This window comes from Neobacillus camarae, from assembly GCF_054950115.1.
Genome location: NZ_JBUCKX010000001.1, coordinates 1,021,715 through 1,079,385, shown reverse-complemented (window position 1 = coordinate 1,079,385; position 57,671 = coordinate 1,021,715). Strand labels below are relative to the sequence as shown.

Below are 57,671 nucleotides of genomic sequence, written 5' to 3'. Positions count from 1 at the left end.
CATCCATCGCGATTCCCTTTCCATTATCCTCAACCTCGATAATCAACTCTTTTCCCAGATCTGTTAAAAAGAGAGAAACATATTTTTCTTCCTTTTCATTATCCCTGACAGCATCAAAGGCATTGTTAATAATATTTCCAATAATCGTGACAAGCGAATCCCTATTAATCTCTAGGGGTACATCCCTGAAACTGCTTTCCCGATCAATAGTAAACTTAATTTTCAATTCACTTGCTAAGCTGACCTTTCCTAAGATAAATCCTGCAATGACCGGGTCTGGAATTTCTTTCATTAAAAATTCAATGAACCCTTGGGTATAGTCGACCTCCTTTGAGATAAAATCAATCGCTTCCTTATAGGAGCCAAGCTGAATCAAACCTAGCAGCGTATATAGACTATTGGAGTATTCATGTGTTTGCGCGCGCAACCCCTCCGCATAGGATTTGATATGTGATAATTCCTGAAGAAGATTGGCTAGCTCTGATTTATTTCGGAAGCTGACAACCGCCCCAATCACTTCATTTTTATTATTGAAAATGGGTACTCTGTTTGCCAGATACACCTCACCCAAAATCATTAATTCACGGTCATACTCGGCTTGTCCTGTCTTAACTACTTCAAGAAGCTGGGTATTTTCCAGAACATCATCAATTTTCTTTCCACGAAGCAGAATCTCATTAGGCTCCTGAAGAATCTTATGAGCTGTATCATTGACCACCGTCATTCGTCCTGCCGTATCAATTGCAATAATTCCTTCATGGATGGACTCCAATATGGCATGTTTCTCTTGATACATCCAGGCAATCTCTTTAGGTTCAAGTCCAAACATCGCCCTTTTAATATTTAGAGAGATTAATAGTGCAGATAGCAATCCACCAATTAAAACAATTAAAGTCACAAAAAAGATTTTTTCTTTTACTTTTGAAACTTCTTTTTCAATATTGGTTTGCAAATAACCGACAGAGACCACACCAATTACCTTTCCATCACTTCCAAAGATTGGGGCCTTCCCCCTCAAAGAGGGTCCAAGTGTACCGGTAGATTCTGAAATAATCGATTCCCCTTTAAAAACTTTACCGTTATCACCGCCGACCATTTTTTGACCGATGCGATTTGGATTAGGGTGGGAATATCGAATTTCGTCGCGGTTTCCAACAACAATAAATTCCGCCCCCACTTGTTTACGCACTTTTTCTGCAATTGGCTGAATGATGGACGCAGGATCTTCTTCTTGAAAAGCATGTTGAATCGTTGGCATATTGGAAATCGTCTGGGCTACGGATAAGGCCTTGGTGCCAATTTCATGCTTAAGGTTCGATTCAATGATATTTTTAAATGTTAATTCAAACATCACTCCAATAAATATGATGAGGATAAAAATCCCAAGCATTAATTTTGTATGTAAGCGCATTTATTCACCTCTATTATTATAATAGTAAAAAAAACCCCTTAAAAAAAGGAGTTTTTGTAAAATTTAAAATTATCAACCTTCCACATTGATCACGACCCTCTTTCCTTTTCTCTTCAAAATTAACGGCACAATAAGCCAGAGAAGAGTGATTAGAAGAAATGCCAGCGAAATCGGCCGTGTGAGAAAGATACTATAATCCCCATTGGAAATCGTAAGTGCCCGTCGCAGATTATTTTCGACCATTGGCCCTAGAACAAGTCCAAGTACAAGCGGGGCAATCGGATAATCGTTTTTACTTAAAAAGAAACCTGAGATGCCACAGGCTAATAAAAGTAATAAATCATACATCGATACCTGTACCGCATACACGCCGAAAATTGATATAGCAATAATCATTGGAATCAAGAATTGTTTTGGTGTTTGAATAATTTTGGCAAAAACCCGAACAAGAGGCAGGTTGAGAATTAACAGCATGATATTGCCGATAAACATACTTGCAATCAATCCCCACGCCACCTGGGGATGTTCCTCAAATAATAATGGACCCGGTTGCACATTATACATCATTAAAGCACCCATTAAAATGGCAGTTGTACCAGAACCAGGTATCCCTAATGTTAGCAGTGGAATCATGGCACCGCCAGAAGCTGCATTATTCGCTGATTCGGGTGCCGCTACCCCTGCTATGGTCCCCGTACCGAATTTTGAAGGATTTTTTGAGATCTTTTTTTCAAGTATATAAGAAAAGAATGATGCTAGAGTTGCACCTGCACCAGGCAGGATCCCAACAAAGAAACCGAGAAGAGAACCGCGGGCAATCGGTCCGGCTGATTCCTTAAACTCTTCTTTAGAAGGCAGTAAATTCTTGATTCTAGCAACCTCTGCATCTTCCTCTTCTTTTTCCAAAATGGTTTTGAACACTTCACCCAGAGCAAATAACCCAACTGCAATCGTTAAAAACTCCAATCCTTGATAAAGCCATGGTATATCAAAGGTAAATCTAGCAATACCGGAAACATTATCAATGCCAATTGTCCCCAGCAACAAACCACAAACGGTCATAATGAGTGCTTTTGTTACAGATTTTCCTGCTAGTCCACTAACGGCACCAAGCCCTAATAGCATGAGCGAGAAATATTCTGCTGGCCCAAATTTCAAGGCCACATTGGATAATGGTTTAGCTAAGACGACTAGAGCTACGATTGTGACAATTCCGCCTACAAAAGATCCAATTGCAGCAATCGATAGGGCACTTCCCGCTCTTCCCTTCTTAGCCATCTGATAGCCATCTAATGTAGTAACAACAGAGGAGGATTCCCCTGGTGTATTTAGTAGAATAGAAGTGGTTGAACCACCGTACATGGCTCCATAATATACACCAGCCAGCAAAATAATCGCACTGGTAGCCGCTTGTTCAGGAGGCAAACTTCCTGTCACCGATGCCGTCACGGGAATAAGCAAGGCGACACCACTCATTGGCCCAATCCCCGGAAGAACCCCTACAGCAGTACCAATTAATACTCCAAAAAATGCAAACAATATATTGTACCAAATAAGTGCAGTACCAAAACCATTAAATAAATATCCTAGTGTACTCATTGTTCTTCCTCCTTTCTTTTAGCTTGATTAAAACCAAATTGGCCAGCTTGGAAGTGTTCCTTTTAACACTTCAACATATAGAATATAAACAACACCTGAAAATAAAGCGGAAATGATGATTGATTTCAAGACATTTGCACGTTCCATGGTCTGAAAACATACCAATAGAAACAAAAATGTGGTAATGACATATCCGATTGTTTCTAATGTCAAAACGTAAATCAATGTTGCCAAAAAGATGATTAAAAATGGCTTATATTGTAATGTTCCCCTCTCCCCTTGAGGCCCTCGATACAAAAAGGTTTCCCAAAATAAGCGAATACTTAATAACACCAAAATAATTCCTAACATTAAAGGAAAGATATCGGGACCAACAACACTACCATAAGAGGAACTTGCGATATGTCTGCTGCCGATAATGAAAAGTACACCTACTGCTAAAAATAACACCGATGCAAAACGATCAAATTTAATGTCCATTCCCTATCCTCCTTTAGAAAGATAAAGGAAGGAGAAAGTAGACTCCTTCCTGCATTTGTTACTTCTGCATACCCAATGCAGTTAATAATTGTTTGACTTGTTGGTCCTGCTCGCCTAAAAACTTTTTGAAATCATTGCTGTTTTTGTACTCAAGCTCCCAGCCCTGTGTTTCAACTTCTTTTTTCCATTCAGGAGATTTCACTAGCTTATCAATGGTTTTTTCCCAATATGTTTTCGCTTCTTTAGACATTTTTTCAGGTCCAAATACACCGCGCCAGATAGTAAATTCCGCGTCAATTCCTTGTTCTTTGGCAGTTGGAACATCCTTAAAATCACCGGATAGACGCTTTGTTGCTGTAATTGCCAACACTCGAACCTTACCGGCTTTTAGAAATTCTTTTACACTGGAGGCATCTGTACCAATGACATCAGCATTCCCGCCAAGCAGTGCAGTAATGGCTTCTCCACCGCCATCGTAGGAAACATATTTAATTTTGGTAGGATCGACGCCGTATTTATAAGCTGGAAGAATCGAAATCAAATGATCCATTGACCCGGGGGCTGAACCACCTGCAAAGGTAAGTTTGCTAGGATCCTTCTTCACTTCATCTAAAACCGATTTTAAATCCTTAAACTTAGAATCTGCCTTTACAACAATCGCTCCAAAGTCCTTAGTCAGCTGAGCCAGAGGTGTCGTATTTTTGTAGCCATATGGGCTGTTTCCTTCTTTTTTCAGGTTGTTAATAATAATTGGCGGTGAGTTGACAAACAGCATATCATTATTAGCCGCTTGCTGGGTTGCGTATTCCGCCATAAAAACGGCACCGCCTCCACCCGGTTTGTTTTCAACCGTTAAAGGCTGACTGACTAGCTTTGTTTCAGCAAGCACTTTTGTAAAGGAGCGTGCTGTTAAATCCCATCCACCACCAGCGCCTGATGGAGCAACAACGGTAATGGCTTTGGTTGGGTAGCCTGTCCCTTCTTCTTTTTTGCCTGATTTTGTTGTCTCTTTACTGCTGCATGCCCCAAGACTTAAAGCCAATGCTCCAGCACATACAATTGCTGAAAGTTTTTTCATTGAAAACATTTCTTTTCCCCCTTTGTGAATGCTTTGTAAACGTTTTCTTAATTTTATAAAAATATTTCGGGTTTTAAAGTTTTTACATTTAAACAACATTAAAAACTTTGCCGCCATTTTGTTCATAAAGTTCATAGATTTTTTAAAAAAACTCTTACAGAAAAACTAGGATCCTTAAAAGATTTCCTAAAAAATAAAAAAATCGTCAAGCCATCCATTGATATAACATAGTTTGACGATTTTTTTGATATTTTTAAGGCCTTATTTTATTAACACTTTTGTCGAATATACCAATATTTGGTTCATATTGTTTTTACCTTGAACCAACAATACATGATATATCCTTATCATAGACGTTCAAAAAATAAATAATTACGGGGGAATCAATCAATAGGGATTATTATCGGGTGATAATGCAGTGGTGATCGCATTAGCTGAAATCGAGCCATTTTCGATGGAACTTTATTAGCGATTGTGTTAAGGATTCTAGGAGCAACAGTTTTAATTCAGTTTCTAGGATTACCATTCCTGCAATTAGCAGGCGGTTTAATCTTGTTGCGTATCAGCTACAACTTAATAGCACATATAGAAGAAGAAAATACGAATATTAAAGCATCAGATAAAGTGATCCGGGCAATCAAAACGATTGCGATTGCCGATTTCGCTATGTCTATTGATAATGTGATTGCGTTATCAAGTGGTGCGGAAGGAATTGAGCCAATTATCATTGGAATTGCGATATCCTGTTTTTGCTATTCTAAAATGACCGAAAGTTGACGGTGTTGCCTGTCCAGAGTTAGACGGTTATAATGTCCATAGATACATATTTCGGAACATTTCGACATTTAAAATTCTGGAGAAAGGAAAAGACGCCTCCCATTATGTATATCTGCGCCAACAGATATACGGGAGACGTCCCCTAAAAAAACTATATGGTTATTGTAACAGATTATAAGCTAATTGAAAACAATGGAGTTTTTGGTTAGAAGTGCGGGGAGGACTCCTTCGCCCTGTTGTGGGAAAAGCATGAGCGTTATTGGTACTAGAGAAAGAAAAGCAAGAGAAAGTTCTGGAGAGACAATAGTATATAATATTCGGCGTTTAGGTTGTGATCAATGTGGCCGGATTCATCATGAATTACCAGATTTCTTAGTTCCATATAAGAGATATAAGGCAGAGTGTATAGAGTCGGTTCTTTCGAACCCCTCAACACATGATGTTCCAGCTGATGAATCTACTTTATTTCGTTGGTTTGAATGGTTTCATTATTTCGTAGATTACTGGGCTAATTGCCTCCTATCTATTATGCTTCGAACTAATCAGGATAAGGTCCCTTTGCATCTGACGTCCGCAAATGCAGAGACTGCACTTCATAGAATAGGACGAATGGTCGGGAATGCCCCTAGATGGCTGGAGAGAATTGTCCGGCCGATTGTAAATTATAATTTGTGGATACAGACCCGTTCCGCATTCTTGTCCGACGATAGCTGATTTACACTCATGATAATCACTTATATAGAGGAGTGTTATCATGAGGGATCAAAAAAAGGCAGAAGAAATCGCAGTACAACGGTTTCAGCTTATTGCCCCGCTCCTAGCGGAAGGGCTAGATGCTGGAAAAGCAAAGGAATTAAAAAATCATATATGTAAGACCAGCGGTCTGTCTGAAAGGACAATTAGACGTTATCTTGAGCAATATCGTAATGAAAGTTTTGAAGGGTTAAAGCCAAGAAGATTCTCGGGAAAAGCGAAAAAAGAGGCTATTCCCGAGAACCTATTAGAGCAGGCAATTCTGCTTCGTAAAGAAGCCCCTACCAGAAGTGTGGCACAAATTATTCAGATACTCGAGTGGGAGGGCTTGGCTGAATCAGGACAGCTGAAACGTTCTACCCTTCAAGAAAAGTTAACCGAACGAGGATATAGCACACGGCAAATGAAACTCTATTCTCAAACTGGAGTAGCAGCAAGACGATTTCAAAAGAGTCATCGTAATCAGCTGTGGCAATCAGATATTAAATTTGGGCCTTATTTACCGATTGGACCGAATGGCTCGAGAAAGCAGGTCTACTTAGTCGCTATAATAGACGATGCGACCCGATTTATTCTGCATGGCGCCTTTTATCCTACCCTTGATTCAAGGATTATAGAGGATGCCTTTCGTAATGCCATACAAAAATACGGTGTTCCAGAAGCCGTTTATTTCGATAACGGTAAACAATACCGCACCAAGTGGATGTCTCGTACATGTTCCAAATTAGGTACGAGACTAATCTATACAAAACCGTATGCCGCTGAGTCAAAAGGCAAAGTTGAACGTTTTAATAGAGTGGTAGACTCTTTCTTGGGTGAAGTGGCCCTAGAGAAGCCAACTACCTTAGATCGTTTGAATGAGCTTTTTCAAGTATGGCTTTCAGAGTGTTATCAAAATAGATCGCATTCCGGCCTTGGTGGAAAAATGAGCCCTGAGACTGCTTTTCGAAGCGATAAAAAAGCACTTCGATTCATTGACCCGAATAAACTAGCGAATGCTTTCTTGCATTGTGAGACTAGGAAAGTAGATAAGGCTGGATGCATTAGTTTTATGGATCAAAAATATGAAGTAGGTCTCTCCTTTATTGGTCGTCAAGTGGATGTTGTCTATGATCCTGCAGATTTGGAAGAGTTAACAATTGAATACGAGGGTTATAACCCTTGGAGAGCAAAAAAACTGGTGATTGGAGAAAAGTCCGGAAAGCGTCCAACGTTGCCTTCACACCTCCAAACAATTGAAGTCGATTCTTCTAGATTGCTTAAAGCTGCCGAAAAGAAGCATCAAGAAAGAAAAGTCGAACAAGCTCCAGCTGTTTCTTTCCGTGCAGTTTGGAAGGAGGATGGCAAAGATGTTTGAGGGCTTTTACGGAATGGAATATACTCCTTTTACAAGGGATGTCCCTACCACTCAACTTTATGAATCTCTTACGATGCAAGAAGTTTTGGGCCGGTTAAAGTATGCGGCAGAAAGGCAATTATTTGCCGTATTAACAGGCGATTGCGGTACTGGTAAAACCACAACAATCCGGAAATTCGTCGATGGCCTGGATCAGGGGAAATTTCAAGTACTGTATTTATCTGATTCGAAGCTAACTCCTAGGCATTTTTATAAAGGATTATTAGAACAGCTAGGTTCAGAAGCTAAATTTTATCGAGGGGATGCCAAACGGCAGCTGCATCGTGAAATTGAGTTAATGAGAGAGATTCATGGAATTCAGCCGGTTGTCGTGGTGGATGAGTCACACCTTTTAGATCGAGAAATGCTTGAGGAAGTTAGATTTTTACTGAATTTTAAAATGGACGCGCAAAGTCCGATGGCTCTTATCCTTGTGGGTCAAAGTGAATTATGGGATCGTTTACGTCTTCAATCATACGCAGCTATACGTCAACGAATCGATATCCAATTCAAACTAGGTCACTATGATCGAGCACAAGTGGATGCTTACGTCTCACGACATCTAGAATATGCCGGCATTGACCAACAGATTTTCTCAGATGGTGCTTTAGAAGAGATTCATCGGTTTTCTGGAGGGACACCGAGACTTATTAATAAATTATGTACACACAGCCTCCTATATGGAGCCCAAAATGGGCGTCGTATCATTGATGATCATATGATTAAGCATGTCATTCAAGGAGAACTGTCATGAGAGAAATAAAAACTTGGACTGAGATGGAATATAATGGTTACCTCAAGTATTGGGAGTATTATTGGGCTGAGGGGACAAGGCTCTGCAAGGTGCCCCTTGGTGAATCTTTCAAAATCCACCTTGGAAATGGATTAGAAATACCGTGTCAAATTGAATTTGGTAAGGACTGGTACATGATTATTGGTCCCAATAAGACAAAATTTTATTTAAATCCAAGAGAAACCTATCAGATAGTCATCTAGTATAAAATTAAGGGAAGCAGCTGTAGTTTGACTGCTTCCCTTAAATATTGGACATAAAATCCGTCAAAAACAGGACAAAATACCCCGTCAATATTCTGACATTTAAAAGAGTTATTAACAATATCCATCTCTATCATTATTTTTGATTGCAAAATGTTAACGAGTCTAATGGAGAGATTCCCAATCATTGTTTATGCCGTTGCAGGATTATTAACTTATGCTGCTGGTAAAATGATGGACGAGGATAAGGGATTAGAAAAGCTTTATATCAATATTCCAGAATCACTTCTTTCTATTATTTCAATTGCAATGGCGATTATTTTAGTGGCGGCAGTGTATGTGAGGAACAACATGGCTCGAGAAGAAAAAGCCACTACCTAATCAGGAAAAGTACACGGTTAAGGGTTTATACGATAAATAATCCAATAAAAAGGCCTCATGAAATTAATAATTCAACAATTTTGAGGGCCTTTTTCACGTTTTAAGAAATGCTTTCGTTACGCGGGCCAGCTGCTCGGGTGTACCCTTGCTCATCAGTTTGTCTATTTCCCTCGGCACAATCCGCCAGGAAATGCCAAACGATTATGACATTCAATCATTGTGATTACAATGGACACGTATACACATTTATTGCCGAACATGCAAAAAGAAGCTGCCCAGCAGTTTGAGCAGCTCATTAAGTAACAATTATATATCAGATTGACCATGTGTCCATTTGGAGTCCACTTATGTAGTTTCACGGATTCTCAGGTACAAAAACCTTCTATTTTTCAGCTTCTAAATTAGCCTCAGAATCCCTGATATATCAAGTTTGGCGGGACTGCGTGGGAATCGAACCCACCTGACCTGGCACGCAGGTCACAAGCAGTTTTGAAGCTAGCAGTTGTTAGATAAGAAGAAAATATAAGAATGGAACGAAAGCTAGATTTTAAAGGCTTTTCGACATTTGCAGATGATTGTGGTGTCTCTGGAGTAATAATAAATTTACGGTATGTGTCCAGATGGTGTCCACTTGGTGTCCAGGTTTTTTCGTTTTAAAAATAACCATTTTTATGGTTTTCTAACAGCCTGAGGCATTAATAATCAGATATTAAAATTTCACTAGGGCTATTTTGATCGTTTATTGTTACCGACATTTTCTTAATATAAGACAATAATTTAGGAATGATGGTGGCTCAATGTGGAATAAAGAATATATTAGAGAAACTGTAAAATTTAAAGTTAATCAATTTATTCAAAAAGAAGGAAGGGTACCAACCAGGTCAGAATGGGACAAATTAATAAACAGTCCCTCCCGAAGTACAATCAGGGTTAAACTTGGCCTTACCTTTAATCAATTACTCACTGAACTTGGATTTGACCCAAGGTTTAAAAGCCCACACAAATACGATAAAGAAGAATTGCTGAAATACTTAAGGTCATTTTATGAAGAATTTGAAAAGGTTCCAACAGCTGATGACTTAAGAATGCATCCAAATCAGTACCCAAATCCATCAAACTATCAAAAACAATTTGGTACTTTTGATAATGCTATACGTTCGGCTGGTTTTGAATCAAATAAATGGCTTGATCAAGAATTTTTAAAATCAGAAATTTATCGATTCATAAAAGAACATGGACGTCCACCTACGAAAAATGATTTAGATTATTCTAAAGGATATCCGTCTGCAAAGGCGTATAAAAGAATATGGGGCGGTGTAAATGAATGCTTATTAGCAATGAACCTTACCCCTGTATCTATTGAGAAGCCTAATGCCTTTAGTAAAAAAGTAATCGCTGCCGATGGGGATATTTGCGACAGCAGAGATGAAGCATTTGTTGATGACTTTTTATATTTTCATAGCATCCCTCATCAAAAGAAAAATCTTTGCTACCCTTATCATGCTGATTACAATAAGCGTGGTTTAAGAAGATGTGATTTTATCCTTAAAGATAAGGATGGAAAATCTGTTTACGTAGAATATGCAGGGCTCTTTTATAAATCAAAATATCAAAAAAAACTAGAAGAAAAAATCCTAATGGCTGAGGAACTTGACCTGCAAATTATCATAATATACCCTTGGGAACTTGGAGTATTAGAAGAGATTTTTGCTAAATGGTTACCTGAATAAAAATTTTAACCATTTCAAAATTTATTTTGGCACTGAACCCAACAACTAAAATACTTATTCATAAGAATCTGCATTTCTTGAAAATGGATTTGCAGATTTTTTTAACTTTTTTTAAGAATGGACCGAAAAACTGCAAAATTGAGCGTATTATATAGTGTCGGGTATTATTTAAGAAAATCTTTCTTAATCCAGAATTTGTTGAATTACCGCAAAAATGGTGCTATTCCCCCATAGAGAATAACTCATTTTTATAAGTTTGAAAAAGCCCCAATTTTAGACTTGATGGTAATTTAATCTAATTATTAGCACTTTTTTTTGCGGATTATTCGGTGGAGGATTATATTTTCTTATAAAAAATTTTTTAATGTTCTTAGCATTGTCTGCAACATTTTGATTTTCCTCTGTACCCATAATTTCTATTCGAAGTTAATTACGGTGAGCATACATTACTTGTTCTGAAGAATGCTGTGAACACTATTAGTAACTCTTCAATAATCCTGTAAATATACTCCAACTCCCTTTGTCCTATTTAATAGACATTGACCATGACGAAATGCATGATTTAACCGTAAGTTTTTTAGTGCCTACGGTTTCAACAAAATAATGTTGAAAGAGAAGATTTATAAACACTGATGGAATTCTTAGAAAAAGCCCACTTAAATGAATTAAGTGAGCTTTAATTAACAGTATAATTTTATTTACCTAATCAAACTTTAGTGAACTGACTTTGTTTGAGGAATAAAGCAAGGTAATAAATTATTCTTCTATCGCGAGGGTATATGTCAATCGAACTCACCAGCGACTACAAGAACTGTTAAAGGAGTTTTCTACAATCATTTTAGTTTTTCTATGCTTTTTTTACTTTATTAACTCTTCGTCATTAGCGTTATAATTGTAAGTCATAAGACCACCCATCATCATTCTTTGACAAGTAATACCCAATTTCCTTCTGCATTCTCGGAAATAGGTCTGACCTACTGTAAATCCCCTCATATTCTATAACCTATTCAATTGTTAACCATCATCTTACATATAACGATGCTGTATCTCCAGTACCATCTGAATATACGTTTCTTTTGCTTTTGAAAAATTTTGTTCAAGGAGGTACTTGTATCCTTTTTGTATATACTTTTCCCAGATATATTGGTAGACATGAAGTGCATCTTCGCTCGAATCGATTTTTTCCACTAAGGCTGGAGCCATACTGTAATATTCCCGAATTAATCCTGGACCCTCATCCTGCGTAATTAGCCATTGATCGCGAAATTTCTTGAATGCGAGAATTTCCTCACAGTTATCTTCCTTTCCAAGAGCTTTACATGTAGCAGTTGTCAAAAAACATCCCTTCGATTTGCTGCTGTAGGAACTTGAGGATGAACTGCTATAGCTGCTGCTTGAACTGTAGCTCGTAGTATAGGCCTGTTCTTTCTTTTTTTTCTCTTCCTCTAAACGAGCAGAAATTTTGATCTGATGGGTTTGGCATTTATTATGGCCCAGTTTGCTGCCTCTTTCGTAATAGGTAAGTGCTGTATTCATATTTATCATTTTACCTGTGCCTGTTTCATACATTTGTCCTATCAAAAAGTAAGCCTCTCCAGTAGAACATTTTAATAAGTTTTCATAAGACTGGTCATAATCCTTATTGTAATAATAGGAAATCCCAAGAATCTCTTCCACTTCATGGCGATTCTTTGTTTCATCTAATTTGAGATACTCTTTTGCATAGTCAATTGCCCGGTTATAATCTTTTTTATGATAAAAATGATCTGTAAGAAGAGCAATAGCTTCAGAATGCTCAAAAATAGCAGCGAGTGATAGGCGAAAGATCGCCTCCTGCTCTTTTTGTTGACTCAGAAACATACTCCCTAAAATAAAATTAGCATCCCTGTTTAAATAATCCCCTAAATAGGTTAATTGTTCCTCAGAAAGTCTTTTCTTAGATTCATAGAAGTGAAATAAGCAGCCGCTCGCTTTTTGATTTCCTTTTTCGAGAGCCAAACTATAAAATTTCTCCGCTTCTGCTTCTTCATTTTGGCTTTCATAGTACTGAGCCAATAAAAAAAGAGTATCAGGATCATCGCTGTCTTTGAATTTTAAAACAAAATTGAAAACCTGAAGCTCTTGAAACCCTAACTCTTCTTTATATCTTATTTTAGCAGCCAATACTTCAGGATCAGCCTGATCCATCAAATGAATAGAATCCAGTAACAATTTAGGTGGAATATCCCCTTGTTTATTATAAATAGACAGCAATAGTAAATTGGCTTTTTTATAGCCAGATTTGATAAGCTCTTCTGCACCTAATTTTGCCTCTTCAAATTTTTCAAGTCCTATGTAAGATTTACTCAGCCTATAAAGAATTTCTAATTGGTGTGTTCTTAATTCTCCGCTATTTGCAATTTCTATTAATTCTTCCTCTATTTCACTCAAAACCGATTTAATCTTCTTTATTACTTTTTGTAATCCTTCATAGGTAGATGTCGCTTTATCAATGTCAAGCTGAATTCCGTTCCGCAGCTTAGTCAAACCGCTTTTATCATAGTGCTCGAGCATAAGCAGCGTACGATTTATTTTTTCGATTACCGTAAAACTGTTCATACGTTGCCTGTATACGTAAGCACATACCTCTTGGATGAGCTGCTCACTCCGCCGGAACAGATCTTTTCGGCTGCAAGGCTTATTATAACCTTGGAGAACCTCTAAGAGTTCATCGCTCACGATCGTATAGTCAAGATTCATATTTTCCAACACATCAGATAAAGGAGCATTGTCTTCATGAATCGTATGAAGCAGAACCTTCTTGTTATATCCAATCGTATTTAAATAACGGAGAGGCTGATCCCAACCGCTTTGAAAATCGATATTTACAAGAAGGGCATCTGTCCGTTCAAGAAAACTCATGAAAGTTTCGTGATTATTTGATGCTAACGAAAAATCAACATAGGCTATATGTTCATGAATGAATGGTGTCTCACTTAAAAAATGAGTGATTACATTTCGCAAATTCATATGATATTTCTGTGTTAAGGTATCAAGCAAAACTCTAAGGTCGTGCCTGCTGATTTCCTCACGCCTATTAAACGTATTGTACAAATACATCATCTCATCATCACAATGACAATGAATAATAGGGATATTTCTATTTTTCTTCACCAAAAGCTCTAGGTTGCGTCCAGGGTGAATAATCTGATCATAGAACGCTTGTCTCGAGTCGACGGAAGTATGCATAACTCCAATAACCGTTTTTTCCCTTAGCTCAGGAAATCTGATAAAAAGCTGAAGCTGTGTAATAAAGCTTTCGATTACTTTAATAAAGGTTGCTTTTTCTGGATACTTGGAGTCATCAATAATGGCCACTAGCTCTTGTTTTATTAAATCCTGCAGCCTTTTAAATGGATCATCTAAATGGTGGCTATCTACCTCTGTTTGAAACACTTTTGAGAGAATCTCAATATCTTTCTCTAGGGTTTGTGATTCGTTCATCTTACACCTCCATCCCCGTTTTCAGCTTATTAATGTAAGCGAATCGATCTCTTTCATCAGATTTGAAAATCTGGTTTTCAATGAAGCATATTCCTTTTTCAAGTCAAGATGGGCAGAAATACTAACTTGAATCGCAGAATAAATACCTGCCAAATCACGGAATTGACTAACCTGGCTGGTATAAGATAATAGCTCACCAACCTCTTTTTTTTGTTGCAGCATCACGGCCTCAGCTTCTTTAAAATAAGTGTCGCAACCTTTGATGGCTTCTGCAAACTCATCAATAAATGTCATTCCTTTTCGAAGTGGTTTATTTGCATACTCAAAAAAAGCCGAGATAAATTCCCCTGTGTATTCTTTTTGCTCAAGCGAGGAATAGGCCGTTACACCAAATACATTAAGCCCTTTACTATAAATAATGTTTTTGGCATTTATCACAATTTCTTTTACCTGGGATTCCGGCTTAATATCTGCTTTATTAAATACAAATAAAATAGGGACATTAGCCCGCAGTTTCGCAATAAATTCTAAATCTTTATCCGTAATCACACCGTCATCGATATCTATCAGCCAAATAATAAAATCTGCGATCCTTAGTTGTTCTCTAGCAATATGTTCGTCTGTATTGCTTTCACTTTTGTACGACTCCGCCTTAGTATACCCAGGTGTATCCAATAGAATTAAATTTTCATATGGAAAATAAGGGGTCTGTACATTAATGTTTTTTAAGATTTTTGAAAAACTTATTTTGTAGCGGTTATAAAATTCATGGGACAAAGCTTTCAACGCCTCTTGATCGATGTCCAGTACCTGATTTCTAAATGTATAAGCGCTTAACTTCTCTGTCCCTTTCATCATATATGTTGGTATCGAGGTCGTTGGAGTTTGATCCTCAGGCAAAAGTTCCGTCCCAATGATGGAATTGAGAAATTTTGATTTCCCCGCACTGAATCCGCCACCAATTGCTAAGAAATTTTTACGGTTCAAGATTTGAATCCGATTAATCTCTTTTATTTTATCGACAATTTGGAGTAGCTTCTGATATACAGCTATTTCATCCTCCATATCAAATTTTCCGGCAAACTTGCGAAAATCGACTTGAATAAGACGCTCCAATCGATGCATGGCTCTTTTTAATTCTGTTGAAGTTTGTTTCGTTTGTAAAAGGTTAGATATTAAAATGAGTGCTTCTTCCGGATTATCCAAATACCGATTGGAAGCCTTAGGCTTCGTATATCCTTTATCCTTGTCTATGTCATCCAAAAAGTTCATTTCTTCTCCAGCCTTTTTCGTAGATTAGTCAATGACCATAACCCTTTTAACATCCCGATTAAGGTCCATTAGTAACTGTTCATAAGACTTCACATATTTTTCTTTTGATTCAAGCTGCTTTTGAAGCTCCGATAGCACATTGTTCATACTCTTTGCCACTTTATTCGTAAATTGTTTACCTTCATCCGTTAATAGATTGGAGACCTTCTTAATCTCATTTTCTAATGCAGCAATGGTTTCTTTCACCACTTTAGACATTACCTCATTTTGTTTCGCCACAAGCTTATGAATTTCGTCATTTTGAACTACACTTGCAGCAAAGGCTTCCGAGATCATTTCCTCATATTTACTACTATCCAATTCAATTTCCGGAATCGTCAGCTTGTTTAATAAAATTTCAATTGGATTTAATATCTCATTTTCCTTTAAACTACTATCCTTTAAATCCAATAATTCTAAAATAGCTTTTTTTAGCTCCTTGCGTAATCCATAAATGTCGATAATGGAGTGAAAAGTTTCAATTACATGTCTTTGGATGGCTACTGTATAATTTCGGACATTATCTATCACTTGATTTACCCGTGCATAGTGATATGTAACATTTTGATAATGATCTTTTTTCCATAGCCACCAGCCGGAAGAATGGGAATACTCACTTTTGCTTTCAGATGAAATGTCGACATTTTGATAATGTGATTGTGCTTCTCTTAAATCCAGCTGTAAATTCTTGATCTTTTTCTGGAAATTAATCGCTTCCTTTTGGAAGATAAAATCAACATCCGCCTTGGAACTATTGATTTTAGACGTCATCAGTTTATACTTTTCTACTAGCTGCTTTCGGTCATAGTTTGAAAGGTTATCTAATCTCGTGACTAATTCCGAATGAATCGTTTCAAGGATTTGCTTAAACCGTTTACTTTGTCCTGTGAGCGTATCCTTTAATCGATTCTTTAAAATCGTTTCTTTATCATTAATAATAGACTTAAATTCTTTCTCTTTGATTCTGTCAATATTCGAAAGATACATAAACAGCTCTGGATTCATTTCCATCGTTGGAAAAGTTATTTGCAAACGATGGACAACATGGCTTTCCAGCTCATCAAGATTCTTCAAGCCTTTATGGCCAATACTATATAAAACAGACGAAATAAATTGCGGCGGCATGTATTCCTTCAACGAAAGCAGCGTCTTGTTATTCGGGTTCTTTTTTAATTCTTCATTAACAATCTGAAGAGCATGACTGATCAGCTTATTTCGTAACTCCAAATAACCTTCTTCTAATACACCACCTGGTTTCAGGTTTTGCAAGGCATTATCGAATTTACTTCCAAGAATGATTCCCTTGCGAATACCTTCAGTCGGTAAAGTATTAACAATAAATTCTACATCATGGCTGCTCATAAAGCGGCTTGCTCTGCTTAAAAGAAAGATAGCATCACATTGCGCTAAATATTTCCTTGTGACCAGCCCCCTAGAAACAATAGGATCGTTCGTTCCTGGGGTATCAATAATTTCTAAATCCTTAATTCCTGGCAAGTCAAGATACACATTCGTGCTTTTCACAATCGGTGTCAGCTTGCCCGTTGCCCCAACGTAATAGCTGAGACGTCCCACTAAATCCTCGATGCTGTCAACTCCGGCGATTGTTTCTGTTGTGCCAAGGTAACGTTCAACATCAATGCCGTTTTTCAGCACTAGCTCGGTAAGCTCTTTACAACCCAACTTTTCTTTTGGCACTCTTTCTTCTACATATCTTTTAATTTCTTCATCAGACAGGGTAACAACATCAGTTGTAACAGAATCTCCTCTGTTTAAAATGAAGGAAGAAAAGGGATTGGAATGTTGGCTCCGTTTTTTCGCGAGTAGTTCATTCTTTAATTTTTCATATTCCAGGTCATATTGGCGGGAAAGGTCTTCAATTGTATCCCAATCTTTACGGCTGTAAAAAAATACTTCCGCCTTTAGCTTGTTAGAATAAGAGATTTTAGTCAGAGCGGCTGTCATCGGTGTCGGTGCTTCCGGTAAAATCTTTTTACCTTGAAATAGGAAGGCATTTACAAAAGAAGACTTCCCTGCTTTGACTTCCCCAACAATACCAATTTTCAGTGTTTTTTCATCACGGATAATTCCTTCGATTTTATCACGGAATTCAGATGAAAAGACGTGCAAATCAGTGAGCAAATGGTCGGATATTAGCTCTTTTTGAGGTAAATACTTTTCCGCTATGTCCTCATATTGACGAATCATTTCTTCATACTGCTGTTCCATTTCGACCGCCCCCTAGACTAAGCTTAGTCTCATATTCTCAAGCTTTTCGATATCCGCATTTAATTCATAAAGATACTCGGCCAACTCATTTTCTTTTTTCTGTTTACTTTCAATGGATTGGCTAAGTGCTGCTGATAAGCTTAGCATTTCTTCTTCCATCTCTTGCTTAAATTTTTCTAAAAAGTCATTCTTAACATTTTCCAGATTGTCCTCAATATTGCTTGAGATTTTATTAATGATTTGCGGAATAATTTGTGTTTCCACCTGATCCTTCAGCTTCTCAAGCTGACGTTCCTCGCTGCCAATCCCAAATAATTTTAAGAGATCCGGAAGGAAAAAGATAATGAGCTCAACCCACGGAGCAACAACGCTCGTTATAATCGCCAAGCCGCCAACAGATACTTTATAAATTTTTTCAAAACGTTTCATAAGCTCTGCGCTTTCGGCAATCTTGTTAAGTCCCTCTTGAACAAGCTCAATAGCAGCCCCTGCTTTTTGTGTAGTCGCACTGATGCCTTGAGCGATTTGATTAACATCGAGCATTTCTTTTGACATTTTGGAAACGAGGTCAGAAAAAGTAAGCTCTAAATTCTGATTAGTCGAAGCTATTAAAACCGGACGAATAAGTTCATTTACTTTTTGATTAAAGGAGGTCTCTCCTGCTTTGGCGCTAAGCGCAAGCGAGCTGGACTCATTCATTAAAACATTCCGTACATCCCTTAAGATATTCTCCTTCACAACATTGCGAATTTTATATGTAATTTGTTTTTCTTCCTGTTGAAATTTATTGGTTAAGCCTTTGATTTTCACTTCAATTTCCCGGATACGGGCATTAATTTCGGTGGTATCAACGTCGGAGTTTTTGGCAATAACCTCAAGGTTCATTTTAACTCTGGAGGTAAGTTGAATCAGCTCGGGCTGAAATTTCTTCTTAAAAAGTTCGTCCTTTTTAAAGGATTGAATTGCCTTTAGAAAACCAGCATTTCCATTTTCTAACCGGTCAGAAGCAACCTCAACCATGATTCCTTTTGATATCCCTTCTACCACACTCTTTACGTTTTCTACGACTTTCTTAATTTCCGACTCAGGTCTTTGGTCCACCTTATTTACGATGACTGCATAGTTTAATTGGTATAAATCAAGTTCATATAAAAAATTTAGTACACTTGATTTAATTGATCCGTCCTCAGAGTCAACAACAATAATAAACACAATTCCTTCTTTTAAATATTGAAAAATGGCTTGGTTGTGCTCCTTAATTCCTGAGTCAAATCCAGGCATATCCACTAAAGTTACATCACCCAATTCCTGTATCTTTTTGTTTTGCAGATATACTTCAATGAATTTATATGTACTTGCATCTATTTTCTTAATATCTTCCAGCGGAAAGGTTTCGGTTTCACCTGATTGTTTATGCGCAACAATTTTATTTTCTCCGTATTTAATTTCTGCGGCTATAGCCGTCTCAGGTGTTATTTCGGTTGGCAATAGCTCCGTTTCCAAAAAGGAATTTATAAGTGTGCTTTTCCCGGCATTAAACCCGCCAACAATTGGCATCTTCACTGAAAATAACTCAATCTCTGAAGCTATATAATCTAAGGTTGTTGAAATCTCTTCTGAAAGGTGGTGTTTAACTGCAATTTCCTTAAGTTCTTGAACTCTGTAAACGTAACTCTGTTTTTGATCCACAACGATCACTCCGTTCGTGTATTAGGTTAGTAATGGGCATTTTCCATTGAAAAAGAAAAAGCACAACTCAGTTTATGACTATGATTGAATTGTGCTTTTCGGTTTACGATTACTTAACTGCAGCTAATGATGCAACCTCTTCTGCGATATCGTTGATGACCTCTACAAAGCGATGGTATTCAGATATTAAATAATGCTTTCCACCAGTGAAATTTGCAAAGTCACGATAATAATTATAGTTTGGCGATACAACAAAAGTTGTAATTTCCGCCGCTTTTAGTACAGCATCATTGCTTCAAAGGTTGTTTCTGGCTCATCACCGCCATAATATCTTGGACTGTTGGTAACATCCCGTTTAAATTGATCGATGTTTTGAGTCAAATTGTAAAGTTTTGGCTGCTCATCGTAAGTTTCATCACCATAAACCAGTAAGCCAAGTTTTAGATTAGCGCCAGACCGCTGAACTTCGTTTGCGAAATCATGACATGTCTGCTTTACCCCTTCAATATATGGATTCATACTTCCTGTCGTATCAATGACAAAGTAAACATGAACAGGTTTAGCTACTGGCATCTCCATCGGTTTTTTTTTTTCCATCACGACTGTTTTACTGGATCCGGTTTTCTTATCAGTGGCTGTAACGGTTAAAATTCGACTTTCATCAAATTCGAAAGTAACATCAATGCGTGGCACACCTTTTGGAGCCCGTTCTATATTATCAAGGATAAATCCTCCGTAAAATTCATTTTGGTGGACATCCGCAGTCTCTTCCCCTTCATACACGTTAATCGCGATTGAGGTCTGGTTGTTCATGACCGTTGTAAATTCTTTTGTTTCCTTCGTAGGATAATAGCTTCCTTTCATAAGAATCGGTTCAAATTCATCATCTACAACTTCAATTCCTAAAGAGTGAGAAATCATATCTTGAACAATATCACCTAATCCATGGGCGGTATTGTAAGCCAATTGTGCTGCTCCCATTGCAACAATCTTTGATAGATCGATGTCGGAATAAGGTTTCTTTTTGAAAAAGTTTTGAATAAAATCTTTAACAAATGGCAGTTGGGAGCTTCCCCCTACTAAAATCACTCTTGATATCTCATCAATAGAAGTATCAGAATGATTCAGCAGCATTTTGACCTCTCTTTCAATCCGGTCAATCAGCTCCTCTGATTTATTTTCAAACTGCTCGCGCGTCACGATCATATCCAAGCTATGCTGAACACCATCTTTTTCATATAAATTCGCAACCACGATATTCGCAGAATCAGATTGACTTAATTCTTTTTTTGCAGCCTCTGCTGCTTGCATTAGTTTTTGACGTAAATTCGCATAGAGAGAAGGTTCAAGACCGGATTGGGCTTGGCTTGATAAATTAATACCTTGGGTCTTTCTAAGTTCTGAAAAAATCATATCTAATAATACTTCATCAAAGTCATCCCCGCCGAGTTTCTTATCCCCGCCGATTTGATTGGTAACATATTGGCGGCCTGCACCAGTACCTTTAACAGTAAGCAAAGAAACGTCAAATGTTCCTCCACCCAAGTCAAAGATAAATAGCTGCTCATCGCTTCCAGTAATTTCATGACCATAAGCGATCGCTGCAGCAACAGGCTCTGTTACAATTCGCTTTACTTTAAAACCTGCACGTTCCCCTGCTTTTTTCGTTTCATCAATTTGGTTGGATGTAAAATAAGCAGGAACGGTAATGACCGCTTCAATATCTTCGCTCTCATCAATTCTAAAATGCTTTTGAGCATTTTTATGAATGTGAGAAAGTAATTCCATTGCCACATCAGTTGGCGTAAAAATCTCCCCATCAATTGTCCATGATTTTTCCATATCTCCCATATAGGTTTTGGAAGAACTGATATAGTTTGTAGCATAAACAACGGATTTTCTCTTAGCCATTGAGCCAAATGACTTTTTGCCATCCTGGTATAAAAATACAGATGGCAAAACTTCCTCACGTCCAAATGAAATAAATTCATAACGTCCGTCAATTAAAGTACAACACACTGAATTCGTTGTCCCCAAGTCGATTCCTACTGTATACACGGTAAATCCTCCAAATCTATTAGTCTTCTTTTACTTCATCCTCTGCAACCAAACGACCACCTTTGTACAAACGGAAAAGAATCGCTCCTGTTTCATTTGTCCCTAATTGAAGCTTTACATCTGATACATCAGGTATATATGATGTAACATCGACCACTCCGATTTGGGAGCAATTTTTAAGAAGTGAGGAATTTCCTTGATACACTGCCACACTAGGTTTATTAATCGAATATAATTCCTCAGACCATTTACCGTAAGTCGTGTTTCTCGGAAGAATGGTCTTCATTCTGCCACCTTGATTAATTCCCGTACTGTGGCTAACCTTCTGAATTACTTTGAAGGGAGACTCCCCGGAAACAAGCATACCGCAATACATCGCTGCTCCTAATCCTACAAGTTCTTCCATATTTCGAGGTACAATTGGCCTCTTGTCAAAAAAATCTGAAATTAATTCTTGAACGGCAATAATCCTGCTGGAACCGCCGACTAATACTATATGAGGAATATCTTCCTTTTCAAGATCAATATCATCAAGAGTATCCTCCAGCTTTTCTTTTATTTTCACAAGTAAGTCCGGCTGAATCCATTCATCAAAAGAATCCCTTTCAATGATTTCATCATAGACTTCGCCCCATTCATCCTCAAAAAACAAAGGATATTCATCTTCATAGGTGAGGGCTTTTTTTAATTCTTCTGCTTCATGACTGATTTTATTGCGAAAATTGTCCATGCGTTTATCTGCAGGCTTTGTCGATAAATCAATTTTTAAAATAGAAATCAGTTTGTCGATGATTCTTTGGTCAATATCTTTCCCGCCCAGTTCTTTATGTCCATCCGTTGTAATTACTTCAATGCAAATTTTTCCATCCAGTTCAACCTTCTTCTCAAAAATGGTGATATCCAGCGTCCCGCCGCCAAAGTCAAATACCAACACTTTTTCCCGGTCCTGGATTTCCTTATTTTCAAAAATACCACATGAAAGTGCAGCAGCCACAGGTTCTTCTATTAAGGCAAGGACCGGCAGCTTTGCGATTTGGGCAGCTTGTTTAATTTTTTGCCGTTCACGGTGTCCAAAGGCAAATGGTACACTTACAACTACACCGTCAATTTCATTACCACCATACATATTTTCAACCCGTTCTCGGATGTAAGAAAAAATATCGGCTGCCACATCAACTGCCGTTTTTTGTTGATCGAAGATGGTTCGCTGCCAACCATTCCCTTCAATTTCCCTTTTTATCGCACTAACAAATTGGTGTGGATCCAATTCCATTTTTTTAATAGCAGGCGCACCAATTAGGTGCTCTTCATCACTGTCATAGAAAATCACATTTTCAATAGGACCTGCCTTACCATAGCCTGTACCAACCAAAGGCGGAACCATTTCAACTTGATTATTATTCTCCTTCCAACGTGTCACACATAATGTGGATGTTCCGAAGTCGATTCCTAAATAAATACTCATTCACCTTTCCCACCTTAAAAAGAAGAACAAGGTTGTAAACAATTCCTTGATCTATCATTCTTGTTAACTGGGATCTTGTTTCAGTCCAATTACTGAAACAAGATCTCTATTTTACAAACCATAAAGTTCACTATACTTTTGGAAATGATTCCGGTGCATATACGTCTTTACAGCAGGGTTTTGCGGAACGTTTTTACATATAAACTGATAAACGAGCTTGTCCATATGTGTATTTCGTTCAGCATACTCTAACACTTTTGTCCAAATGATCTGCTTTCGGTCACGAAGCAGAACCGTCAGAAAATTCACTTGGGTTTTGTCACTTAAATCCAACTGGCTTAGGAACTTATTCATATGGTGATCAAGGTTGGACAACTTTGAGAAACTAATAGCCAAATACTCTAATCTTTTTAGATCATCTGAACTCGTTTCATCTAAAGAATCCATTAAACCTTCTACATCCTCAAATTCAGCCTGAAACTCCATTCCTTTAAGGGCTTCCACATCATCCTCAAAATTCCCATGATAATTGGCATTTTCAAAATACGAGGAAAATCTTTCTTTTAGATACACACTTTTCGATTTTCCTAAGCAGTGACGGATAATTTGTCCTGCTTGAAAGGTATTGATTTTATTAATATCGTCATAAAACTTTCTCAATTCCTGATAAATCCAGTCATATTTATCTTCCAGCCCTTTATCCATAAGGATTTGATCGGCTACTGTCCGTAGAATCTTCAACCATTTTTTCATGGTATTAAAGACTAGTTGATCACGCACACCTTTGGGTTGCCTTGCCACCTTCTCTGTGGATGCTCTTGCTTTTTGAAGCAAAATTTCAAAAGCCGGAATTTTTCCGTTTCTTAGAACAGCCAGCAAGTTTTGCGGTGGCAGATCAATCTTCTCTACTTGTGCAACGATTAATTCTAAATGTTTTCTGAGCTTTTCTTCTTCTACGGTTATACGACTAAAAATAAAATCATCCCCGCCTAAAGCAGGATACTGTTTCAGAAAGCTATTCCATTTTGTAAAAAATAACGGGGAACCAGCATAATGTCCCAACACGCGCTGAACAAGGACCTTTAATCTTTTTAATCCTAAGTTGCTAGCATTTTCAAGCATTTCCTCTGCTTCCAGCGGATCAACAGTTTTTGCATAGTGGCCCAATAGGTTATTTCGGAAGATTTCCGGTACATCCAATTTATTTTCAGCAACCTCATTTAATAGTTTTTTGCTGAACTCAGGATGCACCTCTTTTAAAATGGGACGGAAGATGTTAGTAAAATGATTTTGCTTCATATCTTTAATCAGCCAGGCATTCCTCAGAATCGTTTTGAAAAATACATCTGGATGAAAATTTTCTGCTTTGTACTTGCTGTACATTAAGTCAAATTCACCTTTAGAAAGGCATTCTTTAATAAAGGCAATATCCTGGTTGCTGATATACATTTCCGCATCTCTTTCAAATCGTCGGTTCAATGCATCTTCAACACGCCGGTTCGCCAGGTGAATTTCTTTTAAATTATAAGCAATGTCTAAGCTCACTCAATTCCCTTCTTTCTCACTTACTCACCATTGGATTAGCTTCCGAAAATGGAACCATTCACTTTTAAGCGGTGAATTGTATCCTTTAACGCTTCACTTGGTGATAGTAAAACAGATTTCTCTTCAATGGTTAACTCACCATGCTCTAATATTTTCAAATGCACGGTTTTGTTGCGGTCTAAAGACCACTCAATCTTAATCATATCGTCTTTATCCACTGCTTTTCGCAATTTAAAAAATCTCCCGTCTATTGGTGTATAAGCAGCGGGATCATGTCCAAGGCCATAATATAAAAAGATGGGAATATCAATCATTTCTTCTTCAGGAACTCGGTATTCAAATACACCGTGTTCACCTGGATTTACCGTTCTTGAAATCATTACCTCAAAGGAAGAACCGACTTTGATTAAGATATCATCTGCCATCCTGTCCTGTAATTTTAGCTTTTTCACTTCAAAATGATCCTCATGTTGAGCAAATTGATAGATTGATGCACCCTTTGATACCGCTGAAACCGGGTCAATAAACTTATACTGGATCATGTCATAATCTTTGAAGTATTGACGAATTGTTTCTTCCACTAAATAGAAATTGGACATCCCGCCTGTAAATAAAATTTCACTAATGTTCTCGGGCTTAATATTTGCTTCCGAAAGTGTCTGTTTAATTGGTGCAAGCAGAGTTTCCCTGCCATCAGGATCTGTAAAGCAACTAAAAATCTGATTAAGTGTCTGATAATTTATTGTTGTTAACGTACTTTGCCCATCAATCACTTCAAACCCAACAGCCTGTTCCTGTTTATCACGACGTCTGGGATTGTCAATATATTGAGAAATTCGGTCGTTAAATTCAATTTTTGCTTTCTCTGCCTCAGAAACAATCCTTGCAATAATCCTGTTCTGCTCTTCAATGGATCGATTGGTAATCGAAGAGCGGGCCATTTCAAATTCGGATAAAAAATAGGCCCCCAACAACTGATCAAAATTATTACCGCCTAAATCCATACGCGGCGATCTGGCAACAATATTGATTTCAACGTCTCCTGTTACATCCTCCGAGATGTTGGCAATGCTCACATCCAAGGTTCCGCCGCCAATATCATAAACAAGGACATTCATTCCCTCTTCTGAAAGCTGTTCTTCCACAAATGCTTCGGGGTCATGAATATGCCAATAAAGAGCCGCTGTCGGTTCATCCAGGATGATAATATTTTTAAAACCCGCCAGACGTGCTGCGTTTTCTGTTGCAATTCGTTCATCATTATTAAAAGCAGCCGGTATCGTGATCGTCACATCTTCAACTTTTTCATTCAATTGCTTTTCTAATGAGAGTTTTATCGTTTTTAAATACAATGCCGAGCATTGCTTCATATCAAAATATTGAGAAGGCTTTTTCCCGCTGATGCTTGGGATCTCAATAGCAGATTCCCCGCCAATCCGCGTTTTCACACCTCTTACCGTTTGCATTGGACGGGTTCCGCCGCCGTAAATACTTTTTGCATATTCACCTGTATAAACCGTTTCATTATCTAAGTCAAAATACAGCACAGAAGGAAGCTCAACTGCATTTAGATTAGGTGTATAGTTTTTATCATATTGATAGATCGAGAGTGTTCTAAGCTTTTCGATCGGACTATCCATAAAGTCGTTGTACTCAATCAGGGATACCGTGCTGTTTGTTGTCCCTAAGTCTATTCCCACGAAATACGCCAAAGTGGTCATTCCTTTCATTACACAAGAATAATCGTTTCGAATCGAGCCTGTCAGAATAAGGGTTGAGATTTCCTTTTTCCAGGAAATCCCAATATCGGTCAGATTAATTGATTTTTATTTCTTCCTTAACGTGAATATTTGTGTCTACTTGATTAGTAGATTCCTGATTATTTTTTTCTGAATGAGGGGCCGACAGCTCAGTTGGTTGTTCCTCAGCTGGTTGCTCCTCAGCTGGCTGCTCATTTTCAATAGCTTTGTTGTTTAATAGTTCCTCTTTATGTTCTGCAACACTATTGTTTGTACTTGCATCATCTTCGTTTGACATTTCATTCATTACATCGGATTCCTTTGTTTCTTCAACAACTTCCTTTTCAGGAGCTTTGACAGCTTTTGCTTTTTTAAAGGCTATGTTTGTATCTTTCCAAACAAATTGTGATTCTTCAATTAAGTAGTAGCCTTCGTGCTTATACTCAAAAGTAACCACTGGCTCATAATCTTTACGATTTTCGTTCGTTATATGAATTTGTTCGCCCACCTTCAGTTCTTCACTTCGAACTAATCCGTGGTTTGTAAATAATGCTTGTATTCCTTTTAGTTTTTCGTCAGAATAGACGTCATCTAAATTTGTAAATTTTCCTGCAAATTCGGTTAACATTTGTTTTGTGACTTCTTTTCTCACAAGTTGTTCTACTTTTTTCGTTGTCATTGCTTCAATCTGCTCGTGTTCTTGCTTAAGCTTTTCATTTTCTGCTTTTAAACGTTCAATTTCTTTGCTCTGAGCAACATAATTGCGTGAAGCCAATGTTAATTGGTCAAGAATGAGCTGTGCTTGCTCTGACAATTCAATGATGACATCATCTTCATGATTAAACGGCTCTAACTTTTGTGTAATATTCACTTTATCCAGCTTGCTTTTCAAATCTTCAAGAACAGTTGTTTTACCTTGTAATTCCTCTACTGTTTCTTTTGTCTCATTCACCAATGATTTGATTCGGCTGATATTTTTAGAGGTATCATCTAATTGCAGTGTAACGGTGTCTCCAATTTTCCCTGGCAACTGGCTTATTTTTGAATCCATTTGTGAAAATGAAGAATTAATAGAATTAGAAATCTGATTCACACGTTCAGAATTCTTGTTAACAGAAGATGCAATATAAGACTTCTGGGTTTCTATTACTTCCTCAAAATCCGATTTAATTCTTCGTGGTAACCGGTGAAGTTTTTCGTCCAAATTTCTTGTCGTTTCTGGCATACTCTCTAAAGCAGGCTTTAAAAATGTATTTAAATCGTTCAATGTTATAGGCTGAGGATACTTTTCAACTAACTTTGTAATGCTATCAATCTTTTGGTTCGTTTTAACAAACTCTTCATGATTAGCCAGCTTGCCAAGCTCACTTTTAAGATCTTGATTTTGGTTGGTTAAAGTCTGATATCCATTATATAATTCGCCGAACTTGTCATTTAACTTTTCCTCTAGTATGCCGTCTATTAATCTTAATAATTCTTGATCAATTTTCACCGAATTTCCTCTTTCTTCTTTTGAGTCACCTCTACCACTTAAAAAATTTCGGTAAAAGGGTTGTTTAGAAGTTTGTTGTTCATTTGGTTTCTCTTGTTCATGATGGTCTGTTGGTTGCAAATTTTCTTCTTCCATCTTGACTTGGATTTTTCCTTTTCTTGTTAATTCATCAACTGTAGGTTTATATTTCTTGGTAGGATCAACTTTAAAAGTTATTCCAGTTTCAAAGTTTTTTGTAAATGTTTTACCTTTATTATTTATAATCGATACGGAAAAATCCTTTAGAACCGTATATTCTTTCACCGACATAGTCTTCCCTCCAAAATTTTAAACTCGGGCCAATTCGCCCTCACTTACAAATTTACTTTTTTCATCAAACGTCCTATAATACACCAAACCGCTGTCAGACATTTTTAATTGCAAGCGAATCACCCCACTCGGATAATCACGCTGGTTAACTACTATATAACCAGCTTCACTGCAATGCTCAACAAAGGGGGAATTGCCTTGGTAAATGACAACTTTTCCTTTTTGTTTATCTATTGGGATGGAAAAATCATAGAATGGTGAATATTGACCATACAGTTCATTACGCATTAAGATTGGCTTAATCGTTTTATTCGTAATCCTAACACCGAATCCGTGACTGGAACGGCGGATTACATTGATTTCATCACTACTGCCTACACTAATTCCGCAATAAATAGCAGCTCCCTTTCCCACTAATTCTCCTGGGTCATCCATCATTTTCGGTCGTTTTCCAAAGAAGTCTGTAACCCGCTTGGCAATCACCGGAATATTGCTTGTCCCACCGACAAGGATAATCTGATCGACCTCTGAAACTTTCACAGATACATCCTCTAATACTCGATCAAGTACATTATCAATCTTGTGTAAAAAGCTTCCCATTAGCCAACCTTCAAATTGGCTTCGTGTAATAACTTTCTCTAAAGGTTCCTCAACTATTTCGAACTTTTTAAAAATGTCATATTCCTGCATGTCTGATAATCCAATTTTAGTTTGACGAGCTTCTTCGAAAAGTTCATTTTGAAATCTCGGATCATGCAGAAGCTCTGAGCCTACATTCATCATTGCTAAAAACTTATCGGCAATAAGTTGATCGATATCTGCTCCACCTAAAAGACGATCCCCATCCGTATTTTTCACAATGACACTTTTGTTTCCGTCGAGACCGAGTATAGCATCAAATAATGTTACATCAAATGTTCCGCCGCCTAAATCAAATATTAGAACAGTTTCTTTCGAGCCCGGTTTCAACTCATCAAATAATCCGCTTGACAGCGCTGCGGCAACTGGTTCCTCTATTAAAGCTAAGACTGGTATACCGGCTTTTCTAGCAGCTGTTTCTATTTTCTTACGCTCTTTAGGCTCAAATGCATAAGGGACACTGATGACTGCACCTGTTATCTCTTTGCCTCCATAGATTGTTTCTACCCGCATTTTTATATATGTAAAAATGTCGGTGATAATCTCTGTAGCCATTTTCTTTTGGCCTCTTATTTCACGGAACCATCCATCATCATCCAAATGTCGTTTAATTTCACTAACACCATTCCAAGGATCTAATAGAATATGCTTGACAGCCTTTTTTCCCATAATCAAGTTGCCGGATTCTTCGTAATATACGACGTTATCCACATAGTTACTGGAGCCATATTCTGATGGGATTAAGTTAGGTACAGGAACAGCCATTTGTTTCTCATCATCCCACTTTGTTACATATAAAGTGGATGTACCAAAATCAATGCCTACATATAATGACAATGGTCCTCACCTCTTTATTTATCAAATTTCCATACGTAACATTGCCCTGCACATAAAGGTGCCTGGCCACTGTATCGCTGGTCATTGAAGAAGTATGGAAGCATTACCAAATCAGCAATTTTTCCGTGAAGAGCTTGATTATCGGTATTTTCAGGAATGAGTTCTAAATAATCATAATCTACATCCTGATTGACTTCGTAGATCTTTGTATAAATACCATATTGCTCAATAAATTCATTAAAAAAGTTAATCAGGTATTTATAATAGTTCGGACTGCTCTTTAAGCCTTCGAGGAGTGCGGGCATTACATGTGATAATAATCCTTCACCAAACGCTTTTTTTAGCACATCTTTCGCCTTTTCCTGCACTTCAGCGACATCATTACATTCATCAAATGATGTTCTTAAGGTCATTTGTAGCCGTTTTTGAAATTGAATAACATACTTTGGAATAATTTGTATATTTCTTTTCACTTCTTCAGGTATTGATTCCTGATCAAGGACCCCCTTAAGTTTGCCCAATAATTCCATTGTGTCTTCTTTCATAATGGAAATGACAAGCTTTTGAAACATTGTCCCATTCGTTACATTTTCATAAAGGGCTGGGATTTCATTTTTTTCGATATGCATTTGTTCGATAATATGTCCCTTTGTTTCAGGAAGCTCCTGTTCCACTACTGGATCTGAAAATAACGGAGTATGAATAAAAATAATCCCTCTTTTTTCAAACAATTTTCTTCCTTTATTTAGAACCTCACGCATTCCCTCATATGTGATTTTCTTTAACTGACCGGTCATATAAGCAACTCCTTTTTAAACTAAAACTTAAATGCTACTTTGCACTGTGTTTCGTTATATGTCCATGTGATAACAGTTTGCCTGTCACTTTGTCCTTTACTTCTGCAGCAACATTTAGTCCATATTTTTTAGACATTTCAAAGGTAATTTCCACATCAACATCTGTTCTCACACGTGGCGGAATATTGGAAATGGTTAATTTCTCAATATGCATCATATCTTCGTCAGTAGTATATAGACATCGGCTGCTTGCATCTCCGCGGTAGACATTAATTTCAAGCGTTTCGGCATAATCATGCAATGGCATGAGCGTAACGGTCTCACGAGCGGGCAGTTCAGAGCCGCTTGGAATGACAACCTGAAAATCAATTCTATTTTTTAGCACACCAAAATGATGCATGGTTTTATCAAAGATGACAGGTTTATCAGTAATGCCGCCTTTGCGCCCAAACTCGCTGGCAGCGTAGATCGCTGCACCTTCGGCAATAACTAAAGCTGCATTTTTTTCGTAATTAGGTTTAAAACCAAAAGCAGCTTCCACTTGTTGCTGAACATAAGGAATTAACGAAGTTCCTCCAGCAAGAACTGTGATGTCAATGTCGCTGTATTGCAAGGCAGCTCTCTGCAAAGCATTGGATGTCTTTTGCAGTGTGCGTTGAACGAACTTTGCAATCCATGTTTCAAATGATTTACGTTGAATATTAAATTCAAATGGCCGTTTCTCGCCTGGAGCAACGAATAATGAAACAAGAAAAGGAGCCGTATCAAATTCAGACAGCTGTACCTTTAGCTCTTCTGCTGCTTTGTACATTGCCGCCTTATTTTTTTGATGCTCTTCTTCACTTATGCCTAGGGATTCAGGTTCATCCAAAATGATGTCATGGTCATCCTCTAGCATGTCCATCATTTTATCAACAATCGTACGGGTTATATCTTCCCCGCCTAATTTTACATCTCCGTCATCACCAAGGTTTCTGTATTTTCCATCTGCTTCCGTCTCAATAATGGAAACGTCAAACGTACCACCACCCCAGTCATAAACCAGGATTTTTTTCGCAATGCTGGAATCATATCCATAGGCAATCGCCGCTGCGAAAGGCTCTCGGATTAATCGGACCTCGTCAAAGCCCGCAGCATACGCTGCCTGGCGAGTTGCGTCTTCCTGCTGCGGAGTAAAAGAAGCTGGAATGCCAATCGCAGCTTTTGTGACACTACCTAATTCTTTCATGGCACGTTCGCGCAAGTGACGTAAAAACAATTGTGTTGCTTCTTCTGCGGAAACTTTAAATGTAGATTCCGAGGGTTCCAGTTTCATTGTCATCTCTAACCGAAACTCATCATAGTTTTGGGTTTTGACATTGACAATATTGGCTTTTTGGCGCAATCCACGATCGTTTGTTATCAAAACGGGATTCTCACTGTTTAGCTTTAAAGCAATCGACAGAATTTTGTTATCATTTTTATCGTTAATTGTCGTTCCTTTGAAAAAATCATCCGGCAATAATGTTAAATCAGAATTCTCATAACGAACTCGATCTTTGTGCTTGAGTAAATAATCAAGAGCTTTTTCAGCCTGGAACTTGGTAGACGGATTTGTTTCAATATGATAGTTTAATTCTTCTGATACTGTAACAGGCACGCAAATAGTATCCTCATTCCTAAATTGCTTAACTAAGTCAGGAACATCTATAAACACATTGGTATCGACCACATATGTAACTTTGTCGGAGTCTACGGGCTTGCTTTCAGAGTTGAGTTTTTGATATTTCACTTGGAAATAGCGATCCTTCAAATCGCCCAGCTTTCTTTTGAAATAGCGAATTCCGCTTTCAGGGTTTATTACGCGCTTATTGACAGCTTGTTTGCCAAACACAATTTTGTCCGGCTCTTCAAAATAAACAGCACTTGGAATAATGGACTCAGATCCAAATTTTAACGTCTTTACCGATCCGCCATCATAGTAGGTAACAACGGAATTAGTTGTTCCAAGGTCAATCCCAATTTCCCGGCCTTCTGTCAAACTTAGCACGAGATCTTCAAGCTCTTCTTCTTCCTCGGTAACTACTCTATCACTAAACTCAGTTTCTTTTATCTCATCGGTAGCTGGAACTTCATCGTCATCGATTTCATCTGAGTTTGCCTCAACTATTTTTGAAGCAAAATCATCATCAAATTTTTCTGTTAACAATTTATCTTCATCATGTTCAGTAGACTCATCGAATTCTGATTCCATCTCGTTTTCATCAGTACTCAAATCAAATTCATAAATATCGGAGTCATCATTAAAATCATCCTCTTCAACAAACCCTTTTACAGGCTCGTCTGTTGTACCCATATCCTCCACATGAATAGACGTGTCCTCTCCCCCAAACTCCTGTTCGATTTCATCTGACTTTTTTGTCATTTGTATTACCACTCCCTAAAAGTAGTCTGTTTCGGCTTTACAGATAAGTAGAAATAGTCAAAAAAAATGAGACTTTATATCTATTTAACTATCAAATAACAATTAAATAACAATTAAACTGATACAATTTTATCATATTTTTTATCTAAAATTGTCGATAATTACAAAAAAATGGTTTACCATTTTCTGTTTTTTATTTTACTTTATCCAGTATTAGAAAAATTTTCGTTTGATTCAGTTGAGAATATATTAATAAAAAATAACCATCATACTTGATGGTCTCAGCTTGTTGAAAAAATGGTGAGTCTGCTGCTTATTTATTATTCTAGTTGCTCAATTGCTTCATTCACATACATGAGATGCTTCATAAACGCATTATTTAGCCTTCGAAAGTCTTCCACTTTCAACTTTCCAAAGCAGTTTTCTTCCCATTCTTTGACGGTTTGTTCAACTATCTCATAGCCTTTATTTTCTATGTATTCAGATATGCTTTTATTTTTAAGTTCAGCTAATGGCAGGACATATAGCTGCTGTAGAAAAAAATGGTAGTATCTTGTAACAACCTCTTGAATATCCTGCTTCCTCTTTTCTATGGCCTTATCCTTTGTTAAAACACCAACCAATACCGTTGCAATCGCTGCAAAAATCGCGATTGGCGGAAAAACATTAAACATTGCGTAAGTCAGTGTGTGCCAGCCCATTGCAAGCCCCACGGTACCAAATACTGCAGAGCTGATTCCCATTGCCAAAACTTTTTCCGCTTCTCCGTAATGAAAATCAATGGTTAAATTCTCTTTTGCTGACTGAGTAAGAGAAAAGGCAGATAACCTTTTGATATCCGGGCTATTGACGGCAATCTTTCGGATCCATGCATCTTTATATCTTTGTATGGCATTTTCAAAGATTCCTGTCACGCGATCCGTAACCTTTTGATTGCTAAGATGCTTTTCCAAAACCATTTCCACAATCGTTTTGGTATCAATAAGATAGGTTTCATCAATCACTTTTTTTCCTTGAATTTCCTTTGATAACAAATTGATCCCGTTTATGGCACCATTCACAAGCTGGCCGCTTTTTTTAGTTGTATCCCGAAGTCCACTGTACCAAGTTCCATCTTGTTCAATTTCTTTAAACATCTCTGCTTTTTTTTGCTGTAAAAATTGAAGCACATTCTGCTCAATTTCATTCATAAAACGGTGATACACCTCAGGCAAAAATTCCAGCAGTTTATTTTTCTTCAATGAAATTTCATCAGTGATCGTTAAATACTGACTGCTCTGTGCCTGCATACTAATCTGCTCTTTCATTAGAACGAGCTGAAGTTGTTCTTTTGTTACAGCCTTTAATATGAGTTCATGATTTTCCTTTACGGCTGCTTTTAAAGATTGCTCAATGTTTTCGCCCATTACGGGATCTATTTTTTTAATATCAGAAAAAACCATTCGAAATGCTTCCAACCCTATGATTTCTTTTTTATATGGAATGTACAAATTTCTCACCTCCTTATGGATAAAGATACTTTCCGAAGAATAGAAGAAGTTGGTTTGACTAATTCTTTTACCCGCAAAAATGTTTTTTCCGGTTGATCAATGGCATAGTTTAGACTGATGGCAGCAGCAACAGAAGCCAAACATCCAATCCACACGGGACCACCGACTAAACTTCCCGTAAGCAGCGCCCCACCTGATACAATCGCTCCTTTTCCTCCCTGAAAAATTACTTCCTTTTTACTATCGCTTTTTACAATGGAATACACTAAGCTGCTTGCCGCTACCGGAAAAAGAACGGGATTACCACTGGCAACAGAGGATAGAAGATAGGCACCTGAAAGTCTGGACAAACAGGCGGGGTCTTTCTTTTTCCCAACCATTAAAGTCGATAACATCGCAATTGTCCCTCCCAGTAATTCCGGTCCATTAACGGTTAAGGCATCTACTAAAAAAGGTTTGGATATGCCAAAGGGCATGACAAGTTGCGAAAGCGCATCCAATTGATGAGATGTTAATGAAAAAAAGGGATTAATACCGGATACAGAGGCAACATCCCTTAACAAATGTTCTCCCGCTTGTAAAAACTCTGTTACAAAAGAATCATCCGCTTTAACATTTTGTACAGCGCGAAAAGCACCCCAAACAGTATGTTGTCCATCAAGCAGGTGATGAAAAGCAGAACCTCCAACATGAGTTTGGTTATAAACAGAGTCAATCGCTTGATCATATTCATCAAAATTGTAATTGAATTGTTGTGCCATCCATTTAGCTAAAGAATGACCGGCGGTTACAAAACCAGTATCAATTGCAATAGGAATTTTTCCATCACCCAAAAAACCATTTCGAACATTCTTTAATCTCTTATTGTGCTCCATTTCCCCCTCACAATCCTCCACGGGGTCAGTCCCTCATCTTTTGCAAGTAGCTGACCCAATATTTGAGCTATGCAGATTTCATAGAATCCAGAGCCATAATAAATGCCTTCTTCTTTATTGCTTCACCATCACCGAACCAAATCCTTTTCAAAAGTTTTTTATCCCCCAATTTATAATCCGATGGGTGGTCAACATATTGAGTTACAGCATTGTAAGCTGCCCAAAGGGTCCCTCCAATCTTTAGTTCTTTAACCCCAAAACCTTCTTCAAAATTTTTCATCAATTGATTTTGAATATTAATATTTATATTCCTTTTAGCTAATTGGCTATCTGTTTTAATTTCATTCAGACCAATTATAGGAAACAAACTATTAAAATACTCTATTGCTTTCTTTTCATTCAATGAATGATTCACCATCTTTTTAAAATGTTCCTCTACTTTTAAATAAACATTGTTGATATTTTCCACTGCAATTTGTACATCCACAAGCTTTTGATGCATGTTTGTGATATGTTTAATTTTTGTTGTTTCTCCTTCGTTTAATGCAATATTTAGCGTATTCTGACAGACAACTCTAATTGGTGTGAATTTTATATTTACTGCAGATTGGCCATCGTGGCTATTACTTAAAAGTAAATATTTATTAACAGAGTCATCTTTATGTACCTCAAATGTAGGATTTACCTTTATTTTTGCTAAAATCCAAATAATTTCTCCATTCCCGATAGCCCCTGCAGTTTCATATTCTAAAAATTTGCTTGTTATCAGGGGATCAAAAAAATTAAACGCATCACTATTTTGTAATGGCTTATATCCCTTCCCGACTACCCCTAATACTTTCTGATTATCATTTCTTATTATTCCATAGTAATTATTTACTCTACTTCCGTATTCGGTATAAAGATCCACTTTGTTTACTTCCCAATCTAAACCTGCATAAATTATAGCAGCCTTAGTGTCTGGTGGCTGATTTAGTGAAATGCCAGCTTTATGCCAGGGCATGTCACCTACATAAAACATACTTTCCACATTTGCCGTCATTATTAACCCTCCTAAAATGAATTAAACTATTAGTACTTAACCTGTCGTAATTGTCCTTGGCCTACAATAATAATTTCATTGAATTTATCATACAGACCATTAATAATAAATAATGTAGCCTTTTAAACTATCTCCAAGCAAATAGTCTTTTCTTTCAATATTTATATAGAACTTCATTCATATAGTAACTAATCTGTAACCCTTGCTTTTAGAAACTGAGCATATATTAATAAGGTACCCCTAAAATATCCCCGATGTATGCATCTAAATACATTGCACTGCACAGTCCTTTTAATTCTGACAAACGTTCAAGTTTAAACTTTTCAACTTCTAAACTTTCATTGATTATTTCTTCACATTTATCTTGAGGCAAGCTATTATGATAGCCTTTTAAAAATAATGTTCTTTCTGTTGCAGGCAGAGTTCTAACATTTCCTTTCAGCTCCTCTGCGAAAACATGGTCAATTAACTTTTGCAGTGGTATGCCAGTTCTTTTCTCGGCTAATAGGAATTGGTTTCTTGGTTTTATTTTTGTTAAGACTTCCGTCCATAAACTCGTATTATTTTTTAATTTTATTGAAAGTGGTGAGCCATAAACATCACCAATATTTTCACAGATGCCGTGTTTTTCAAAGACTCTTTTAACTAACGAAAGATTTGCACTTCCCCAACTTCCATCATTATTATAAATAACTTCCCATTTCACATATGTTTTTTTGTCTGCTTTATTAGTTAGAGCAAGGTGTTCAAACCCTTTTTCAAGATCTTTTTGAGTTAGTGTATTACCACGAATTCGGCCAGCTTTACGGTCAAAGTTTGTTTCTGACCAGAGCATAAGACAATGACAAATTGGACATTTTCTTTTGTCTCTCGCTCCACGGCCGACATGTTGATAGTATTCCTCTATGGATTCTGGAATTTGATAATGAATTACTCCATCTATATCTGGGATATTTATACCCATTCCAAAAGCTGTAGTTGAAAAAAGAACCTTAATCTTACCAGATTTGAATTCCTCTAAAACTCTTTTTTTCTCTGAATATGACAATTTTGCATGAAAGTAATCACTCTCAGGTAAGTTAGAGGATAATTCTTCACACTTTTTTCGGCTATATAAATAGACCAGTGCCTTTTTTAAATTATTATCTTGAATGAATTGGAGCAGTTCATCCCATTTATCTTCTTCAGACCTAACTTCTTTTAAATTAAGTTTTAGATTATCTCTAATCACATTGTTATTTACTTTTTCATAATCAATTTCAAATTCAGCTTTAATGTCTTTTCTTGCTTTCAATCCAAGTGTTGCAGTTAAGGCAAGTATTGTTGGATTATGCCCATTCTCTTTTAAAAATTCAATGAACGGGCGAATGTTTCCATAGTCAGGTCTAAAATCTATCCCCCATTGACTTATGCAATGAGCTTCATCAATTGTAACCATTGAGATGTTAAGTCCTGAAGCCAAAAGAGCGGATCTAAAGAAATAATTAAAAAGTCTTTCTGGGGAAACATAGATAAGTTTTGGATTCATTTTTTTTAATGATCTTAACAATTTTCTCTGCTCTTCAAACGATAAGTCACTATTTAATGACAAGGCAGGAATCTTCCGAGCATTTAACTCCTGAACCTGCTCATCCATCAATGCCTTTAATGGAGAAATAACAATTGTAGTACCGGGCAGCTTTAAAGCAGCCATTTGAAATATTAAAGATTTTCCACCCCCAGTCGGAACTATACACAAAGAATTTTCTTTGTTTAAAATCCTTTTTATAACATCATTCTGGTAATCATGGAGACTTTTAATTTCTGGAAAATGCTTGGTGAGAATGTCCTGCATTAAGCTCTCACCAACTTCCATTTATTTAAGAAATCTGCCTGTTCCTTATGCTGCTGAAAAATTTCGTTTAGAAATAAATTAACATAACCAAAGCGTTTCTTTTGATTTATGCTAATATTGTACTTACTTAAGTTATCCTCAAGAAGATTACAAATATAATTACACAAGATAGAAAACCTATCATATTCGTACTCCCAATAAAATGAGGTTCGATGTTTACCGTCATTCTCTTCATCAATTACGAACTCATCGCATTCATCAGTTAAATAATACATTGCCCAGCCGCTACGTCTGGTCATAATGGCAAAATGACTTGGATAAATTCTATGTAAAAGTTCAGATCTAATCCCCAATCCGATAATACCAGGAAGGAACATCTTATCCTCATCTAAAAATTCCAATTTAAGATCGACAATTGATTTGGCCTTTTTGAAGTTAACTCTGTTAGCAACGTTCTTCATATAATTATCTGTTTCAATCAAGATGTCTTTCACAGTGTTAAAAATAGCTGAACCAGGAGTTTGGTGAAATTTACTTTTATATAAATCCAAGTCTGGATCTGGAGTTCTTAAGGCTCCCTTTACTGTCCATAATTTTTCGGCAAACACATCTTTAAATTCCTGGAATTCATATTTTTCATCATTACTATCATCAAATAAATCAAGTTCAAAGGAGTCAACAAATTCATCTTGATACTTATCGATGTCTTTTTCCCATTTTTGAATAGTTGATTTTAATTTTTTGATTTCAGAGCTATTATTCTTAGATACCCGCATTCCATTTGGCAAAACTACTTCTCCAGCATTTACAATACCAAAGACTTTTGCCCAATAAATCGGGAAATTGGCAGCTAACTTCTTTTAAATTATACTTAAATCCTGGTACTCCCAATCCATTCAAAACTCCCCCTTTAAAAATAGTCACATTGACCTACCAAACTTATATTTATTTCTACTTTCCGGCAATATATTCCTGTTATTTTAAAGGAAATTTTATCGAAACCTGTAAAAGGATAAGAGGCAAACCAACAGGCTTGCCTCCAATAATGTTTACTCTAAAAAAATTTAACTAATTTAATTAACAAAGGGATTATTCCTCATTTAAAATGACGTTCCTGACAAGCTGATCAATTTTTTGAGAGTTAATGCCGCCATTTGGATTTTCTTCTGTAATAATTAGAACCTTATCATCTTCCAGGCTTGCCTCTGTATGGAGTACAAACCCACTTTTTAAATAAGCATTTAGTTTTCTTTGCCATTTTTCACGGTAATTTTCGAGGGTCATCATTCCTAGATGCTCCCAGTAAAATTTTTGACCAGTTGGAAGGTAATCGATTGTAAAGTCTGGTTTTAACTCAAGTCCATCATTCATTTTTAGTTTGTTTTCATAGCCATAAGTAAGAACACCTTGTTTCTCATATTTATAGAGGCAATTAGCAATAATGACTTCATTCTTCGAAATCATATATTCTCCGCGTTCCGAAACATTTACATATCGACTGTCTAAACGTTTGTTGTTGATTTCCTTGATATTTGGCAAATAAAATAAGTCTGTCAATCTTCCCGCAGTCTCGGAGAATTCATCCGAAGTAAAACGTAAGAAATCTTCAAAATCACCTTGATGCAGGATAATGATTTTTTCCTCTTGTCTTGTAAGTGCAGTATATAGCAATTCCCTCGATAATATTGGACTTGATGCCGGCAGAATAAAGAACACCTTCTTAAAACCGCTTCCCTGCGCCTTATGAACACTGATACAATAAGCTAATTCCATTGGCTGATTGCCATCCTCGCTCAGTTCATTGGGGAAGAATACGTAGCTGTAACCCGGTTGCGTTGAAAAAGAAATTTCAATCTTTGGCTCTCCTTTTCCATTACTATTTTTCCCACGAAATTCTCCTGTAAGGACACCTATTTCACCGTTTGCGATATAATTCATGGCCACTGCCTTCTTTTCCATTGGTTTAATCCAACGATCAGGCCCCCAAACTGTGTTTTTAAGATTGATGACTTTATCACCGTAAACAATATTATCGGATCCTTTTGGCTTTGCCACTTTCCGCTTTACAAAGAATTTGCTATTCTCTGGCTGAATATTATAGGCAAGGTCAATAAATGACTTGCGATACTTTGTTTGAATATGTTTATTAATCTCTTTAACCCCATAACCATATCCATTAATAGGTGATAGGATCTGCCAGTTTTCAATTTCCTTCTCAGCAAAACCTGAATTGAAATATTGGTAATCTCCAACATCCTTTGCTCCAATTCGGAGATTAAAATCGTGCTCCTCATGAGCCTCTTCTAACTCAAGTTCTTCTCTAAGAATCCTTCCCAGGTTTGAATGTAGGTCCGTACTGTCGTACCACTTAACTAAGCGTAAATTGGGAGTTAAATCCTCACCACCTTGTTTTTGAGCATATAATTCATAAAATCTGTCCAAATCATGCTTATTTAAACGATCGCCAAAACACCTACTCAGAACTACATCAATCCGATCTTCAGTAACGTTTCCTGCATCATCTTGTCTTAAGATTTGAATCAGTTCTGCATACGCAGGGGCCATTTTTAAATTTTCGTCTTCAAATTTTTCAGGTTGAAAGAGCTTAACAATATCCATAAATGGCCTGCCAGTACCAATAGGTGGTAGCTGACGGTAGTCTCCAACAAGGATAATTCGTTCAACACTTCCTAATGCATCAAAAACAGCGGCCAATTGTTCCTCTGATAGCATGGAGGCTTCATCAATAATAACCGTTCTGCATCCAGTATATTTACTTGCTTCAGGGTTAATAAAATAATGACCGGTCTTACCATCATAGCGCTTATGCGTATATAGAAATTGGGCTACCGTTTTTGCATTATGCCCCAGTTTCACCCTTGCTTTTCCCGTCGGAGCCAGTTTTAAAACTCCTCCTGCTTTAATTTCTGGTATTTCTTCGAAGATCTTTAATAGGGTTGTTTTCCCTGAACCAGCTGGTCCTATTAATACAGAAAATCGATAATTACTCAAGATATTTAGTGCTTCGGCTTTCTCTTTTCTGGCAAGAAGATCCTTTTCGGTAGGATTCTTTTTTGCATCACGCTCTCTAAAAACAGGATAATTGTTTATTAAAGAAAGCCAATCATGCTTGATAGAGAATGTCCGTTTTAAGATAATTTCTTTATTTATACGTGTATTTATTACCTTCTTGATAACAACAAGCCGCTTAAGTTTATGGTAGATGATTAATTTTTCATCTTTAGATTGAATAGGGATGATAGATTCTTTATAAAAGTCAAGTTCCCTGTACACTGACAAAATATCTTCGTTTATTGGACATGGCGGATCAAGTGGTAAAATGGCAATGCGTTCCAAAACTTCCTGCTCAGGTAAAAGGGAATGGCCTAAAGAAGCTGCATGTTCCAAAATGTTTACTTCAAGCGCTCTTACACGTCTTTCATCCAGAAAATCTTCCATTTCAGCAGGCTTTGGAACTGGAAATGCCAAACGAACCTTTTCAACTGGAAGAATGGCTTTATCGACTTGTTGAAAGGAAAGTCCACTGTCTATAAACCGAGTATTTTCATATAAAATATATGGGTTTTCAAAAATTTGCGAGATGGACCCTATTTTTTCGTTATGATTCTTTACTACATAGGCCGCTTGTTCATTTGTCATTTGAGCTCGGCTTAATAGCAGAATAAATTCCTTTTTCTCCTTGGAAGTCAATTTCCACAATCGCCGATTCGTTGGAGTGATTAAATTCATCCCTTTTTCTTTTAATATACTACCAGGGTTCGTCATTTCTTTTTCAAAAATATCCCATGGATTTACTGCTAATAAATCGCCATGCTTATGTAAAATATATTTTTCTATCTCCCAGGCAATGGCATTGGCATTTTCAAACCCAAGTGCAGCTAGCACAGGCCCCATACCTGGGAAAGCTCCACGCATATCCCAAATTTCCGCAATTCGGTCATCAATCCAATTTAACTCACGTGTAAAATCAGACTCTAAAATTTGGGAAGCATTTTTTAATGCAGTAGCCATATTAAATAACGCGTCAAGAGCCGTGTCATGTTCCACTAACTCGGATGCATATGAAAATTGTCTACGATCTGGTGCAAGTGCAATATAATCACGATAATTTAAGTCAACCTGTGTTTCTTTTTGATAAGCAAGAACTTCATGGTATGGCAGGAGAATTCCGTCCTGAGAATCTTCTGTTAATGTATGTCCTATACATCGGTCCCAAATAAAACTTGTATGTCCTTTATATCCCTCTGGATAGCGATAATTCAACAACTCTCCAACATACTTTACCTTAGCTACCCCAACAATTACCCGCTCATTTGGTTCAGAAATAGGTGTATGCTTTGCATAGAAAAAGACAAGTGATTGATGTGGCTTTAAACATCCAAAAAATGAATTTAATAATTCCTTCTGATTATCGGGATGCTGGACCCAATGTTCTCGGTAAAACCAAGGTCTAGATTTGCTTCTTTTTCAGGATCATAATCTAAATCGTACTGTTTAGCCTTCTCAGACTCATGAGTAGATTTATCTTTCATCATCCATAAAAACGGAACAGCATTAAAAGAATAAGGTTTATGTTGATAAACTCCGGGCTTAAAATCCCTAAAAAGCGGATTGATTTTTTGCCAAGCGTGATTAATTTCACGAATATATTCATATTTAGATAAAAATGTTCCCTTCTCTGCAATACAAGGTGGTACGGCATGATGTTCCAGTTCTGACATCTTTTTTCCAGCATTATGTATTTCCTTATCTGGTTCTTTTTCTGAATCAACTCGTGGCAAAATTCTGCAAAAGGAGTTATCTAAAACATTACAACATATATTACCGTTCCATTTATCATCATGCCAGGGCACTCTTGCCGAGAGATGTTTAATTGGGAGAGCTTTCAACTTACCTTCCTCCTATATATATATAATTTTCGCTCTATATTAAGATTCGGAAATTAGGTATAATTTTCCTTCCTTTCAGTTGAATTTCCTTTTCGATGCAAATCAATAAGTAAAAAAAGCTGCACACCTTATAAAAAGAAATGCAACTTTTAACGGTAAGTTAAAGGAATTTTGTAACCTTCATTTATGAAGCATGATTATTATTCTTCACCTTCCTTAATGGTTCAATTAGAGCACATCCACGTAATCCTCGGTACCACCTAGTAGTAATAGTTTTATAGGATATCCCATAAAGTTCTGCCCATTCTATCAGCGGCTTTTTTTCACCATTTATTACCGCATATTTTGTTGACCTTTTATTCCGGCATTGTTCATTCATAGTAATCCATTTACAGTTTAAGGGCTCATAATTTCCGTTTACATCAATTCTCTCAATAGACAAATGATCCTCATATCCATTTTCGATTGCCCATTTATAAAAGCTCAAAAAGTCATTACCCCATGCTTCACACATTTTAATGCCTCTACCGCCATAATTCTTGTAATTAGATGCCTTTGGGTTGTTGCAGCGATCTTTAATTTTCCGCCATAAACTATGGATTCTTGTATTTGATAGACCATGTAGGGTTGCCATAGCTACTTTCCTCCTTTATTTACTGTTGGAAAGTAACCACTTCATTAAGTTATTTCAATAGAAAAAATAGGTAATTTTATTATCATTTCAAGTTAGGTATACACAACATATCTCGGAAATTAAACCTAAAGTAGTCTAAAAAAATGCCTAGCCGAAGGCAGTTGAATGAATTATAAAAGTTAATACCTTTCTTCCATATGAAAAAATAAGTACATTACTTCAGATTTACATTACTAATGAAAATCTGAAAATGTACTTATTCACAACATATAGATAAACTACAATTAGATTAATTCACTTGAAGCTCGTAATCAGAATCAAGATCTAATTGATTAAATAAATTTAAATCAATTTTGGTCAAATCTGGAATATCTTGATTAGGATAGCCTTTTGGTCGATTAAAAACTACACATTTACCGTAGTCTGGTATATTTTTTCTTGTACCCTTTGTCCAGCCTAGGTTTTGGAGTATCTCACTTATATTATGAGAATCCCATTTCGACATATCGTTGCTCCTAAGAAGGGCCTTGTCCCAAATTTCCCCTGCACAAACATACTCTTTTCTATGGATATGCTGATCAAGATAATTTCGAATAGTCTGTTCAAGTGGATCCTCTATTGTATAAAGTTCCTGAACCTCCATTGCCATTTCAGCTACTTCATCAGACAAGTTAAGTGGTTCGCCGCTTATATATAATTCATATGCTTCCGCCCAGATTTGGGCAATTTCTTCTGGTGTTAAATCGTTAAATACATTTTTGGTTTCTTGACCTTTATTGCAAGAAACAATCCAAAAGCGACGATTACCTGTACTATCAGTTAATATTTCATGTTTATTGGTAGTTCCAATGAAAACTGAATGACGTGGATTTTCCTGGACATTACGTGAATATGCCTCACGAAAGTTGTCAGAACGTCTGGACAAAAAGCCTTTAATTTCTTCAACCTCTTTCTTTTTAAATTGCGACATTTCTGCCATCTCTATAATCCAAGCACGCTTTAGTTTCTCTCCAGCTTCCTTACTGTCGAATTTATCCAAGTTATCCTCGAAATATCCTCCTGACAATCGAGTACACAACTCGGATTTACCGATACCTTGGGCACCTCTTAAAACAATCATTTCGTCAAATTTACATCCTGGCTCGAATACCCGCTTTACTGCTGCTATAAACCATTTACGCGTTACTGATCGAGTATATTTATTGTCATCAGCACCGAAATATTCAATAAAAATGCTTTCAACTCGTTCTTTCCCATCCCATTTCTCAGATTGGATGAAATCTTTGATTGGATGAAAGCGATTTTCTGTCATTGTATTGCTAAGAGCATTGTTAATCAAATCTTTTCCACGAATATCAAATTCTCTATCCAACCAATGTCGTAATTGCCTGTCATCCATATCTGTCCACGGTTCAAATGGTTCATCTGAATACATCCTATTGCGCCATGGTAAATCGCCCTTAATAACTTCTCTACCTGCAAATTCATTATAAGCAAGTACGCCAAGGAATATTTCACAAGAGAAAATCTTTTCAAGGTTTCTGGCATTCGATACAACCCGATCATTATATCGCTCCAGTTCTTTATTGACAGTAGCAATCACACTTGATACATTAATTGCAGGTTCGGTAATCATATTAATCATATTCCTTAAGTTAGTAATTTTGTCATCCTCATAGTTATTCAATGCTTCTTGTATGGTGTCAGAAGGAGCTTCTATTAATTTACTGAAATTGTCTTTCGATAGACTAAGCAAATCACAAACCATTGAAACTTGTTCACTAGTTACCGTTCCTTCTTGCCACATAGCACTTAGCACTAATTCCCATTCAAGATTTTCTTCTTCTGAAGCTCCAACCAAATGGAGCTCTTTTTCTAGTTTATTCATTTATGCAATCCCCTTTTATGGTTATTTGTTAGTTAGGTTGTTTTCCTGACACATGTATCAAAACCACTAGTGCAATAAATGTCAAAACCAATTTATGTAAAATGTTTGGTCCATTTTAATCTTTGGTCAACTTTTAAGTCCATCATAAGTCACTGAGAAAACTATTAAACTGAGCAGTTTAACCAATATTTAATTAAAAAGGACCAAAAAGACTTAAGATTTTTAACAAGTGTTATTTTCACTATCTTTCTATCAATGGACTACACGCAAACAACTGGCTTTATAAAAAAGTTTCTTAAATCTTTGGTCCTTTGGTCTTTTAGTCAATTTCACAATGATTGGTACTATTAATGTAAATAATTCCTATTATTTCATCACTCCTAAACAAAAGATGCAATCATTGGTAAGAATTTGGTACATTAATCATGTCATAGGTACCCTTCTATAGCTGTGTTATCTTGTGAATGATTGAATCCTATAATGTATAAGCGTTCATTCTATATTTCAACAGAAGTATTGGAAACACTACTAACCTGTATCTTTTTGAAACTTGTGTCCTTAACCTTTTACTGATGGGGGTGGGCACCGAAGGATTTGAAAAAATAACTTTCATAACACTACTTCCCCCTCGAAAAAATTTCATATTTTTTGCCCTATAGGGCGTCAAGTCAGGAATTTGTTAATTAACGTGGCAGGATTCAAGTAAAATTGGATATCACCCATAGCAACGGGTAATAATTAAAGCCTCCTAAAATTGGAGGCTTTTTTAAGACCATTTATTGAATCATTAAAAAATGGTATCGTTAAGTAATTTTATGAAACGAATAGAACCATTTTTAGAATAAGAACATTTCTTCCCTGACCGAGCGTTCCTCTACTATTTGCCCATTCTGTACTACATAAATGTAGACCTTCTCCAAAATTTCACCTAAGTCTTCCAAGTGCTCTTCCGTAAATGTAAAGCCGCTGTCATTAGTGACAATAATGTATCTCTCCTCGCCAGTGAATCGTTCACTGTAGAAGTCAACTAATGCCAAATTATCAAACATCTTAACATTTTGGCGGCCATTTTGCTTATCGTAATCCTCTACGATCTGTTGATAATCTGCTGCCAAAACTCGGGTGGACCTTCCAGTTGGTATTAATTCCAATTGAATAATCCTCTTGGGAGGCTTCATGGTAATGTTTCTTTGACGGTCGATTAATGCTGTACGCTCTTCCTTCTTAGCATCTATATCAATGAGTTGCGCATTCATTTGGTTGATTAGCGCTGAATTTTTGTTATCAAAATTCTCCATCTGATATTTTTCTAATTTGGACAGTGTATCATTATATTGGCTATTAAAGGCTTTTGTTAAGTAGTTCGATAATTTATTTAACTGAACTTCCCTCTTTGAACGAACACTATCCCTTACTTTAATCGCAGCAGCCAATGCTTTCTTCATCATTTCGGAGTCTTGCAGAACATTAAGTTCAGTTAATGGATCTTCAAATTTGCCTAGCGACAACCAGTATGGGTCTAATTGAATAATCGTGCCGTCCTGTCTTTTTCCCAAATAAATGAGGGCATTTTGAAGTTCCTTCCCGGTTCCATCGTTTACGGAAAGACTGTATATTTCTATATTTAGCTGATCGGGTACATCATATGAAACCATATAACGACCAAGCGCATGTTTTCCACTATCTAGTTTTGTCATTTCTAAAGCCAATTGATAAATTGGATTATCCTCTTGTATCAATGGAATATCTGGTTCAACATATTCCTTGTATCCTGTAAACCTGTAAGTTTCTGAATTACTCAAATTTAACTGTGGAAATGATTCACGAAGGAACTTTGGAATACGCTCGATTCGCTTCACTTTGCCCTCATTTGATTCTAAAATACGAACATTTCGCTTTTTTAAAATATAATCTACAAAGGAGTCATGCACACGATAAGGAATCTTCCTAACAGTAATATCACTTTGTTCACGCTTGAGTGATGGTACATCAATTGTTTCCTCATCCAGTCGCTCTTCTTTCAGCACTTTTAACAGTTTTAGGTTTTCTTCTGAAATGGCTTTGTCCATTTTTGAAACAACATCATCTAACTTCTCTCGGTGTAAAATTGCATCTTGCATTAGAGATGATAAACTGTCAAAATAGTCATCTAAAACTTCTCCGATAAAATTGTAAACAAGATCCGAGCCTAAATCCTCTTTCATTTTTTCCATCTTTTCAAGCAGACGGGTCATTACATGACCTTCACGGGTATTTTGTGCCACTAAATTAAAGATAAAGACTTCATTCTTTTGACCAATACGGTGAATACGCCCCATCCGCTGCTCCAACTTATTTGGATTCCAGGGAATATCATAATTGATCATTTGATTACAAAACTGCAGGTTAATGGATTCACCACCAGCATCTGTAGCAATCATTATTTGACATTCATTCCGAAACATCTCAACCTGCCGCCTGCGCTCATCCATGGAAAAACTACCGACTATTTTTGCAATTTTAGGAACCCGCTCTATTAACTTTCGCTCCAAATAATGTAATGTATCCGCAGCTTCTGTAAATATTAGTATCTTCTCTCCCTGGTGAAGTAGCCCATCAATCCCAAATAATGTTTCTTCAAGCTCTTGATATTTTCTTTCGATTGTATAATTTTTAAGATATGTGGTTTTGGACAAAAGACGTTTAAGTTCTTTTAATTCTATCTCAAGTTCTTTAGTGTCAATAATATCAATTGCCTGCTCGAGCCTTTTATCCAACATCTCTTGCTGCTCGTTAGACTCCTCGTTGTACTCAGCTAAATCCAATTTCTCAATCATCTTTAAATATTTATTCCGTTCTTGCTCTGTTTGCTGATAAAGCTTTTTTAACCGTTTGTAACGGCGCTCTAATGACAAATGAATCGCTTCAATAGAAGAGCTTAACCGGCGTTGCAATAGCATCATGGCAAAAGCTGTACTGTTTTTCCCGTTATTCATGGCTCGATTGAAATGATCCCTTACATAATCGGTAACAGCGTCATATAGATCAAGCTCTTCATCTGTTAAATGATATTGAATGGTTTTAGTTGTCCGCTTTGGAAAAATCGGTGTGCCATCAAAATTCACTAAATTCTCTTTTAATCTTCTTATAATAAATGGATTACCTTTCTCTCTCAGAGTTTCATTAACTCCAGTACTTGAAAATATATCTTCATCAATGAGCCTCATCAGGTGGCGGAAGTTTTCCATATCTCCCTTGTGAGGAGTCGCAGTAAGTAATAAACAATTTGGAGCTTTTCTTAAAATAACTTCACCCAATTGATAAAGCTTTGTCCGTGTAGTCTTTTTCTTTATTGTTCCATGTGTATATGCGGCCATTTTGTGGGCCTCATCAACAATAATTAAATCGAATTGGGCCTCATTAATTAGCTGTTTAACATCATCCTTAGCGGCCCAATAAACGGAAGCTAAGCAGTGATTGTTTGCTATAAATGGATTTTTCCCACCATATTCATTCACAACGGACCGATTAATAATATGGAAGGACTCTTGGAATTTTTCCTGCAATTCTTCCTGCCATTGCTTTAAAACAAGAGGTGGAACCAATATCAATATTCTTTCCACACTATGTCTTGCTTTAAGTTCCTTAATAAGCATACCAGACATTATCGTCTTTCCTGCCCCTGGATCATCCGCCAATAAAAATCGGACCTGTGGTACTTGCAGCATTCGTCCATAAACTGCTTCAATTTGGTGTGGCAATGGTAAGACATTTGCATTTCCCAATGCCCTTGTCTTCGCATACATCGCTTCATTTTGCATTGCATTATAAAGCAAGTAATGGTGGATATCCTGCGAACTTAATTGTTGGTTTTCGGATTCATGCGTATTTAATCGCTCCATTGAATTAAATGCATCTTTTTCTACTAACAGTTCAAAGAATTGATTCGAATTTCGCCCTATCGCTTCAATCACATAAAAAGTATCATCGATTGCTTCACATTTCTTTATTTCCACTATCTCAGGAAATTGCGGCCCCTTGACTAAATCACCAATTTTCAACATAGGAATCCCCCCTACAAAAGAACCCCTATTCACAGGAATAAGGGAATTAGCTTTTCAATTCTACCATAGTCATATCAATACTTTTTATAAGCTCAAACTTATTTTTCATTAAATCGCTTGCTGAAATGTTGTAATTAAACGGAAAGAATAGGACATTGTTGTTCATTAATTCAATCGGGAGTATATGCGAATCATTAATAGTAAGCAATACCTCCGCCATCAACTGCAACAATTCATGTGAATGGATTTCTATTTTTTGTGACAATGAATAGGCACGATTCTTTTGAAGTTCAGTTATGCCCCATGACTTTATACTCATTAAGACAGCACTAGTGGCTACTTCAACACGGCGGCGCTCGCCATAAAGACTTTTCATTTTTTTCCCTAAAACCTGACTAGTAACAGCATCCTGCATTCGGAGTTGAAGTCCAATTTCTTTCACTAAATCTTTAAAGAAAGGGTATGCTAACATCGTCATACACCAATGGAGAAAAACCTTCTCTTCCCGATTTATAAATGGCAGCATCTCAAGTGCACGATCTCGAATAACAAAATGATCTTCTTCTACCAAATACCATATTTTCATTAACATGGTAATCGCATTTTTACGCGATTTGGCACCTTTGATATCCGCCCGAAGGAAGTTATCCAAAACCTCATACATTTCCTTTCGTTCCAATCTACGTGCTTCATTTGCAGTAAAATCAAGGTGATGGAGTAACACCTTTTGATCAAATCCAATCGGTTTTGCCATAATAATCAACCTCAAGTTTAAGAAATTACTTTAATAAAAGGAACAATAACTTCCTCCATACTAATACCGCCATGACTTATGATGGTCTCCCCATTATTTACAAAGGCTACACCATCCTTAGCTAATAGTACATGAAATTTCTCTGGCAATCCAATATCGTGCCATTTTATTGTTTGATTATATTTTTCTGCTGCCGCGTCTCGTAATTCTACTGAATCATAAATACGTACCCGTTCACCTTTTGTCTCAGCAATAACTCCCTCACTTATTCTTCCGATTCCGACACTTTCCCTATTCCCATGGTCGGCGGTAATATAAACCGTAAAACCTTCATTTTGCAAATCTTGAATAAATTTTAGTAGGTAATTCGTTTCCAACCAAATATTTAATTCGGAAAATACACTTTTTGATCCTTGGACCGCGCCATGTAAAACCTTATCGATTATGTCTATAACCGCTCCGTAAACCCTAATATTAGATTGTTTAAGTGGCAAGAAATTGCCTCTTTGATAAAATTCCTGACCTAAACCTCTTTGGTATGAGACATGTATTCGTGGAACTCCTTTATCTTCCCAAAACGTCGACCAAGCAAAAGATTCTTTGTTTGTTGTTGATATAGAATTAGCAAAATAAGATGGTCTAAGGCCGGAAAATATCGCTTGTCTGGAAACTGCTGTAAGAGTAGGAACCCAGGCAAATACCCCATTTTCTTCAAAAGATAATCCGTACTTTGCGAGATGATTGCGAATCTGAAACCATTGGACAAAACTCATTCCATCCATTACTAATAAAGCAACCTTATCCTCATTCTGGCTTGCAATATAATGAGGTATTTGGTGTACCATTTTTGGAACCGGCAAATGAGGTAACGATATCAGCGAACCATATTGATGAAACATCCATTTTTCAAAATCTTCATCAATCCTATTGCTTATTTCTTTAACCTCTTGAAAGTATGAATCTGTCGATAGCGAAAGGGCCTTAAACTGTCCATAAGCTTGAGCCATTTTTGTCCAATCCTTATACCTATTTTCTGTAGCTAAGGCATCCTTTAGCTGTAAATATAGATATTCTAATTTTTCATTATTTTCTTTCTTACAATCTGAATCAATCCCGACACGCATCCAGGATGGAAATTTATTGGGCTGATAACCTTTTACACGTTTTATCAACCCTTCCAAAAATAAATTATCTACTATACTCCGAATGAGTGGATTTGTAAAAGAGTGAAATGAATAATCCGTATCTTCTTCTATGGCAACTCCGTTTTGTTGCTGTGAAAATTGGTCAATTTGCTTAACAAAATGATTCCACTCTTCTTCCAAATATTTGTAGAAGAAGTTTGCAGACATGACCAAATCTTTAATCGGAAGATCCCTTAAATCATTCTTTTGACTAAGTACACCAATAACAAATCTTTTTATAACCATAGGGACAGAGTCTAATTCATAATGAATGGTTAATAACAATTTCCATAATTCGGCCCGAGTATGCACCATATCATAAGGCAACTTATAAATATTTTTCGCTATAAAATCCAATGTTTCTTTATCAAAAGAAGTGCCTTGATACCGCTCCTGTGCAGTATACAAGGCATCATATATTTCTACATCAAGCTGTCCAATTATAGGTGTTGAGAATTTGGGGAAGATGATTGAAACATCCAATCGGGTTCGTTGACCTAACTGTATCAAATCAAAGGGAAAAACATTATAATCTGTCCCTTCTGCTCTAACAAGAAGACAGATTTCTCTTTTTTCAATTTTGATTCGATAATCACGTTCAAATTCAAAACGAAATAAAATACTTTCGTTCAAATTAACTACGTAAATATTGTCCTCTTTCAATTTCGCTAGAATCAATTCATCTAAAAGCAGCTGGTCATTGTCAAGAACAAGATACAATGCGTTATTTGCATTGAATTGTTTCAAAACTTGGTCACGCCAATTGGCCATTTTCATCTTCCCCTTGCCCTACATTATAATCCCAAACGAACTTGAGCATTATCATAGTACATTAGCAGCTTATCGTCTTCTTGAATAACACTTTCAGGCAGGCGGTCACCTACCATAACAATCTTTTGGTAATCCTTATCACCCCAAGCATTTTTAAATCCGGCACGTATAGCTTCGGTACGAAACTGTTTGAGTTTTTTCTTGCTTTTTGAAAGTTCCTCAATATATCCTTCAAATTCACGCAGCAAGGATTTTTCGCGCAATTTTTCCAAATCCGCTTTTTTGTTTGGATCTGGGACGTACCAACGGTTTAGAGCTTTTCCTTTTAAGTAATCATCGTTATGATCCATGCCCCGAAGATCCTTGTAATTCTTATGAAGATAACTAACAATTTGATCAGGTACAGGACTATTTCCAACATAATTCAAGAAATTTTGGGATAACAAATCATCTAGTTCAGGTAACAATTCGTGTTTCTCAATGTGCTGGATTTGTTTCATAAATGCTGGATATATTTCTTGTCGTGTTTGTGGCTTCTTAAGTAATTGCTGACGAATCCATTCAATTGCACTATTCTCACCAACAACAAATAATTCCATTTGCATAAATTCTTTTATAGTTAATCTTTTCTTATCATATTCAGCAAGCTGACTTTCTAGGAATGCCATTCCGTCCCTCATCGGGAACCTGTGCATTACACCTTCTTGAAATTCTGCTGAGGACAAAGGAACAATAAGTCCATTTTGTACATAATAGGCAACCATTCTGTCAAATAAAACTCTTGGAGTTCTTTCTACAACAATTTCGGCAACACCATTTTTATCTTTAATAAAAATTGGTAATTGTTTAAGATGATTTTCAACAAAAATCCATACATTTTCATTATCACTTAAACTGCGATTCATAATATTTAGTACTTTTTCTTTCGGTTTATAAGCAGAAATTACTAAGTCCTGTTTTGCGGTTGTCATATACGACATTTGTTTCGTTGTTCCTTTCTTTTTATCCAAAACTCTGACATCCGCAATAACAAACCCTACCCTAGAAAGTGCTTCTTGAATCGAATTCCAAACTGAATTTTTAGAGTTATGAAATTCAACCGTTATCCATCTGCCCGGTTTTAAAACCCGATACATTTGTTTGAAGCATTTTTCAATTAATCCTTGGTATTCAGCTAAGCCTTTTCTTTGAAAGCTGTTTATGATTGCCTCATCATTTGTATTAGTAACCACGCCAATAAAAGATTCCCAGATGTAATTTAATTCAGAGTAATTTAAATTTTCTCCAAAAGGAGGATCTGTAAAAATATAATCAACACTTGAATCTGGAATTTGTTCCAAATTTCCGGTACTTTGAGTTGTAATAATGTTATGTCCTTTATTTATGATTTCATTTCCGCACCTTTGAAGATCCTTCCATTTATCGGATATATAAGAGATTAAAGGAATTTCAGCAGTAAGCTGTGATATATATAAGGTCCCTGATAGAGGGCCAACATGTCTATCGTGATTTGGCATATATCGATTGAATTTTAAGGTTCTTTGTAAACATGCAGAAAGTAAGAATAACAAAAAATGTTTCTTATATCCTTCGATACCACTATTTCGAATTTCTTTGAGTAATTCATTAAAAAAGTATAAATTAACTTCTGAAAAAAATTGAAAATTATAAAGTAATCCGTGTGAAAATTTTGGTTGATTTGTATTAAAACCTTCGGGTAATTCATTTACATAAAAATCAAATTGATACTCAAGGTTTTCGGTTGAAAGATATCTTATTTAAATCTTCTTCGTCAGGATGTTTTTCAAATCTCTTACCATTAAATGTGTAATTAATTAATACTGGTTTTTGTTTTGCCACATCAATAATTTTTTTGCTATTTTTAATTAGCTTTTTCTCATAAGCTCTTGTTAACTTATTTTTATTTTGAATGGCCCCACAGTTTGGGCATATTAACTCTTTTTTCACAGGCTGACCTGGTCCATTAAATACTAAATCCCAATAAACAATTTCTTCATTGCAATTTGCACATAAAAAAACGTCTGACCAAACAGTATAATTTATAATCCCTTTTTTATTCGTAGTAATAGGTTTATTAACTCTATCTTTTGGATCAGAAACACCTCTTTTCCAACCAACATGAAGTGTTTCAATCAAATGTGCATTTTTTTTACCAACTTTTCCAATAATCTTCTCTATAATATCGCTAACTTCATGGATCTTTCCAATCATATTATTATTTTTTCCCATAAAGGTTGCATTTGGTGATAAATCAGATAATATGCTATTTCTTACACCAAGTAATATATTTTCTTGTTCATCACTATCTGATTCTGGATCATAATATTCACACATTTGAGCAGCGACACCAGTCATGCCAGATCCACTAAAACCATCCAAAACGATATCTCCAGGGTTAGTATAGTGTAGGATATATTTTCTGATTGCCTTGTAAGGAACCTTTGTATGGTAATAATGAGCATTGTAAATAGGGTCATTTTTTCCTACGCTAACATCAATTGCTAACGGCTCTCTATGGTATTCTCTTTCATTTAAATTATTTTCATATCTATCCTTTTTTTCATTTTCCCACATTTTAATGAAATCACTTAACCAAGGATTTGGACAAGCTGTATAGTATGGGGGATCTGACAAAGCTATAATATCTTCATCACTCCCAATTGGAAACCCTTCAATCTTTTTAAGCTCGGATAACTTTTTTCTCAATTCTTCCCTAAAATATTCTCTTCTTTTTTTATCATTTTCAAAAGTCATACCTAAACAGACAACCGATTGATTGTCTGTTTGAGTATCTGAATTTTCAAACGATAACTGCTCAGTATTATATGACATATAAGTACACCTCGTTATTTCTTAAGCATAACTCGGATACGATTTGTTGGCTGATTTCCAACAGTTTGTTGAATAAGCATCTCAAATCTTCTCCTAAATTCTTCTACCGTTAATGGACTCCCATTAGCCATCATGTCCGTAATTTGATCTAATGTGATTTCTACTTTATTAATCCCTTTTAACAAATCGTTAATGGCTTGAATTAATCGTATATCAATTGGAAGGCTAAATGATTTTTGAGAAATGAATTGTTGAACAAGTTCTTGCTGTTCCAGTCTTAGTAATGCAATATTTTCTTTAATGGTTGGATCATTAAAGTTATTTAACAGCGTGTTTGTCCAGTTATTCAGTAATTCGCCAAGTTCATCTTCTAATGTTTCCAACTTAAATTGATTTAGATATGCTTCTTCCTTTGGTCTAAATTTACAGTGCGGACATGTAGCTGAATGCTGTAAATCCTCCCTTTTCAATTGATAGCAGGTAATACATGAATCCAATCTTCTTTGCCAATCAGAAAGGACCTGGTTTGGCAATATATCAATTTTTTGAGCTAATTCCCTTAAAGCATTTAGTCGTTGATCATTTAGCAAACCGCTCTTTTTCATATCTTGGGTTGCATTTAGCCTTGATTTGTCATGCAATCCCATATATAAACTGATGTATTCATCTTTTAGTTGTTCAATCGTACGGCTTTCTGAAGAATAGTCATCTCCTTCTTTTAAAGCGATTGAAAGCTCGTATAACGCCGTATCCACCTTTTTACTCCATTCATGATTTCTATCAAGATGAAGTTTCGCCTGAATAAGATAATTGGCCACATTTGTGAATTCCCTTACTTTCGTCTCAAGCTTCTCCAATTTTTCTAATTCTTTTAAAAGAATATCTTGTGCCAAGATTTCCTCAGCGGAATATCTTAAATTATGCATTTTAGCCGGCGAATCATAGCGTTGAATTCCTTCTAAAAATCCTTTTAAGTCACCAATTTTTTGAACAATTTGCCCAATCTCTGCTGTTGAAAAAAGTGTTCCGTCCCATATTGGCAAACCTGTTCGAATTGTAGGAATCATCCTAACAACTTTTTGTAATTTATCGTTAGCAAATTCCATTACTCTTCGAATGCCAAAAGCTAAGTTCTCTCCCTCAAGGTTTGGAATATGAACATCGGATATTTGAAAAATCGCATTAATCGCTGCAACCGGAAGGCCACTAGGTGTTTTTACATGATTGAAATAGGTAAGCTTTTCTAATGGCAATCGGGAAAACTCGGCATAATTCATTGCGTCATAAGACTTACCATCTACATTTACAACCAATTCTCCTGAATGGACAAGTGCCGCAAGCACAACTACTAATAATTCAGGTTCAAGCTTAAATTCTAAAGTGAGCCGGATGTCTTCAGTCCCTCTAATTGTATTGGTTGTAATTAATTCAGAAACATTTAATACTTGTCCATGCCCTTTTTCATTTAGTTTATTCATTACCCATTTGGCATAACCGGACTTATGAATATTCACCTTGCCATTTTGGTCAAGTAAGACCAATCCATCTAATATTGCAGTACCCTGTCTAGTCTCTCTACCAGATATTTGAACAAGTGCGTCTGATACATAGGAATGCAAGTTCTCTTTATTTAAATAAACATTTTGAAGCTTTCTAAATGATGGGTAATCAGGATATTTTTGTTCAAACCAATCTGTCAATAACCCTTCAGATACTGTATTAATAATTTCAATCACTCCGGCATTTTGTGGCAGCATCATGCCGAATTCCAAAATATTAGCGGTTTTGCCACGGTAAGTTATTTCATAAACATGAACAAAATTCTCACTTAACCATTTTACAAGTTCCTTAAAATAAGTTTCTGACTTTCTCACATACAATTGCTTTGTTGCAGAAGTTGCATTTATACCCAATTCTCTTGAGCCAGCATACATCTTTAACAATCTTATAAATTTCTCTTCTTTTAAAGCCAGTTTAAAAAAGACTTCATCTGCCTTTTGTTCATCCTTAAATTTCACTTCACTGAATGGTTTTAACATATAAATATAGAAATCTCGTTCCGGTTGTGCAGTTGACCGTTCATTTGGTGCCCCAAAGAAAAGGTACCCCTGTCGGGACACTTTATGGACTTCCCATGGCAGATTATGTTTCCAGATTTTATATCCGGTTACATAGGTATTATCCGCTACCCCTGTGGCTTGTTTAAGCACCTCAAAATAATAGGTATCCAATTTATCGTCTTCAATGGTTTCTGCCTTTTGCTCAATCAAATCATCAACAGCAATATCTTTTTTCAAATCTAAATAATATTGTCCATTGCTTTCGTTCGTTGAAATATATTGAAAACTGACAGTTTTTTGGATTTCCCGTAAAGCTGCCTCAACTGTTGTTTTCAGAAAATCAGAAGGATTATCATCTTCTAAAAGCATGTCTAAGCTCAATGTGGAATGCAAAAACAAATCATCACGAAGCTCCTCTGGTGTTAGACCAACCTTATCAAATATATCACTTGTAGCTAGACGGTATACTGCCAAGGCATTTACAATTCTAATGGCCATCGGCTGATATATTTTTTTGGTAAAGGCATTATGAATACGATCTTTTAAAATGCGTGACTTGTCCAGCACTTCACGGATATCGGGATTACTTTTGTATGAAGGGTCTTCTTCAATGTATTTCCAGTAACTATCATAGGAAACAAGCCCTGGAGCTCCCTCTGGAACATCCTCCTCAAGAATCTGTTTAATTTCATTACTAATCGTTTTCAATGCCACCCTTTTTTCAGCAACATTCAC

38 protein-coding genes (2 of these 38 running past the window's edge) are annotated in these 57,671 nt (G+C 36.5%); 7 read left to right on the top strand and 31 right to left on the bottom strand.

The annotated features are described in order from the left end of the window. The 4 genes from ACY8D0_RS05115 to ACY8D0_RS05100 form a co-directional block, all read right to left on the bottom strand. Positions 1–1,411, bottom strand: partial view of an ATP-binding protein gene (locus ACY8D0_RS05115; protein ID WP_462409394.1) — the 5' portion only. 185 nt of this gene lie to the left of the window's left edge; the window shows 1,411 of its 1,596 coding nt (coding positions 1–1,411); its start codon is at positions 1,409–1,411; its stop codon lies beyond the left edge, outside the window. 72 nt (positions 1,412–1,483) lie between these two features. Continuing rightward, complete coding sequence (locus ACY8D0_RS05110; RefSeq protein WP_462409393.1) at positions 1,484–3,010, bottom strand: tripartite tricarboxylate transporter permease; 1,527 nt, start codon at positions 3,008–3,010, stop codon at positions 1,484–1,486. A 27-nt stretch (positions 3,011–3,037) separates the two neighbouring features. Next, on the bottom strand, positions 3,038–3,490 hold the full coding sequence (locus ACY8D0_RS05105; RefSeq protein WP_462409392.1) for a tripartite tricarboxylate transporter TctB family protein: 453 nt from the start codon (positions 3,488–3,490) through the stop codon (positions 3,038–3,040). A gap of 58 nt (positions 3,491–3,548) precedes the next feature. Further along, the gene (locus tag ACY8D0_RS05100; protein WP_462409954.1) at positions 3,549–4,568 is read right to left on the bottom strand and encodes a Bug family tripartite tricarboxylate transporter substrate binding protein; all 1,020 of its coding nucleotides are present in this window, start codon (positions 4,566–4,568) and stop codon (positions 3,549–3,551) included. A gap of 447 nt (positions 4,569–5,015) precedes the next feature. On the opposite strand from ACY8D0_RS05100, the gene ACY8D0_RS05095 reads away from it, so the two are divergent. The 7 genes from ACY8D0_RS05095 to ACY8D0_RS05065 all read left to right on the top strand — a co-directional run bounded on the left by ACY8D0_RS05095 (position 5,016) and on the right by ACY8D0_RS05065 (position 10,601). Further along, entirely contained in the window at positions 5,016–5,345 is a 330-nt protein-coding gene (locus tag ACY8D0_RS05095) for a TerC family protein (RefSeq protein ID WP_462409953.1), read from the top strand. A 192-nt stretch (positions 5,346–5,537) separates the two neighbouring features. After that, entirely contained in the window at positions 5,538–6,059 is a 522-nt protein-coding gene (locus ACY8D0_RS05090) for a DUF6431 domain-containing protein (RefSeq protein ID WP_462409952.1), read from the top strand. 40 nt (positions 6,060–6,099) lie between these two features. Continuing rightward, positions 6,100–7,455: a DDE-type integrase/transposase/recombinase gene (locus ACY8D0_RS05085; protein ID WP_462409391.1), complete on the top strand. Its 1,356-nt coding sequence runs from the start codon at positions 6,100–6,102 to the stop codon at positions 7,453–7,455. Continuing rightward, complete coding sequence (locus tag ACY8D0_RS05080) at positions 7,448–8,248, top strand: ExeA family protein (RefSeq protein ID WP_462409390.1); 801 nt, start codon at positions 7,448–7,450, stop codon at positions 8,246–8,248. The genes ACY8D0_RS05085 and ACY8D0_RS05080 overlap by 8 nt, the downstream gene beginning before the upstream one ends. After that, a complete protein-coding gene (locus ACY8D0_RS05075; RefSeq protein ID WP_462409389.1) occupies positions 8,245–8,490 on the top strand; it encodes a DUF5348 domain-containing protein in 246 nt (81 codons plus the stop codon). The genes ACY8D0_RS05080 and ACY8D0_RS05075 overlap by 4 nt, the downstream gene beginning before the upstream one ends. A gap of 153 nt (positions 8,491–8,643) precedes the next feature. Continuing rightward, a complete protein-coding gene (locus ACY8D0_RS05070; RefSeq protein ID WP_462409388.1) occupies positions 8,644–8,871 on the top strand; it encodes a hypothetical protein in 228 nt (75 codons plus the stop codon). Between the two features lie 797 nt (positions 8,872–9,668). Beyond that, on the top strand, positions 9,669–10,601 hold the full coding sequence (locus ACY8D0_RS05065; protein WP_462409387.1) for a homing endonuclease associated repeat-containing protein: 933 nt from the start codon (positions 9,669–9,671) through the stop codon (positions 10,599–10,601). A 1,026-nt stretch (positions 10,602–11,627) separates the two neighbouring features. Here ACY8D0_RS05065 and ACY8D0_RS05060 read toward each other — a convergent pair. The 27 genes from ACY8D0_RS05060 to ACY8D0_RS04930 form a co-directional block, all read right to left on the bottom strand. Then, positions 11,628–13,958, bottom strand: coding sequence for a tetratricopeptide repeat protein (locus ACY8D0_RS05060; protein WP_462409386.1), 2,331 nt, complete (start codon positions 13,956–13,958; stop codon positions 11,628–11,630). Positions 13,959–14,105: 147 nt separating this feature from the next. Beyond that, complete coding sequence (locus ACY8D0_RS05055; protein ID WP_462409385.1) at positions 14,106–15,290, bottom strand: dynamin family protein; 1,185 nt, start codon at positions 15,288–15,290, stop codon at positions 14,106–14,108. Positions 15,291–15,380: 90 nt separating this feature from the next. Continuing rightward, the gene (locus tag ACY8D0_RS05050; protein WP_462409384.1) at positions 15,381–17,624 is read right to left on the bottom strand and encodes a dynamin family protein; all 2,244 of its coding nucleotides are present in this window, start codon (positions 17,622–17,624) and stop codon (positions 15,381–15,383) included. 12 nt (positions 17,625–17,636) lie between these two features. After that, on the bottom strand, positions 17,637–19,313 hold the full coding sequence (locus ACY8D0_RS05045; RefSeq protein ID WP_462409383.1) for a dynamin family protein: 1,677 nt from the start codon (positions 19,311–19,313) through the stop codon (positions 17,637–17,639). Positions 19,314–19,589: 276 nt separating this feature from the next. Beyond that, positions 19,590–21,371: an Hsp70 family protein gene (locus ACY8D0_RS05040; protein ID WP_462409382.1), complete on the bottom strand. Its 1,782-nt coding sequence runs from the start codon at positions 21,369–21,371 to the stop codon at positions 19,590–19,592. Between the two features lie 19 nt (positions 21,372–21,390). Continuing rightward, positions 21,391–22,836, bottom strand: a complete 1,446-nt coding sequence (locus ACY8D0_RS05035; RefSeq protein ID WP_462409381.1) for an Hsp70 family protein — start codon at positions 22,834–22,836, stop codon at positions 21,391–21,393. Positions 22,837–22,947: 111 nt separating this feature from the next. Beyond that, positions 22,948–24,381 carry a hypothetical protein gene (locus ACY8D0_RS05030; RefSeq protein ID WP_462409380.1) on the bottom strand — a complete coding sequence of 478 codons (1,434 nt, stop codon included), beginning with the start codon at positions 24,379–24,381 and terminating at the stop codon, positions 22,948–22,950. Positions 24,382–24,416: 35 nt separating this feature from the next. Continuing rightward, a complete protein-coding gene (locus ACY8D0_RS05025) occupies positions 24,417–26,093 on the bottom strand; it encodes an Hsp70 family protein (RefSeq protein WP_462409379.1) in 1,677 nt (558 codons plus the stop codon). 103 nt (positions 26,094–26,196) lie between these two features. After that, positions 26,197–27,921 carry a hypothetical protein gene (locus tag ACY8D0_RS05020; RefSeq protein WP_462409378.1) on the bottom strand — a complete coding sequence of 575 codons (1,725 nt, stop codon included), beginning with the start codon at positions 27,919–27,921 and terminating at the stop codon, positions 26,197–26,199. 18 nt (positions 27,922–27,939) lie between these two features. After that, positions 27,940–29,397, bottom strand: coding sequence for an Hsp70 family protein (locus tag ACY8D0_RS05015; RefSeq protein WP_462409377.1), 1,458 nt, complete (start codon positions 29,395–29,397; stop codon positions 27,940–27,942). 14 nt (positions 29,398–29,411) lie between these two features. Beyond that, positions 29,412–30,194 carry a hypothetical protein gene (locus ACY8D0_RS05010; protein WP_462409376.1) on the bottom strand — a complete coding sequence of 261 codons (783 nt, stop codon included), beginning with the start codon at positions 30,192–30,194 and terminating at the stop codon, positions 29,412–29,414. Between the two features lie 34 nt (positions 30,195–30,228). Continuing rightward, positions 30,229–32,598, bottom strand: coding sequence for an Hsp70 family protein (locus tag ACY8D0_RS05005; protein ID WP_462409375.1), 2,370 nt, complete (start codon positions 32,596–32,598; stop codon positions 30,229–30,231). A gap of 320 nt (positions 32,599–32,918) precedes the next feature. Next, positions 32,919–34,088 carry a hypothetical protein gene (locus ACY8D0_RS05000; RefSeq protein WP_462409374.1) on the bottom strand — a complete coding sequence of 390 codons (1,170 nt, stop codon included), beginning with the start codon at positions 34,086–34,088 and terminating at the stop codon, positions 32,919–32,921. A 5-nt stretch (positions 34,089–34,093) separates the two neighbouring features. Next, complete coding sequence (locus tag ACY8D0_RS04995; RefSeq protein ID WP_462409373.1) at positions 34,094–34,963, bottom strand: hypothetical protein; 870 nt, start codon at positions 34,961–34,963, stop codon at positions 34,094–34,096. 67 nt (positions 34,964–35,030) lie between these two features. Beyond that, positions 35,031–36,005, bottom strand: a complete 975-nt coding sequence (locus ACY8D0_RS04990) for a DUF932 domain-containing protein (protein ID WP_462409372.1) — start codon at positions 36,003–36,005, stop codon at positions 35,031–35,033. A 226-nt stretch (positions 36,006–36,231) separates the two neighbouring features. Continuing rightward, a complete protein-coding gene (locus ACY8D0_RS04985) occupies positions 36,232–37,860 on the bottom strand; it encodes a RecQ family ATP-dependent DNA helicase (protein WP_462409371.1) in 1,629 nt (542 codons plus the stop codon). Beyond that, positions 37,839–38,627, bottom strand: a complete 789-nt coding sequence (locus tag ACY8D0_RS04980; RefSeq protein WP_462409370.1) for a hypothetical protein — start codon at positions 38,625–38,627, stop codon at positions 37,839–37,841. Before ACY8D0_RS04980 ends, ACY8D0_RS04985 begins: the two co-directional genes overlap by 22 nt. 301 nt (positions 38,628–38,928) lie before the next feature. After that, the gene (locus ACY8D0_RS04975; RefSeq protein WP_462409369.1) at positions 38,929–42,123 is read right to left on the bottom strand and encodes an AAA family ATPase; all 3,195 of its coding nucleotides are present in this window, start codon (positions 42,121–42,123) and stop codon (positions 38,929–38,931) included. Between the two features lie 128 nt (positions 42,124–42,251). Continuing rightward, a complete protein-coding gene (locus ACY8D0_RS04970) occupies positions 42,252–42,749 on the bottom strand; it encodes a hypothetical protein (protein WP_462409368.1) in 498 nt (165 codons plus the stop codon). Positions 42,750–42,933: 184 nt separating this feature from the next. Continuing rightward, entirely contained in the window at positions 42,934–43,383 is a 450-nt protein-coding gene (locus ACY8D0_RS04965) for a hypothetical protein (RefSeq protein WP_462409367.1), read from the bottom strand. Between the two features lie 289 nt (positions 43,384–43,672). Beyond that, a complete protein-coding gene (locus ACY8D0_RS04960; RefSeq protein WP_462409366.1) occupies positions 43,673–45,271 on the bottom strand; it encodes a virulence-associated E family protein in 1,599 nt (532 codons plus the stop codon). A gap of 836 nt (positions 45,272–46,107) precedes the next feature. Then, positions 46,108–49,314 (bottom strand): DEAD/DEAH box helicase, encoded by a 3,207-nt coding sequence (locus tag ACY8D0_RS04955; protein ID WP_462409365.1) that lies wholly within the window; start codon positions 49,312–49,314, stop codon positions 46,108–46,110. A gap of 46 nt (positions 49,315–49,360) precedes the next feature. Next, positions 49,361–50,068, bottom strand: coding sequence for a hypothetical protein (locus ACY8D0_RS04950; protein WP_462409364.1), 708 nt, complete (start codon positions 50,066–50,068; stop codon positions 49,361–49,363). A 17-nt stretch (positions 50,069–50,085) separates the two neighbouring features. Next, positions 50,086–52,023 carry a BREX-3 system phosphatase PglZ gene (gene pglZ, locus ACY8D0_RS04945; protein WP_462409363.1) on the bottom strand — a complete coding sequence of 646 codons (1,938 nt, stop codon included), beginning with the start codon at positions 52,021–52,023 and terminating at the stop codon, positions 50,086–50,088. Between the two features lie 23 nt (positions 52,024–52,046). Beyond that, positions 52,047–53,594, bottom strand: coding sequence for a DNA methyltransferase (locus ACY8D0_RS04940; protein WP_462409362.1), 1,548 nt, complete (start codon positions 53,592–53,594; stop codon positions 52,047–52,049). Positions 53,595–53,772: 178 nt separating this feature from the next. Then, on the bottom strand, positions 53,773–54,876 hold the full coding sequence (locus tag ACY8D0_RS04935) for a DNA methyltransferase (RefSeq protein WP_462409361.1): 1,104 nt from the start codon (positions 54,874–54,876) through the stop codon (positions 53,773–53,775). Between the two features lie 14 nt (positions 54,877–54,890). Further along, positions 54,891–57,671, bottom strand: the 3' portion of a protein-coding gene (locus tag ACY8D0_RS04930; RefSeq protein WP_462409360.1) for a DUF6079 family protein. The gene runs 921 nt beyond the window's last position; the window shows 2,781 of its 3,702 coding nt (coding positions 922–3,702); its start codon lies off the right edge, out of view; its stop codon occupies positions 54,891–54,893.

Bases quoted from the DNA above. Each gene is read 5' to 3' on its own strand.
- ACY8D0_RS05110 (WP_462409393.1), bottom strand. From the start codon at position 3,010: ATGAGTACACTAGGATATTTATTTAATGGTTTTGGTACTGCACTTATT.
- ACY8D0_RS05105 (WP_462409392.1), bottom strand. From the start codon at position 3,490: ATGGACATTAAATTTGATCGTTTTGCATCGGTGTTATTTTTAGCAGTA.
- ACY8D0_RS05100 (WP_462409954.1), bottom strand. From the start codon at position 4,568: ATGAAAAAACTTTCAGCAATTGTATGTGCTGGAGCATTGGCTTTAAGT.
- ACY8D0_RS05090 (WP_462409952.1), top strand. From the start codon at position 5,538: ATGGAGTTTTTGGTTAGAAGTGCGGGGAGGACTCCTTCGCCCTGTTGT.
- ACY8D0_RS05085 (WP_462409391.1), top strand. From the start codon at position 6,100: ATGAGGGATCAAAAAAAGGCAGAAGAAATCGCAGTACAACGGTTTCAG.
- ACY8D0_RS05080 (WP_462409390.1), top strand. From the start codon at position 7,448: ATGTTTGAGGGCTTTTACGGAATGGAATATACTCCTTTTACAAGGGAT.
- ACY8D0_RS05075 (WP_462409389.1), top strand. From the start codon at position 8,245: ATGAGAGAAATAAAAACTTGGACTGAGATGGAATATAATGGTTACCTC.
- ACY8D0_RS05070 (WP_462409388.1), top strand. From the start codon at position 8,644: ATGTTAACGAGTCTAATGGAGAGATTCCCAATCATTGTTTATGCCGTT.
- ACY8D0_RS05065 (WP_462409387.1), top strand. From the start codon at position 9,669: ATGTGGAATAAAGAATATATTAGAGAAACTGTAAAATTTAAAGTTAAT.
- ACY8D0_RS05050 (WP_462409384.1), bottom strand. From the start codon at position 17,624: ATGGAACAGCAGTATGAAGAAATGATTCGTCAATATGAGGACATAGCG.
- ACY8D0_RS05035 (WP_462409381.1), bottom strand. From the start codon at position 22,836: ATGAGTATTTATTTAGGAATCGACTTCGGAACATCCACATTATGTGTG.
- ACY8D0_RS05020 (WP_462409378.1), bottom strand. From the start codon at position 27,921: ATGTCGGTGAAAGAATATACGGTTCTAAAGGATTTTTCCGTATCGATT.
- ACY8D0_RS05010 (WP_462409376.1), bottom strand. From the start codon at position 30,194: ATGACCGGTCAGTTAAAGAAAATCACATATGAGGGAATGCGTGAGGTT.
- ACY8D0_RS05005 (WP_462409375.1), bottom strand. From the start codon at position 32,598: ATGACAAAAAAGTCAGATGAAATCGAACAGGAGTTTGGGGGAGAGGAC.
- ACY8D0_RS04995 (WP_462409373.1), bottom strand. From the start codon at position 34,963: ATGGAGCACAATAAGAGATTAAAGAATGTTCGAAATGGTTTTTTGGGT.
- ACY8D0_RS04990 (WP_462409372.1), bottom strand. From the start codon at position 36,005: ATGACGGCAAATGTGGAAAGTATGTTTTATGTAGGTGACATGCCCTGG.
- ACY8D0_RS04985 (WP_462409371.1), bottom strand. From the start codon at position 37,860: ATGGAAGTTGGTGAGAGCTTAATGCAGGACATTCTCACCAAGCATTTT.
- ACY8D0_RS04965 (WP_462409367.1), bottom strand. From the start codon at position 43,383: ATGGCAACCCTACATGGTCTATCAAATACAAGAATCCATAGTTTATGG.
- ACY8D0_RS04960 (WP_462409366.1), bottom strand. From the start codon at position 45,271: ATGAATAAACTAGAAAAAGAGCTCCATTTGGTTGGAGCTTCAGAAGAA.
- ACY8D0_RS04955 (WP_462409365.1), bottom strand. From the start codon at position 49,314: ATGTTGAAAATTGGTGATTTAGTCAAGGGGCCGCAATTTCCTGAGATA.
- ACY8D0_RS04950 (WP_462409364.1), bottom strand. From the start codon at position 50,068: ATGGCAAAACCGATTGGATTTGATCAAAAGGTGTTACTCCATCACCTT.
- pglZ (WP_462409363.1), bottom strand. From the start codon at position 52,023: ATGGCCAATTGGCGTGACCAAGTTTTGAAACAATTCAATGCAAATAAC.
- ACY8D0_RS04935 (WP_462409361.1), bottom strand. From the start codon at position 54,876: ATGTCATATAATACTGAGCAGTTATCGTTTGAAAATTCAGATACTCAA.